This window comes from Paenisporosarcina sp. (assembly GCF_057785155.1).
In genome coordinates this window covers 1-57671 of sequence record NZ_JBYNRN010000044.1, presented here as the reverse complement: position 1 = coordinate 57671, position 57671 = coordinate 1, and the positions used below count along the sequence as shown (strand labels likewise).

At 35.0% G+C, this 57671-nt stretch carries 59 protein-coding genes and 1 pseudogene; 56 read left to right on the top strand and 4 right to left on the bottom strand.

Annotation, left to right across the window (positions count from 1 at the left end; translation table 11 throughout):
* Positions 1-325 precede the first annotated feature (325 nt).
* From AC3EA5_RS15830 to AC3EA5_RS15805, 6 genes are all read left to right on the top strand, one after another.
* The gene (locus AC3EA5_RS15830; protein ID WP_488609214.1) at positions 326-2056 is read left to right on the top strand and encodes a hypothetical protein; all 1731 of its coding nucleotides are present in this window, start codon (positions 326-328) and stop codon (positions 2054-2056) included.
* A 694-nt stretch (positions 2057-2750) separates the two neighbouring features.
* Positions 2751-3302: an RNA polymerase sigma factor gene (locus AC3EA5_RS15825; protein ID WP_488609213.1), complete on the top strand. Its 552-nt coding sequence runs from the start codon at positions 2751-2753 to the stop codon at positions 3300-3302.
* Complete coding sequence (locus AC3EA5_RS15820; RefSeq protein WP_488609212.1) at positions 3295-4098, top strand: hypothetical protein; 804 nt, start codon at positions 3295-3297, stop codon at positions 4096-4098. The genes AC3EA5_RS15825 and AC3EA5_RS15820 overlap by 8 nt, the downstream gene beginning before the upstream one ends.
* Complete coding sequence (locus AC3EA5_RS15815; RefSeq protein ID WP_488609211.1) at positions 4095-4841, top strand: ATP-binding cassette domain-containing protein; 747 nt, start codon at positions 4095-4097, stop codon at positions 4839-4841. Before AC3EA5_RS15820 ends, AC3EA5_RS15815 begins: the two co-directional genes overlap by 4 nt.
* 330 nt (positions 4842-5171) lie before the next feature.
* Entirely contained in the window at positions 5172-5867 is a 696-nt protein-coding gene (locus AC3EA5_RS15810) for a tyrosine-type recombinase/integrase (protein ID WP_488609210.1), read from the top strand.
* On the top strand, positions 5864-6067 hold the full coding sequence (locus tag AC3EA5_RS15805; RefSeq protein ID WP_488609209.1) for a hypothetical protein: 204 nt from the start codon (positions 5864-5866) through the stop codon (positions 6065-6067). Before AC3EA5_RS15810 ends, AC3EA5_RS15805 begins: the two co-directional genes overlap by 4 nt.
* A gap of 274 nt (positions 6068-6341) precedes the next feature.
* Here the strand turns inward: AC3EA5_RS15805 and AC3EA5_RS15800 are convergent, their stop codons facing one another.
* On the bottom strand, positions 6342-8033 hold the full coding sequence (locus AC3EA5_RS15800; RefSeq protein WP_488609208.1) for a M3 family oligoendopeptidase: 1692 nt from the start codon (positions 8031-8033) through the stop codon (positions 6342-6344).
* A gap of 332 nt (positions 8034-8365) precedes the next feature.
* Here AC3EA5_RS15800 and AC3EA5_RS15795 point away from each other — a divergent pair, with 332 nt between their 5' ends.
* From AC3EA5_RS15795 to AC3EA5_RS15770, 6 genes are all read left to right on the top strand, one after another.
* A complete protein-coding gene (locus AC3EA5_RS15795; RefSeq protein WP_488609207.1) occupies positions 8366-8488 on the top strand; it encodes an XtrA/YqaO family protein in 123 nt (40 codons plus the stop codon).
* Positions 8485-9168, top strand: coding sequence for a hypothetical protein (locus AC3EA5_RS15790; RefSeq protein WP_488609206.1), 684 nt, complete (start codon positions 8485-8487; stop codon positions 9166-9168). Before AC3EA5_RS15795 ends, AC3EA5_RS15790 begins: the two co-directional genes overlap by 4 nt.
* Positions 9165-9326, top strand: a complete 162-nt coding sequence (locus AC3EA5_RS15785; RefSeq protein WP_488609205.1) for a hypothetical protein — start codon at positions 9165-9167, stop codon at positions 9324-9326. Before AC3EA5_RS15790 ends, AC3EA5_RS15785 begins: the two co-directional genes overlap by 4 nt.
* A gap of 54 nt (positions 9327-9380) precedes the next feature.
* Positions 9381-11798 (top strand): AAA family ATPase, encoded by a 2418-nt coding sequence (locus AC3EA5_RS15780; RefSeq protein ID WP_488609204.1) that lies wholly within the window; start codon positions 9381-9383, stop codon positions 11796-11798.
* Positions 11799-12212: 414 nt separating this feature from the next.
* Positions 12213-13478: a hypothetical protein gene (locus tag AC3EA5_RS15775; protein WP_488609203.1), complete on the top strand. Its 1266-nt coding sequence runs from the start codon at positions 12213-12215 to the stop codon at positions 13476-13478.
* 133 nt (positions 13479-13611) lie between these two features.
* On the top strand, positions 13612-14046 hold the full coding sequence (locus AC3EA5_RS15770) for a hypothetical protein (RefSeq protein ID WP_488609202.1): 435 nt from the start codon (positions 13612-13614) through the stop codon (positions 14044-14046).
* Between the two features lie 132 nt (positions 14047-14178).
* Here AC3EA5_RS15770 and AC3EA5_RS15765 read toward each other — a convergent pair whose 3' ends face one another.
* Both AC3EA5_RS15765 and AC3EA5_RS15760 read right to left on the bottom strand, forming a co-directional pair.
* Entirely contained in the window at positions 14179-14733 is a 555-nt protein-coding gene (locus AC3EA5_RS15765; protein WP_488609201.1) for a recombinase family protein, read from the bottom strand.
* Positions 14734-15274: 541 nt separating this feature from the next.
* Positions 15275-15685: an Lrp/AsnC family transcriptional regulator gene (locus tag AC3EA5_RS15760; RefSeq protein WP_488609200.1), complete on the bottom strand. Its 411-nt coding sequence runs from the start codon at positions 15683-15685 to the stop codon at positions 15275-15277.
* 117 nt (positions 15686-15802) lie between these two features.
* Here AC3EA5_RS15760 and AC3EA5_RS15755 point away from each other — a divergent pair, with 117 nt between their 5' ends.
* The 31 genes and pseudogenes from AC3EA5_RS15755 (at position 15803) to AC3EA5_RS15605 (ending at position 48759) form a co-directional block, all read left to right on the top strand.
* The gene (locus tag AC3EA5_RS15755; RefSeq protein ID WP_488609199.1) at positions 15803-16561 is read left to right on the top strand and encodes an MBL fold metallo-hydrolase; all 759 of its coding nucleotides are present in this window, start codon (positions 15803-15805) and stop codon (positions 16559-16561) included.
* A 42-nt stretch (positions 16562-16603) separates the two neighbouring features.
* Complete coding sequence (locus tag AC3EA5_RS15750) at positions 16604-17809, top strand: MFS transporter (RefSeq protein WP_488609198.1); 1206 nt, start codon at positions 16604-16606, stop codon at positions 17807-17809.
* 320 nt (positions 17810-18129) lie between these two features.
* A complete protein-coding gene (locus AC3EA5_RS15745; protein ID WP_488609197.1) occupies positions 18130-18690 on the top strand; it encodes a GNAT family N-acetyltransferase in 561 nt (186 codons plus the stop codon).
* A 152-nt stretch (positions 18691-18842) separates the two neighbouring features.
* Positions 18843-19844 carry an LLM class flavin-dependent oxidoreductase gene (locus tag AC3EA5_RS15740; RefSeq protein WP_488609196.1) on the top strand — a complete coding sequence of 334 codons (1002 nt, stop codon included), beginning with the start codon at positions 18843-18845 and terminating at the stop codon, positions 19842-19844.
* A gap of 786 nt (positions 19845-20630) precedes the next feature.
* Positions 20631-21260 (top strand): peroxiredoxin, encoded by a 630-nt coding sequence (locus AC3EA5_RS15735; RefSeq protein ID WP_488609195.1) that lies wholly within the window; start codon positions 20631-20633, stop codon positions 21258-21260.
* Positions 21261-21596: 336 nt separating this feature from the next.
* On the top strand, positions 21597-22793 hold the full coding sequence (locus AC3EA5_RS15730; protein WP_488609194.1) for an NAD(P)/FAD-dependent oxidoreductase: 1197 nt from the start codon (positions 21597-21599) through the stop codon (positions 22791-22793).
* Positions 22794-22814: 21 nt separating this feature from the next.
* The gene (locus tag AC3EA5_RS15725; protein ID WP_488609193.1) at positions 22815-23363 is read left to right on the top strand and encodes a hypothetical protein; all 549 of its coding nucleotides are present in this window, start codon (positions 22815-22817) and stop codon (positions 23361-23363) included.
* 11 nt (positions 23364-23374) lie between these two features.
* Positions 23375-24762 (top strand): annotated as a pseudogene (locus tag AC3EA5_RS15720) (MBL fold metallo-hydrolase).
* A 70-nt stretch (positions 24763-24832) separates the two neighbouring features.
* Entirely contained in the window at positions 24833-25870 is a 1038-nt protein-coding gene (locus AC3EA5_RS15715; RefSeq protein WP_488609192.1) for an ATP-binding protein, read from the top strand.
* Entirely contained in the window at positions 25867-26502 is a 636-nt protein-coding gene (locus AC3EA5_RS15710) for a response regulator (RefSeq protein ID WP_488609191.1), read from the top strand. The genes AC3EA5_RS15715 and AC3EA5_RS15710 overlap by 4 nt, the downstream gene beginning before the upstream one ends.
* 777 nt (positions 26503-27279) lie before the next feature.
* Complete coding sequence (locus AC3EA5_RS15705) at positions 27280-27807, top strand: P-loop nucleotide/nucleoside kinase family protein (RefSeq protein ID WP_488609190.1); 528 nt, start codon at positions 27280-27282, stop codon at positions 27805-27807.
* A gap of 624 nt (positions 27808-28431) precedes the next feature.
* Complete coding sequence (locus tag AC3EA5_RS15700; protein WP_488609189.1) at positions 28432-29142, top strand: class I SAM-dependent methyltransferase; 711 nt, start codon at positions 28432-28434, stop codon at positions 29140-29142.
* Between the two features lie 27 nt (positions 29143-29169).
* On the top strand, positions 29170-29934 hold the full coding sequence (locus AC3EA5_RS15695) for a class I SAM-dependent methyltransferase (RefSeq protein ID WP_488609188.1): 765 nt from the start codon (positions 29170-29172) through the stop codon (positions 29932-29934).
* 171 nt (positions 29935-30105) lie between these two features.
* The gene (locus AC3EA5_RS15690) at positions 30106-31119 is read left to right on the top strand and encodes a serine hydrolase domain-containing protein (protein WP_488609187.1); all 1014 of its coding nucleotides are present in this window, start codon (positions 30106-30108) and stop codon (positions 31117-31119) included.
* A 396-nt stretch (positions 31120-31515) separates the two neighbouring features.
* Positions 31516-32022 (top strand): DUF3916 domain-containing protein, encoded by a 507-nt coding sequence (locus AC3EA5_RS15685; protein ID WP_488609186.1) that lies wholly within the window; start codon positions 31516-31518, stop codon positions 32020-32022.
* A 16-nt stretch (positions 32023-32038) separates the two neighbouring features.
* Positions 32039-32563: a hypothetical protein gene (locus AC3EA5_RS15680; protein ID WP_488609185.1), complete on the top strand. Its 525-nt coding sequence runs from the start codon at positions 32039-32041 to the stop codon at positions 32561-32563.
* A 354-nt stretch (positions 32564-32917) separates the two neighbouring features.
* A complete protein-coding gene (locus tag AC3EA5_RS15675; RefSeq protein ID WP_488609184.1) occupies positions 32918-33259 on the top strand; it encodes a P-loop nucleotide/nucleoside kinase family protein in 342 nt (113 codons plus the stop codon).
* A gap of 292 nt (positions 33260-33551) precedes the next feature.
* Positions 33552-34346, top strand: coding sequence for a phosphotransferase (locus AC3EA5_RS15670; protein WP_488609183.1), 795 nt, complete (start codon positions 33552-33554; stop codon positions 34344-34346).
* A gap of 517 nt (positions 34347-34863) precedes the next feature.
* The gene (locus tag AC3EA5_RS15665; protein WP_488609182.1) at positions 34864-35718 is read left to right on the top strand and encodes a manganese catalase family protein; all 855 of its coding nucleotides are present in this window, start codon (positions 34864-34866) and stop codon (positions 35716-35718) included.
* Between the two features lie 717 nt (positions 35719-36435).
* The gene (locus AC3EA5_RS15660; protein WP_488609219.1) at positions 36436-36912 is read left to right on the top strand and encodes a FapA family protein; all 477 of its coding nucleotides are present in this window, start codon (positions 36436-36438) and stop codon (positions 36910-36912) included.
* A gap of 59 nt (positions 36913-36971) precedes the next feature.
* On the top strand, positions 36972-37217 hold the full coding sequence (locus AC3EA5_RS15655) for a hypothetical protein (protein ID WP_488609181.1): 246 nt from the start codon (positions 36972-36974) through the stop codon (positions 37215-37217).
* Positions 37218-37688: 471 nt separating this feature from the next.
* Positions 37689-37895, top strand: a complete 207-nt coding sequence (locus tag AC3EA5_RS15650; protein WP_488609180.1) for a spore coat protein — start codon at positions 37689-37691, stop codon at positions 37893-37895.
* A gap of 123 nt (positions 37896-38018) precedes the next feature.
* Positions 38019-38525, top strand: a complete 507-nt coding sequence (locus AC3EA5_RS15645) for a spore coat protein (protein ID WP_488609179.1) — start codon at positions 38019-38021, stop codon at positions 38523-38525.
* A 39-nt stretch (positions 38526-38564) separates the two neighbouring features.
* Positions 38565-38984, top strand: a complete 420-nt coding sequence (locus tag AC3EA5_RS15640) for a spore coat protein (protein WP_488609178.1) — start codon at positions 38565-38567, stop codon at positions 38982-38984.
* A gap of 409 nt (positions 38985-39393) precedes the next feature.
* Positions 39394-39597: a hypothetical protein gene (locus AC3EA5_RS15635; protein WP_488609177.1), complete on the top strand. Its 204-nt coding sequence runs from the start codon at positions 39394-39396 to the stop codon at positions 39595-39597.
* Positions 39598-40143: 546 nt separating this feature from the next.
* Positions 40144-40641, top strand: a complete 498-nt coding sequence (locus AC3EA5_RS15630) for a DinB family protein (protein ID WP_488609176.1) — start codon at positions 40144-40146, stop codon at positions 40639-40641.
* Between the two features lie 264 nt (positions 40642-40905).
* The gene (locus AC3EA5_RS15625) at positions 40906-41691 is read left to right on the top strand and encodes a hypothetical protein (protein WP_488609175.1); all 786 of its coding nucleotides are present in this window, start codon (positions 40906-40908) and stop codon (positions 41689-41691) included.
* A gap of 118 nt (positions 41692-41809) precedes the next feature.
* Positions 41810-42604 carry a hypothetical protein gene (locus AC3EA5_RS15620; RefSeq protein ID WP_488609174.1) on the top strand — a complete coding sequence of 265 codons (795 nt, stop codon included), beginning with the start codon at positions 41810-41812 and terminating at the stop codon, positions 42602-42604.
* A 642-nt stretch (positions 42605-43246) separates the two neighbouring features.
* Positions 43247-43942, top strand: coding sequence for a GAF domain-containing protein (locus tag AC3EA5_RS15615; protein ID WP_488609173.1), 696 nt, complete (start codon positions 43247-43249; stop codon positions 43940-43942).
* Between the two features lie 20 nt (positions 43943-43962).
* Positions 43963-44322 carry a helix-turn-helix domain-containing protein gene (locus AC3EA5_RS15610; protein ID WP_488609172.1) on the top strand — a complete coding sequence of 120 codons (360 nt, stop codon included), beginning with the start codon at positions 43963-43965 and terminating at the stop codon, positions 44320-44322.
* A gap of 180 nt (positions 44323-44502) precedes the next feature.
* On the top strand, positions 44503-48759 hold the full coding sequence (locus AC3EA5_RS15605; RefSeq protein ID WP_488609171.1) for an EAL domain-containing protein: 4257 nt from the start codon (positions 44503-44505) through the stop codon (positions 48757-48759).
* Positions 48760-48850: 91 nt separating this feature from the next.
* Here AC3EA5_RS15605 and AC3EA5_RS15600 read toward each other — a convergent pair whose 3' ends face one another.
* Entirely contained in the window at positions 48851-49171 is a 321-nt protein-coding gene (locus AC3EA5_RS15600) for a hypothetical protein (RefSeq protein WP_488609170.1), read from the bottom strand.
* A gap of 142 nt (positions 49172-49313) precedes the next feature.
* Between AC3EA5_RS15600 and AC3EA5_RS15595 the strand changes: the two genes are divergently transcribed.
* From AC3EA5_RS15595 to AC3EA5_RS15535, 13 genes are all read left to right on the top strand, one after another.
* Positions 49314-49826, top strand: a complete 513-nt coding sequence (locus tag AC3EA5_RS15595) for a hypothetical protein (RefSeq protein ID WP_488609169.1) — start codon at positions 49314-49316, stop codon at positions 49824-49826.
* Between the two features lie 708 nt (positions 49827-50534).
* Positions 50535-51896, top strand: coding sequence for a sensor histidine kinase (locus AC3EA5_RS15590; protein ID WP_488609168.1), 1362 nt, complete (start codon positions 50535-50537; stop codon positions 51894-51896).
* A gap of 30 nt (positions 51897-51926) precedes the next feature.
* Positions 51927-52604, top strand: coding sequence for a response regulator transcription factor (locus AC3EA5_RS15585; RefSeq protein WP_488609167.1), 678 nt, complete (start codon positions 51927-51929; stop codon positions 52602-52604).
* Between the two features lie 9 nt (positions 52605-52613).
* Complete coding sequence (locus AC3EA5_RS15580) at positions 52614-52853, top strand: hypothetical protein (RefSeq protein WP_488609166.1); 240 nt, start codon at positions 52614-52616, stop codon at positions 52851-52853.
* 145 nt (positions 52854-52998) lie between these two features.
* Positions 52999-53244, top strand: a complete 246-nt coding sequence (locus AC3EA5_RS15575) for an SHOCT domain-containing protein (RefSeq protein WP_488609165.1) — start codon at positions 52999-53001, stop codon at positions 53242-53244.
* Between the two features lie 15 nt (positions 53245-53259).
* Positions 53260-53613 (top strand): hypothetical protein, encoded by a 354-nt coding sequence (locus AC3EA5_RS15570; protein WP_488609164.1) that lies wholly within the window; start codon positions 53260-53262, stop codon positions 53611-53613.
* A 180-nt stretch (positions 53614-53793) separates the two neighbouring features.
* Entirely contained in the window at positions 53794-54033 is a 240-nt protein-coding gene (locus AC3EA5_RS15565; RefSeq protein WP_488609163.1) for a hypothetical protein, read from the top strand.
* A 311-nt stretch (positions 54034-54344) separates the two neighbouring features.
* Positions 54345-54953 carry a hypothetical protein gene (locus AC3EA5_RS15560; RefSeq protein ID WP_488609162.1) on the top strand — a complete coding sequence of 203 codons (609 nt, stop codon included), beginning with the start codon at positions 54345-54347 and terminating at the stop codon, positions 54951-54953.
* A 60-nt stretch (positions 54954-55013) separates the two neighbouring features.
* Positions 55014-55364 (top strand): hypothetical protein, encoded by a 351-nt coding sequence (locus tag AC3EA5_RS15555; RefSeq protein ID WP_488609161.1) that lies wholly within the window; start codon positions 55014-55016, stop codon positions 55362-55364.
* Between the two features lie 251 nt (positions 55365-55615).
* Positions 55616-55840, top strand: a complete 225-nt coding sequence (locus AC3EA5_RS15550) for a hypothetical protein (RefSeq protein ID WP_488609160.1) — start codon at positions 55616-55618, stop codon at positions 55838-55840.
* A 57-nt stretch (positions 55841-55897) separates the two neighbouring features.
* On the top strand, positions 55898-56050 hold the full coding sequence (locus AC3EA5_RS15545; protein WP_488609159.1) for a hypothetical protein: 153 nt from the start codon (positions 55898-55900) through the stop codon (positions 56048-56050).
* A 325-nt stretch (positions 56051-56375) separates the two neighbouring features.
* A complete protein-coding gene (locus tag AC3EA5_RS15540; RefSeq protein ID WP_488609158.1) occupies positions 56376-56792 on the top strand; it encodes a VOC family protein in 417 nt (138 codons plus the stop codon).
* Positions 56793-56972: 180 nt separating this feature from the next.
* A complete protein-coding gene (locus AC3EA5_RS15535; RefSeq protein WP_488609157.1) occupies positions 56973-57512 on the top strand; it encodes a DJ-1/PfpI family protein in 540 nt (179 codons plus the stop codon).
* The last annotated feature ends 159 nt before the right edge of the window (positions 57513-57671 follow it).

The following is a 57671-nucleotide window of genomic DNA, read 5'->3' as shown; positions in this document are numbered from 1 at the left end:
AATTATTCCATTGGTGATTATTTTCATTAGTTTTTTTGCAATCATTATTAAATACGAAATGGAGATATTTAACTTTAACACGAGAGGTGAATCATTTTTTAATGCTTTCCAATGGATTTTGTTAGTAAATCTTCTCTTTCTAGGTTTGTTTGCCACCTATTTTGGGGGCAAGGATCGAGAAATGGGATTCGGAAATTTAATTGTAACTTACAAAATTAAAAACTCTCACTGGTTAGTAGGGAAGTGGTTAGTGGTCCAATTTTATGGGGCATGTTTCACGTTCATCACGTTAATAATCCAAATCATTTGGTTCGTAAGTGGTGGCATGAATTTTAATGAATTACCTAAAAACATTTTATATACATTATTTCAAATGGAAGGTTCTATCTTTTTAACAATCTCATTTGGTTTTCTAGCAGGAACATTAATACAAAATATAATTTCATACTTATTAATGCCTGTTATTTTAGGATGGATGGCATATATACAGCTTAGTGTCGATGAAGTGAATCCTCGATGGAGGCTTTTATTAAGTTATGATGCTTTGCATACTAACTCTGCATATAAAGGCATCTGGGGGATCCAACGTGTATTGGAAAGTGTTATCTTTCACCAAGTCGGGATTCTATTACTAGCCTTAATTATATTGCTTGCTACTATTCTTATATATCATCCTAAACGTAGCACGAAAAAAGAAAAAATCATTGTTGCTGCAATTTTGGTGGTCATTAGTATACCTGCTCTAATTATTAGTGAACAACAGTATAAGCAATATAACTCAGCATATAAAAGCTTTCTTGATACAGGAAAATACTATTTATTGCCGATAGATGAAGATGATACTACTTTTTATAAAAATGCACAAGATCAAATTAAAAGTAATTTTTCAATGGAATTCACTGACTTAGTTATTACTTTTATTCAAGAAGATTCACTATCTGTAATAAGTGATTTAACAGTACGTAATAATAGTGAGGAAGCTCAAAAAGAATTTTATGTCACTTTACATCATGGATTAAAAGTAACGGATTGTTATAGTGAGAAGGAGGTTACTTGCACAAGAGAGAATGATTATTTGAAAATAAATGTAAAGACTGAAATTCAACCGGAACAAGAATTAAAGTTAAAACTAAATTATAAAGGAAATATCAAGCAATTCCGTAATGACACTTTAGAAAAACAGTCTTTTATCAATGAAAATGGAATTTACTTACCTAAAGAAGCTGGCTGGTATCCCCTCATAGGAAAGAGGAAGTTAGCGATAAGTCAATCACATAATAATATATATTCAAACTTTGAAATTAGGAATGGGAAAATGGTTGAGGATAACCCAACTGAGTTTTCAATAGAAATAGTTGACACTTACGATATCCCAATTGCTATTACAATTCCTAAAGTAGAGAATGGAAAATATAAAGGACTATCACAATATGGTTTATCTGTCATGGGAGGGAATTTAAGTGAAAAGGAAGTTGGTTCAGTTCGGGTGATTAGTCATCCAGATGTTCTTAATAGTGCTTCACATACTGTTACCTTATTTCTTGATAAATGGAAAGCTACAGAGAAATGGCTGGGAGTACCTGTTGTTCCAAAGGTCATATATATCATTGATTCAGACCTAGCAAACCTTACTCAACAAAATACGGATTTTATAGTATGGGACAGTTATGTATTAGCAAATATTAATAGAGACAACTCATTGATGGCCTATTATACAGCTTCTACACTAGTAGAAGAATTCAATATGGGTTTTGATTACAATGATTTGAATTTATTGAGAGATGTTTTGGTGTGGGAATTGCAAAAACATTTCAATATTGAGTCGGAATTTAAAAGTTTTCAGGAGAAAATTAATGATACAAATCCATATATGTCTCCAAAAGATAAAAATACGATTAATTTAATCGATCAGTATGAACAAAAAGGAGAAGAAGATTTAAGTATTCTCGTTAAATATCTTTATTTACAATATAGTAAAACGGATGAAAAATTGAAATTCGATCTTAAAGAATCAATAAAAAAATATGAAAAAGAAGTGAGGGACCACAGTCAATGAGTGGACTACAAACTAGGCAGCGTATTTGGCTCAAGCTTTGGTTTACCTCAATCCATTCCATTTGCCTAATGTTAATGGTCCCTTTGGGGATTTATATTATTAATATGTTTCAGTTGGATAGTATTAGGTCTTATTCAAGTTTGTTTTATGAAAAGTTTGCTGTGATTTGGTACGTTTTTATTTTACACTGGTGTTTTTCTATTGATTTTGATACGAAATTCCACGTTCAATTAATAACATATCATTTAAAGAGATGGAAAATAATTTGTGAAAGAATACTTTTTGCATCACTAGTCTTTTATAGTTCATTAATTATTATCACGATAACACATAAGTTTTTTTTATTTGAACTTTCCTGGATAAGTTTAATTTTTTCAATTCCTGTATACGTTGGAATCACTGGTGTTATGGTCTTATCTACGGTTATAGGAAATCATTCACTAGGCGGTTTGTTTGTGGGACTTATATTATGGATTATCTCACTTAATGGTGGGGGGCTTTTAATCTACTTGAATCCCGTCCTACTTGAGTTTCCAAATGTTTATAATTTAGTAGTCTATAGTAATTTAACTGGCTCAAATAATAATTGGATACTTTACAATAGATTATTTTATTTTTCTCTTGGAATATTACTAACTGCATACTCTTTGATATATTTTCATCGAAAATCTTTTTAAGTTAGGAGGGTAACTGAATGGAAGATGAAGAATATATGAAGCAACTTTCATACGGTAATGACTCGGCATTTGACCCTCTTGTATTCCGTTATCATAAATCTCTATATGGTTATGTGTACCGTTTAACACTTGATGAAAAATTAGCTGAAGACATTGTACAAGAAACATTGATTAAAATATATAATGAAGGGAAAAAAGGGCATGTCCCTGATATGTTCAAACCTTGGATATATAAAATAGCTACAAACTTATGTAAAGACTACTGGAAAAAGGGTTCTACTCAAAAAGAGAAGTTAACTGACGTCATAATAGATGAAAATGTACCAATCCAAAATATTATTAATTTACAAATGGAACGTAAATGGATGCTAGAAGCATTAAGTAAATTAAAAATTGAGTATAGGACTGTTTTATACTTACGATTCTATCAAGATCTAAAGTATTCTGAAATCGCACTGGCATTAGACTTGTCAATTAATACGGTAAAGTCACGAATCACCCGTGGATTAAAGCATCTAGAAGTTATTTTGAAATTAGATGCTCGGAAAGGGGTCGAGGGTAATGAGTGAGGATGAAAAATTGGCTCAAATGGAAAAGAAGTGGGAAAATAATTTCGAACGCTTTACAACCCCGATACCTACCGTTGAGCAGACATTTGAATTAATTAACAAAATAAGAGAAAAAATTGAATTGCAGCCGATTGATATAAGAGAAGAGCTCGAAGTACAACAAGGAAAACAATCAATTCGAGAACGAATCACTAATTTGTTTTTATCACAATGGAATTTTTATGGTTCTCGCAGCTGGCTGTATACCGGGTTAGTAATGCTATTTCTCTGTTTAACAATCAATCAGAATGCCGAAAATGCTATAAGTGGATATATACATTGGATAAAATGGGGAACTTTATTCGTGATTTTGTTTATTGCCTATGCTTTTCGCACAAAAGATGAAGGCAATTATATTATTGAAAAGCTAAGTTATTATTCACTAATTCATCAAATGTTTGCACGGTTTACAATTGTAATGGGAGTTCAATTTTTAATTTCATTGCCACTAAGTTATTTTGTACTTGGAAATTCAAGTTCTATACTGTTAGTATTCACCTCATTTTCAACAATGTTCTTTTTCGGTGTCACTGGTTTTATAAGTATTTTCTGGTTTGGTCATAAAATTGGATCTTTAATTACTCTAATGGTTTGGATGATTCAATTAATATTTGAAAGTAAATTAAACATTGCTTACTTGTTTCAGGCACCAAGTAGTGACACATTCATTTACATGCACATCTTTACAATCATATTATCTTTTCTTCTGTTAAGTAGCACATTAACAAAAACTAGAATGGAGAGATATTTCTTATGAGCTTCAGAATTAGTGTGAATGAAGTAGAGTATTCCTTGGGAAAAGAAAAATTATCAGTAAACCTGGGTTCATGCTTTTTCACTTCAGGAATCACTTATGTAGTAGGACTTAATGGGTCGGGAAAGAGTACACTACTAAAACTAATTTCAACAGCAATAAAACCTAAAAAAGGTGTTATTGCTTACACTAGAATGATACATGATAATCATCAAGGTACTTTCAGAAAACAGCTTGAGGATGTGGAAGTTAGAAGAGTAATAGGTTATTTACCTCAGGACTTCAAAGGTCTTTCATCAATGACTATTCAAAGATATTTGAAATATATTGCCTACCATAAAGGAATTCCATATCTGCTTGTAAAGCCACGAGTAAATGATTGGTTGAAGAACACTAACTTATATAGTATACGTAATAAAAAGTTGGGTAGTTTAAGAGGAGGGCAGCTTCAAAAAGTGGGTCTAATCCAAGCAATAATAAATGATCCACGTATTTGTATTTTAGATGAACCTTTTGTTGGGTTAGATAACGAAGAAAAGTTATTTTTTTTACGGAAAATCGAGCGGTTATCATTTAATAGCATTGTATTAATAAGTACACATTTACTTGAGGAAATTGACCAATCTCAATCAGAAAACAGCCTTTTATATGTTGAAGAGGGTAAAATATCACTACATGCGGGTATGGATATCATTGACAAGATATTGGAACGGATGACAAAGAACTCTTTCAAACGGATGCTTTAGTTGAAGAACCGGCTGCCTTTACAAGGCGGCTTTTCTTACGATTAGTCAAGTATCTTAGAAACTTTTTTCATATATTATTTCAAGTGGATTGATACTTTCTTATGGCTTTTCTTTTTTTCACAAGGCTAGAAGAAGATAATCTTTTGTTAAGACTGTACTAGGGACCTATATTGGATCGAAGGTAATCACTTCCTCATCCGGATGTGAATTTCTCCAGTAAGATAGGTTAAGACAATAAAGATTTTTAAAAAAACGAGTGCTATTATGACCTGGTTAAAGACTATTTCTTCTTATTCTTGCTTATAACTGCAAAGAAAAGGAGTGGATTTATTGTCTAGTTATGATGACATCATTCGTTTAGAAATAGTAGATATTAGAGTACGGCATACGAAAAGGAAAGTACATGTGGAACAAAAGAACAACGAGATTCCCAAACAGTATGCAGGCGATATTCGTCGGTATCTTGACTTCTGCGTAAAGTCGGATCAACCCGATGGAACGGAAGCGATGCTCGATTATTTATATGACTCGCTTATGGAGCAAAAGGTGAAAAAAACGACGTGGGAGCGTCGTCTGGCAGCCATCAAAAAGCATTTAGCAGTCATACATAGAATTGATTTCAAAAAGGAAACAGAAGTGACAAGTGAGCTATCGGCGATGAGAAGAATTTACGGGGAGGAAGGCAATGCTCATTTAATTAGAGTACAAGGGAAATCCTCCGTCGACAAAGCTGAGTTACTAGAAATGATTCTCAAACTACCTACGAGGGAAAAAGCCATTTGTCTGGTGAATCTCATCACAGCCAATCGTCCGAATGAGATGGTCGGTATGAAAATAAAGGACTTTAATCTTGAGGGACGAACAGTAGATGTATATTTAATGAAGCAAAAACAGTGGCACACGAAACGATTAACACTAGAAACAGGGAAGGTGGTAAAGAAATATATCAAAGAATATCAACTAAACCTGAAGACTATTTTGTGGGAAGAGTATATAGAGGTGGACGATATGAGAGTGTCGAAATGACTGAGACGGGCTATTGGAAATCGTTGCAGCGATGGACAGGATTGACGGGTTACAATTTTCGTAAGAGCCAAGTTGTTGCCATGCATGAGGCTGGTGCAGATCTATCGACGATTGCTAAACAGACGGGGCATAAGTCGCTGGAAACGTTGGTTGAGCATTACCTAAGTGTTTCAGATTCTACTGTTGAAAAATATTTATGAGTAAGCAAAAAAGAGTTGCCCATAGTTCTTTTAACGCTAAAAGTTCCCTATGGAGTTGGTTTAAAGTGATTTTCTTGAAACAGAAAAGACTCTGAATCTTTTCAAATTATCGCCGGCATCTCTTCATTGAGTTGGAAAAAGTATCAATAGAAAAGATGCTGTCCAAGGACTTTTTAACGAGGGATGCTTGATTAGGAGAGTGAAAGAATCGACACCAGTTGCTACAAAAAGCAAGTAGCCGAAGATGCAATTTCGGCTACCCATAGACTTGCTATTAAAATGAACGATCATCTATCTGATATATCCATCTTTTAACCTTTTCAAGAAGCCTCTCCATGCTTCCTTCTTCAAAAGGAGACTCCAGATTTGCGCTCTTCAAAAGCTCAGGGTATGGGAGCCGTCCACCTTGTTTGTTCATTTCCAGAAAGCTGTCCCAAGTAGATTTCGGATCATCTTGCAATTTAATCCATAGCTGGACAGCCGCAAAATGGGCTAAATCATAATCCATGTAATAGAAAGGGGAAGTGAACAGATGCCCAATTTCATAAAACCCTGTACCTTCCTCTAAAAGTGCATTGCCATCATAGTCGCGATCCGGCAAGTACTCGTGCTCCAGCTCTCTCCACTTTTGCTTTCGAACTTGCATGGTGGCTGTAGGGAATTCATACAGGAAATGCTCGAATTCATCAACGACTGATACAAAGGGCATATAAATAAACGCTTCGGTCAGGTTGGAAAACTGGTACTTTTGCGTATCTTCTCCAAAAAATCGTTCCATCCAAGACCAGACAAACCGTTCCATCGTGAATGAAAATACTTCACAGGAATCATATGGAATAATGTACTCATGGATATTCGAGTGGCGACTCATATAAAACTGAAATGCATGGCCCGTCTCATGTGCAAAAACCCTGACATCATTGGATGTGCCGTTGAAATTCGCGAAAATAAATGAATCAATTTTTTTTCCACTATACGACGCGAAAGCCCCGCCCATTTTGTTTGTACGGGATTCCACGTCCACATTCCCTTTTTCCATCATTTCATCAAAAAATGCACTTGTTTCAGGGGACAGCTCACGGAAAATTTCCCGATAAACTTCTAAGATTTCCTCATGTGTTCCTTTAGGCGCCGGCGCACCGTTATTGAAGAAATAGCTCTCATCATAATACTTCAGTTTGGACACGCCAATACGGTTCATCTGCTTCTTTCTAAGTTCTGAAATGAATTGCACCCCGTGTTGTTTCACTTGTTTGCGGTATTTAACGAGATCGTTGGTCGTATGTCCGGTTCTATGCATTCGGTCATAGCCGAGCCCCACAAAAGATGAATAGCCCAACGTTTTCGCGATTCGGTTACGTGTCTTTACCAGATTATCAAGGATTCGTTCAAAATCGTTTGCATGCTGTTTAAAGTAGCCCGATTTTGCTTCAAAGGCAGCTTTTCGAACCTCGCGATCAGGTGAGCCCAGATATGGAGCCAAGGAACTTAATTTTAGCTCATTTCCATTGAAAGGAATGACCGCTTTTCCCAACAGCTGTTGATACTCGAATACAAGTCGATTTTCCTTTTGGATATCTTCTTTCACTTCATCAGAATAGGTTTTCTGCATAATATCTGCTATTTTAAATAGCTGTTTGCCCCACCGGTTCTCAAGCTGTTCCCTAAATTTCGCTTTCAAAAGCTCTTGGTAGTATGCCCCAGTCATCCATAGCTTGCACGGCTCGATTTCTTTAAAAAAGCCATGATGTTTATTGTATTCATCATTTGCTGTATCTCCAAAGTAAAGAATCCTCGCTTCATTTTCTGACGCTTGATAAGCAAGACGATGACGGTTCAGCTTTTGGAATTGGTTATTTTGCTCTTCAAAAGAAGCTGCATTTATAAAGTCCTTCAACATTTTTTCAAAGTCTTTTTCATATTGGTCAATATCCAAGATGGGTTCCTTTTGTTTGATAGTATTCATTTTTCTCCCCCTAATCATAAGTTACTTTAAAGAGTAATATTATTTACTTTTAAATGCAACATTAAATACTCTGAAAAGTAAATAATTACGCCGAAGCGCAAAAAAATCATAGAGGGTTTTGTTAATTAATTTACAAAATTGAATTTATTATCGTTGTTAACTTAGTAACAATCAAGCGATTTCAATCTTTTCTAACTAACGGGTTTAGTTGTAAATTGGAAGTAAGACGGAAAGGTCCGAGATGAGAAGGTAAGAAACTATGAGAAAGGGTAATTTAAATATATTTCCAAGTATTACTAAATATTGATATAATAGAACTACCTATTAGCAGTGTGGTTATTATCTCAGAAGTCAAGGCGAAGTTGTCGGAAATGTCGACTTCTGCAAAGACGAAGATAACTACGCACCAAGGAAAATTTTCTCGGATTAAGTGGGATGAGGGGGAAGCTATTTGATAAAAAAAAGGTACCAATATTTGGTGGCAAATATTCTTTTATTAATTTATACGGTATATAAAATGTTAGATTTATATTTGAAAAATGAAAATATAAAAGAATCGATTTTGTCATTTTTTGCAGTGATTTTACTATTTAATTTAATTTTACTCATTATAGATTTTTCATTTAATAAGTTCTTCAGTTGGTATGATAAACACTCGGCAGAAAAATATAACTTTTACCAATGGATGGGTGATCCTCACCCACCAATAAAGTTTTATGAAGAATTTTCAAGTATTAAAATATTTGAGCATGATAAGTTTGTACATAATTGTAATCGAATTAAAGAAAAAATACTGCGGGACTTGCCTGAGATAAGTGACTTGAAAGGTTTTAGAACTTTTCTTGAACTTAAGTCAGCTAGTCCTCGACTATCATCTCTCTTAAGTTCATTTCAAACAATTTTAATTGCTGTAATTACCTCATCACTTATTACTGCATTAAATTTTACCAAATGGAGTGAAGTGAAGATTTTTCTTAGTTATATTTTATTCCTGACTTTTTTTGTTGGATTAATGAAGACAATTGACTTTATTAGTAAAGCTATCGATAGAGATAAACTTTTATTGGTATTGGTTAATGAATGTATTCAGGAAAAAGAAAATCAAGTAGTTGTGGATGGGGAGAGAAATCTATGACTAAGAAGGATTGGATGGATGTAATAAGAACAATTCAAGATCAACCAGACGTTATGGATTACATTAGTTTTGGAATGGCAATTTTGTCTACAGTAGCAATAATAGCTACCGGATATTTTACATTATTGGCTACTAAAGTTTCTATAATAAAAAAATAACTGGATTTTCGATTTATTTATAAGTGGTAAAAACTTTAGAGGTGGGTGATTGACATGATTCGTAAAGTAAATATAGCAAATTTCGGAACATATAAAAATTTCATTTGGGACGAGCATTTGATAGATGATTATCCATACAAATCAAATAAAATAAAAGAAAGTTTAAAACATAACGGTTTAAGTGCTCGTAATGTTATTTTCGGTAGAAACTACTCTGGAAAGACGACACTTTCAAGAATTTTTCGTTCATTGCAATTAGGGAATATACATAATGATTATAATGAATCAGAGTATGAATTTGTATTAGATGGTGGTACAAAAATATTAAGTAACCAGTTACTCGAATCCCCACATATTAGTGTCTATAATAGCGATTTCAGAAAGGAACACCTTGCATTCTTTTATAACGAGGATGAAAATATCTCCCCTTTTGCTATTATCGGCACTCAAAATATCGAACTTACTACTGAAATTCGGACTATTGAAAGAGATATTGAACAACTAACTAAAATTATTGAAGGTGATAATCTCCATGTAGGACAACTTAAGGAATATGAATGTATTAAGAGTGAGTTATTAGGGAAAATTAAACTCCTTAATCTTCATTTAACTGAAACTGCAGGTAAAATTAAACTTGATTATAAAGCCTTTAAAGCAGATACAAATATGAGAATATATGATAAACGCCGATTAGAACAAGAAATACCTCAAGCAGAAGCATTAGATGATGTTCAAATTAATGAATTAAATGCTTTTTTACTTGAAGAAAGCAAAAAAGAATTACCGAAAATTAGTATTCCTAATGTAAATATTCATTATTTAGTGGATGCAGCAAACGAATTATTAAAACGTCAATTAACGCCAAGTAAAGCTTTAGAATCTCTAATAATTAAAGAACAAGATAAGTCTTGGATTCAACAGGGACATCATTTACATGAAAATGAATCAGAATGTAAATTTTGTGGAAATGAACTTAAAACTGAACGAATGCAACAGCTCAATCAAATATTTAATGATCAAACAAAAAAATATGAACAAGAACTTGCAAATAATTTATTGAGTTTAATGCAAGCACAAAGGCAATTAGATGAATATAAATTAGCTTTCGAATCCAATGCAATATATAATCAATTTCAATTACAATTTAATGAAGTTAACAAAAATTTTAATCAAACACTAAGAGATATTAAACTCCTTCTTTCACACATATCAATAAGTATTCAAGAAAAAAAGAATAATTTATATTCTTTAGAAACATTTTCATCTTTTGAGGATGTATATAGTCATTCATTATTAGAAATAGAGAAATCATTTAATGAAATTATTAAAGAAAACAATAAAGTAACAAGTGAATATGAGTTAAAACAGAGATATGCTCGTGAGTCCATTCGCTTTCACATAATCAATGAAGAATTAAATAGAATAAATTATTCTTCATTAAAATTAGATCTTCAAAGTCTACAGGAGAGATACGAATATGCAGAAGACATATTAGAAACTAATCAAGAGCAACTAAAAAAATTTAAAGAATGGAAGCAGAGAAAAGAAGACATGATGAGTAACGAGGAAAATGCAATCCAAGTAATTAATTATTATTTAAGTCGAATGAGGGATTCTAATGACTTAGAACTTCATTATGATCGAAGTGATACACACGGACATTTTCAAGTATATCGAAATAATCAATTAGCAAAAAATTTAAGCGAAGGTGAGCAAACGATTATTGCGTTTTGTTATTTTCTAGCTCAATTATCTAATCTTACTGCAGAGCAAAGAGAGCAACAAATTGTTTTTATCGACGATCCAATGTCCAGCTTGGATTCCAATCATACATTTTATATTTTTAGTTTAATCGATGTTGAAATTTCTCAAAAAGAGTATTTGCAACTAATTATCTCTACACATAGTTTAGATTTCTTAAAATATATGCATAGATTAAAAGGACCGACAACAAACGAAAAATATATTTTAAGACAATTTATCTTGGATAGACAATCAATTAGTTCAAGTGAAACCACTTCTATTATTAAAGTTATGCCTGCATATTTAAGGGAATATACTTCAGAGTTTATATATCTATTCCATCAAATTTATCGAGTAGCTAAAGAAGAACAAAACGACAGTAACTATCATGTATTTTATAACTTCCCTAATAGTTGCAGAAAATTCTTGGAATCCTATTTATTTTTCCAATGGCCAGATTGCAGTTTAAATAATGACCAACGGACTAGTAAGTTTTTCTCTGAATCTGGTGTAACAATTTCGTTTATTGGGAGAATTAATAATGAGTTTTCGCATTTAGAAAACAACCCGGACAGAGCATTTAATCCTATTGATATTCCTGAATTTAAAAATAATGCTCTTACTGTCCTTTCAACAATAAAACTGCGTAATGAAGAGCAGTATGAATCCTTTCTAAGTAGCTTAGATTTAGAAGATATAATATTAGGGGAAGAAGCTGTGGGAGTATGAATCATATTTTTCAAATAAGACAGTAGACCCCAAACGATAGAGGAAGCAATTTAATTTAAGTATACTAAGTTTTTTTGAGGAGGTTATAATGCATACACAAATTAAACAAGGTAGTAATGGGGTTTATATTGATACTCGAGCATTTAAACTTAAATTAATTGAATAGTATTTTCGGAAGAAGTTGATAAAATTCTCGACCTGTTATTCAAAATGGAAAAACGAGTTTAGACTTATGGTAATAGCAAGCAAATTGACCAAGAGTATTTACAACATATATATTATTTAGATGGAGTACCAGGAGTACCAGAATACGAATGGGAACAGAGAATTGAGGAATTTGAAGAAAAATCATTAAATTTTAGCATTATCGAAGGAATTTTTGTCTCCACAGTGGGAATTATCGGAGGATTAAATTTGAATATAAACAGTTATTTAGAATGCGAAGTATGTACTAATAAAATTCACTTAAAGATTTATGCTGGATATGTAACATTTAATCCTTTCAGTTATTACTGTCCTGAATGCGGCATCACTATAGAAGGCCATATTGTGTTAAATCCATCTAATGGAAGGATTGAGGAAAAGCGTCTAAGTAACGCTAAAGAGATTCCTAACGGGAGCAAAATGAGCCACCTTCTACAAGTATCAAGCGATTTTTTTACCGACAAGATTACATATTATAACCCAAAAGATCCGAGATTGTACTTTTCGCCTTTTATGATCAACATGATGAAACATGGTGGAGAAATTGCAGAAGCAAAACGCCACTTTGCTAGTGCATTTACCCAGAATGTTCAAGATTTCCAAATCAGTCTTAGAATTTGGCAATTGTATAAAAACCAGAAAACACAGTATCTAAACGCTCAATTAATAAAATATAAATATGTGCCACCAGTTGTACTAGGTCAGGTACTTAAAGTTGATCATAATGATATAATCTTAAAAGTTTTATATGAACCATTTAAGTTACTATTGAGGAAAAACGGATTCGATAAAGAGATTCTTGATTTACAGAAAGAATTAAAGAGAATAAAAAACAAGCACCCTGAAGAAGTAGTACAATTGCGACTTGAGTTCTTAGGTTTGATTAGTGACTTGGAGAATAGTCTGGTACATCTACTTGGTAACTTTATCGAGTACTATAAATTCATCTTTCCTATTGTCTTATCTTCATCATTCAAAACTGATGATATAAATGAAATTAAATATAAACAGGGAATATTAACAACAGATTTTGAACGTCTGAAAAACTATTATGTTGATGCCTATGAAATATTATGTGCAGGGTTAGCTGGCTTCGTTGGATTGCAAAATATCAAATTACGGGGAGACAGAAATGCTTTCCATGAAGAATATCGGAAATCTGCGAACAAAATTCACACTTTTGTAGATTTTATACATAAAGCAAATAATAAAGGAAATAGAGTAAAATATTTCGCAGAAGAGAACATATTCGAAAAGTACTTTGATATTGTTGGTGTTTTAAACAATGGAATTAGAAACAGTATTGGCCATTACTCATATAGCTATGACACAGATCAGCAATTAATTACTTTTAAAGATAAGAGTGTAGACTTAACTCTATATCTAATAGAATTTAGTGAAATACTTTATAAAACATTCTATGGAACACTAGTTTCTTTAGAGATTTTCAATTTTATAAAGACCTGCAATAAATAAAAAGTCAGTTTCACCTGTCCTCAAAGAGCAAATAAGAGTTTAAGTTAATAAGGGGGATATTATTCTGGATTTTACTAAAGCAATTATTACAAATGCTGCTTTCCTTGCTGTTTTCAGTTTGATAGTAGGCTATATGTTTAACCGTGGCTTACAAAAACAAAAAGGAAGAATAGATAAAGAGTTAGAACAGTTAAAAATTGAAATTCAATTAGAAATTTCAAAAGAACAAGAGAGATTAAACCAAAAAAGAAATGTTTATATTAATTTAATCAATTCCATGGCTGTATTTATTGGTAATAGAGTAGCTGAGAATGAACGTGGAGAAATGCAAGCAAATTTCCTAAAAGCTTATGATGCTTCTTGGTTATGGGCTAGTGATGATGTGTTACTCGCATTATCGAAGTATATGGAGTTTAAATCTACTCAACTGGTTGGTCAATTAGAAGTATCAAGTTTACAAGCAATGGAAAAAAGTCACTTTTCAGCATGCGTCTTAGCCATGAGGAAAGATATTGGATTTCATGACTCTAATCTTACTCAAGAGCATTATCAATTTATTAATTTTTAATTTTACGGTAAATATCGATTTTAAGACGTGGTTAATAGATTTTATACAAAGAGAAAAACCCAACAATTTTTATGGTTGGGTTTTTAGTTTTTACGGAGTTTCTTCTATTATATAGTTACAACAACATTCAGATCACTTGCGTTCCAAATAGCGATAAATGGTTGTTCGAGAAACACCCCATTTTTCCGCCACATCTTTAATTGGTGTGCCTCCATCAATAAGAGCCATCATCATTTCAATATCTTTCAATCCATATTTCTCTGGTCGTCCACCAAGACGCCCCCGTGCCTTTGCCGCCACTCTTCCTGCAGCAGAACGTTCTTGAATAAGATTTCGCTCAAACTCGGCAAATGCCGCAAAGAGATGAAACATCAGCTGGCCGGTAGCATTGCTGCGATCCATAGTTATATTCTCTTGAAGACTGTGAAACCCAATGCCTTGTTCATTTAAGTTATTGACTAGGTCAATCAAGTCTTGCATGTTTCTGCCTAGTCGATCTAACCGCCATACAACAATGGTATCCCCTTGACGTGCATATTGGAGGGCTTCATCTAATCCAGGACGTTGCTTTTTTGATCCACTCATCTTATCGTGAAAAATTTTCGTACATCCATATTGAGTAAGTGCATCTGTTTGCAAGTCCAAGTTTTGTAAACCGGTTGACACTCGAGCATATCCAATTAACACACACATCCCTCATTTCCATTTTAATCCTGCATTAATTGTAACATAAGAACAGCGATTCATGGTTATTGAACATAGAATAATGGTCAGGGTTTTGTTACGCGTTATTGAATCAAATTGATATCTATGAGATTCAATAGTGTCGTGTTCAGAAAAGGACGAGTTTTGGAACATAGATGGCAGATGTGCAATCTGAAAAAGAATCGGTAAAAGTGTAAAGTATACTTCAACTGATCCTTATAGAATAATTAAAAAAGAGCACGCAATTAAGTGATAATTTCAGAATATTAATTGATCGTAATAATATTCTTAGGGTTGTTCTAATTCGCCTTACAAAAAAGCCTTGGATTCTTGGTATCAGAAAACCAAAGAGACAACTTAAAAAGGGGAAATGAGTCTTTGAAGTTAGTCAGTTTACATATCTTCAGTTATGGAAAGTTGCAGTATGTAAACAGCAGTACAGTTTTTATCAGTGAATTAAAAGAGCCAAGTATAATGACACTTTCTAAAAGTGCTCAATATGCTTGGCTCTTTGCAAGAAGCTCTATTTATTAATAACTATTGATAGTTTGTAGTTCACATGCTCATTTAACTTAACTAGAAATTCATCCAGTTTTTCGTTGGATGGAAATTTACATTCAAGAAGATAGCAGCTATCCCCGCTGATCTTATAGTTGTTAATGACATATTGCTCCTGTGTTTTCAGGAAAGCCAGATAAGGCTGGTGATGGGTGCTTTTGGTAAAGATGCTGATCATGGCGTGAACAAAATACCCCATCTTTACTTGGTTGATATTGATGGTATAGCCCTCAATAATTCCGCTGTTTTCTAATTTTTCCACCCGAGCCGAAGTGGCGGGGCCGCTTAAATGAATTTTCCCCCCCAATTCTTTCATTGTGATGCGGCTGTTCTTGGAGAGTTCATCTAAAATCTGAAGATCCGTGTTGTCCAACATTTTTTCAAATCCTTTCATTAATAAAGTAAAACGGCAAAAAGACTTTATCTAAGCTCTGTATTCGCGGCATATTCAGGATGTATACTGGGTTCACATCAAACAAAAGGAGCTGTATACATGAATATCCATCATATCCGAAATGCTACGCTGGTTGTAGAATATGCCGGCAAAAAGTTTTTAATTGACCCGTTTTTAGCAGAGAAGGGGACGTATCCCCCTTTCCCGAATTCAGCCAGACAAGACCAGAAAAATCCGTTGGTTAATTTGCCAGTATCTATTGAAGATATTATCGATGTAGATGCAGTCATTGTCACTCATTTACACTTGGATCACTGGGATGATGCTGCAAAAGAGGCTTTGCCAAAAGACATCAAACTGTTCACTCAAAACGGAGAAGATGCGAAAGAAATTCAAAGCGCCGGTTTCCGAAATGTGGAGGTCCTGCAGGAAGATACCGTCTTTGAAGGCATTCAACTGTTCCAAACAAAAGGAGAACACGGTAGAGGCGGAATTCTGAAACTTACAGGTCTCGTATGCGGTGTGGTCTTCAAGCACGAAGACGAAAAAACCCTATATGTAGCTGGAGATACGGTGTGGTATGAAGTTGTTCAGGAAGTGATCGAGACACATAAACCGGAAGTCATTGTTGTAAACGCGGGAGACAATCAATTCCAGGAAGGCGGCTCTCTTGTCATGGGGAGAGAAGATGTTTATGCAGTGCACGAGGCTGCCCCGAATGCGAAAATCATAGCTGTTCATATGGAAGCGGTCAATCACTGGGGATTATCTAGAGAAGAATTGAAAAGCTTCGCGGATGAAAAGGGCTTCTCTTCCCAAGTTTTCGTGCCAGCAGACGGTGAGTCCTACAGGTTTTAAGGTGAAAGGTGAACCATGGCATTAGGGAGAGGAGGTTAAATAGTGAAGCAAATAAAACCGGAATTGTGGACAAAAGATTTTATCATTCTTTCCTTAGTCAATTTTTTCTTGATCCTAATATACCTTTTATTAAATGCAACAATCGCTCTTTATGCTCTAAGAGAATTTAATGCATCTACCGGGCAGGCAAGTCTAGTAGTTGGTGTTTTCATCATCGGTGCATTGACTGGTCGGTTGCTTACCGGGGGAATCGTTAATAGAATCGAATACAAACGAATATTAGTTATCGGACTTGTCTTCTTTACGGTAACTATGCTCTTGTACTTTGTAGATTATGGGCTTACCTTTTTAATTATTAGCCGATTTTTGAACGGCATTGCCATGGGTATAGCAACTACCGTAATTGGTACGATTGTTGTTCTCACGATACCGGAATCACAAAGAGGGGAAGGAATTGGCTACTTTGCTGTCAGTACAGCATTGGCTACCGGACTTGGTCCGTTCATTGGCCTTTATATGACTCAGCAGTCCGGATTTGAGATGATTTTTATCTTCTGCCTTCTGTTAGGGATTGTCAGTATGGTAACCGGTTTCTTCGTTAATGTGCCCATAGTGAAAACAGCAGAAATGAAACATGAAAACAAGGGGTTTAAGCTTTCCAACTTCATCGAGCCAAAAGCACTTCCCATCAGTTTTATTGTCCTCACGATGACCTTCTGCTTCTCAAGTGTTCTTTCATATATAAATCTATATGCTATAGAGCTGGATTTGGTGGATGCAGCCAGCTTTTTCTTTATTGTCTATACAATTAGCGTCTTGGTATCGCGACCGTTCACCGGCCGATTGATGGACAGTATAGGGGCAAATTATGTTATGTATCCGGCTTTTTTTGTTTTCGGTGCTGGAATGCTTCTCCTCAGTACAGCAAATAGCGCTGTACCTTTCTTAATGGCAGGTGCTTTGATTGGACTTGGTTTCGGGAATATTTCTTCCATCAGCCAGACAATAGCAGTGACAGTAGTTGCACCTCATCGTATGGGGCTCGCTACTGCCACTTTCTTCATCTTTTTTGATATCGGAAATGGATTTGGCCCTTCTCTTCTGGGGCTTGTGATACCAGTAACCGGCTATCCTACTATGTATGCGATTTTGGGAATCGCAGTTATTTCGATGTCTTTCCTCTATTACTTGCTGTATGGCAAAAAAGAAAGAGTAGACCGTATGCGCTTGATGGATAAAATAACATGAACCTGAACCTGGCAAATAGAGCAGTTGTAAATATGGAAGAATGGATTTGCAGTAACTAATTTCTTCATCACAATTACTGATAAGGTGAATTTTTTAAAAATTTTAAATTTTATTTTAAGAATACGACAAAGAATTTTTCACTTGTTAAAGAAGACGCTTAAAGAAGCTTTCCGATTGTAGACAAAAGAGGTTTGGAATGAACTTATTCCGTAACCTCTTTGTGTTTTTCTTGAACGATTAGTTTTCCAGTATTGAAATTTTTATTGAGATTAGTCGTTCTTAACTATAACGAAAAAGAAAAACTATAAGGATTTGATGGTATGAATTTAAGAGTAGAATCAATAATTAAAAATCCCAGGGAAATCGACAATGTAAAAGAGTTATATTATGGATCATTTCCTAAAAATGAACGAATGCCTATGAATCTTTTGATGTGGAAAGCAAAGCGAAGTTTTGTTGATTTTCTCGTTATATACGACGAGGGTAGATATGTTGGCTTTACTTACTTAATAACCCATAAATATTTAACATACGTTCTGTATATAGCAATAGATAGTAGTGCCAGGTCAAAAGGTTATGGAGGCCATGCACTAGCTAAAATTAAAGAGAAGTATCCAAATAATCGAATCATACTCAATATAGAAGTTATTGATGAAACTGCAAGCAACTATGAGCAACGGGTAACGAGAAGAAAGTTCTATACCCGGAATGGTTATGAAAGCTCAACATTTTTATATAGAGACCGCTGGGGTTTATACGAGGTTATGATTCATGGAGGCAAAGTTAATAAAGAAGAATTTTATGCTTTATTAAAAAATTTTGCAGGAATTTTACTGTTTTCAGTTTTCAAGCCACAAATAACAATATCCACGGAATTGTAAAACAATCTCTTAAACGAACGAGCTATTAGTAGAGCTTAAAATGTTAAAGGGAAAGTGCATGAGCTTTGACAAAACGGCCTCCGCTGCCGTGGCAAAGGCATGCCAACCGGAACAGGTAACGAAGTAAACAATACGTTTTTAGAGGTGAAATGATGAAAAAATTTGAGCTATCTGTTTTATCTGTTGCTCCATTAAGACAAGGTGAAACAATGAAACAAGGGATTGATTCTGCGGTATCGCTAGCGAAAGCTGTCGATAAATTGGGCTATAAACGGATTTGGTTTGCAGAACATCATAACCACGATGCTTATGCAAGTGCAGCTACGGTATCAATTGTTCAACATATATTAGCAAGTACCGAAAACATCCGTGTGGGTTCAGGGGGAATTATGCTGCCGAACCATTCTCCGGTAGTCGTAGCGGAGCAATTTGGGACCCTTGAAACCTTGTATCCAAACCGTGTAGATTTAGCGTTAGGGCGTGCCCCGGGAACAGATCAAAAAACAGCTGATGTAATTCGCCGTTCAAATCATAACGGCGTGTTTTTCTTTGAACGGGAAGTCCAGGACATTTTGCGTTATTTAGGTAATGAGGTAGTACAAGAAGAGGTTCGTGCCTATCCAGGTTTAGGGACAAATGTTCCGGTCCTGATTTTAGGTTCGTCAACCGGTTCAGCTAAAATCGCTGCGAATCTAGGACTGCCATATGCTTTTGGAGCTCAATTTTCACCAGAGGTGATGGAAGAAGCACTCGCGATTTATCGAGAATACTTCCAGCCGTCTGCTTATTTACAAGAGCCCTATGTGATCGCTGCCATTAATGTGATTGCAGCAGATTCAATGGAAGAGGCAGCTTTGATTTCAGCCAGCCATTTGCAGGTGTACATCGATATTTATACAAATAATTTAAGCCAGCTTATCCCACCGACCAAGGACTTTCTTGAATCGTTGTCACAAGTTGAATTAGAAATTCTTCATCATCGACTGGGGTACACAATCATGGGGGATGCAGAAACAATACGTAGGGAAGTAATTGAATTCCAACAGACGTACGAAGTAGATGAAGTCATTGCAATTTCCAATATCTACGAACCAAAAAAGGAAATTCATTCATATGAGATTTTCAAGCAAGTCATTGATGCCTTATTTGAATAAGGGGGGATATTCTATTGATAGCTAATTAGAAGTAGAATCCATTACAACTACAAAGTAAGAGAGGGGAAGAGCGATGCTGAATTAGCACTGCTCTTCCTCTTTTGTCTGTATAAGTGTACTTATCCGAATGGTTTTATTTCTAAAATTAAATGTTTTTCTTGTTTGTCAGTGAGAGCGTAAAATATCTTGTGTAAATGAATAAAAAGAGAATTTTCATTCAATGCTCAGTTTACATATGACCGATTATCGGTAGCTCCCATAAGCCAAGTATATAAATCAAGAAACCTAGTAACTTATTACGTCAAGGTTATTGGGTTTCTTAATCTATGTGCAAAATAACGCTTAAAAATTAATACAAATTATTTCTTAAAGTTACAGATAACTTTCGTAACTAATAGTGTCGTGTTCAGAAAAGGACGAGTTTTGTTACATCGGCTTTAATAATTGACAGATTCTTTTACTTTCTTTAAAAGGCAATGTTAAATGAATTGGTTGTTATATCATAAACAACTCCATATTTGGGGTTATAAATTGTAATAAATTCAAATTTATATTCATCTGGAAGGTTAATTCTTTAATAATTCCCCCACGATTTCATGAGTATCGACTTCTGTATCAACTTGACTCTTCTCCCGATTCTTTTTAAGAATTACTGTATCTATTTTTCTACCCATGAGACATTATTTTTAGTGATATTTTCTGTATTTTCAATGTGCAAATCCTAAACATATTAAGAATAAAAGAAGCAACAACTTCAACTAGTAAGAATATCACGAGCGAACAGAAGTGGGCTTGCCACGTATTGGTGCTCAAGCACCTGCATTTAAAATAATGACTACACAAGGTGAAATTAGCAATGAGGATTATATTGGTAAATGGTGGGTTTTATTTTCTCATCCATCTGACTTTACACCAGTTTGCACGTCAGAATTTATTGGGTTCCAAGAAATTCATGGTGATTTACAAAAAATGAATACAGAATTGATTGGTTTAAGTATCGATAGTGTTCACTCACATATTGCCTGGGCGTTAAATGTTAAAGAGAAATTTGGAGTTCATTTAGAGTTCCCAATTATTGCAGACTCCAATAAAGATGTTGCCACGAGCTATGGAATGTTAATGCCTGAAGGTGGGAGCACCGAAACATCACGCGCTGTATTTGTGGTGGATGATAAACAAAAAGTGCGTGCTATGATTTACTATCCTTTAAGCACGGGACGTAATATGCAGGAAATTTTACGTCTTGTCAAAGCACTTCAGACAACAGATGAATATGGTGTTGCGACACCAGCAAACTGGATTCCTGGAGAAAAAGTTATTGTAAAAGCGCCTCGAACACAGAAGGAAGCCGAAGAAAGAATGAACAACCCAGAATATGAATGTGTTGATTGGTACTTCTGTAAAAAACATATATAAAAAGAGGAAACCCCCAGCCATGGCTGGGGGTTTCTATGAAAAAGGGTCAATCGCACGTTCCTCATGTAGATATACAAAACAGATTGTCAAATATTGGAAATAGTACAGTTTTAGAACGCGATACCATAATTCCAGATGTACTATTTTTCTAAATGGGACATCCCCCTACCTAATTGGGAATATAAACAGTCCAATATTTATTTGAGTTATTTTCACTTAGACGCAATGGTCCTATGAAATTTAGGGGCTTTTCCCTATATTAAAGAACTTGTATACAGAAGTATCCTATATAAGTATATAAGATATGTAAGATTATTGAGAAAAGGAGTTTTTTGAATGAGTACACAAAAGGCAAGAATAGTAATAGTAGGGGCTGGGTCAGGTGGCATTTCGGTTGCATCAAGATTGTTGCGAGAAAACAAACAGTTGGAACGTCAAATATTGATTATTGATCCTCAGAAAAAACATTATTATCAGCCTCTTTGGACACTAGTTGGAGGTGGAGCAGCACAAAAGGAACAGACCGAACGTGATCAGTCTAGCGTGATTCCAGAAGGTGCAAATTGGCTTGCAGAAAGGGTATCATCATTTTCTCCGGACAAGAATGAGTTAATAACAGAGGAAGGTACAAAAGTTACTTATGAATATCTCGTTGTTGCAGCTGGGATTCAGCTGAATTGGAGTAAGGTGCCTGGTTTGAAAGAGTCTATTGGAACAGATGGCGTCTGTAGTAATTATGAGTACCAATATGTAGATTCTACATGGGAAAATATCAAAAATTTCAAAGGTGGAAACGCAATCTTTACCATGCCAAATACACCTGTAAAATGTGGAGGTGCACCTCAAAAGATTATGTATTTAGCCGAGCAATATTTTCGGAAATCGGGTGTACGTGATCAAACAAATGTTATTTTCGCCACAGCATCGCCTTCTATTTTTGCAGTTGAAAAATATCGCAAGACTCTCGAGGGAATTATACAAGAACGTGAAATTGACACGAAATTTCAGCGTAACTTGACGTCCATTGATTCAAAAAATAAAAACGCGGTATTTACAAATCTTGAAACAGGTAAAGAAGAGGTATTGTCTTACGATATGATCCATGTTACACCACCAATGGGACCGCCAGAATTTTTGGAGAAAAGTCCACTAGCAGCTGAAAATGGATGGATTGCAGCAGATCAATATACGTTACAACATCCGGTTTATGGAAATGTATTCAGCCTTGGTGACTGTGCAAATCTACCAACGTCAAAAACGGGTGCTGCAATTCGTAAACAAGCTCCTGTCGTTGCGGAAAATATTCTTTATGCAATGAATAACGAACCCTTAATGGCTAAATACGATGGCTATTCTTCCTGTCCAATTGTTACTGGATACGGTTCACTTATTTTAGCTGAATTTGATTATGATAATAATCCAGTTGAAACATTCCCATTTGATCAATCTAAAGAACGCTTAAGCATGTATTTAATGAAAAAGCATATGTTACCTGCTCTTTATTGGAATGGCATGTTGAAAGGACTTATGTAAAAAAAAAAGAGGTGAAATGTCTTGGAAAAAATAGATACATCAAAGTTGAATATACTGCTTTCTGATCAACAAACTGTTGAATCGCTGACCTATCTAGTATCAAAGCTACCAGAATATACAGCGCGTATGAAACAGATGGAAGAACCCCTTCTATTTATAGAAGAGGTGTTAAAAGATCAGGAATGGCTTGAACAAATAACAGGTGAAGCAGAGCAAGCGATACAGTCGTTGAAACTGACCAAAGAATCTGTCAGTTCCTTAGTTCGCATCATAGAGATTTTACCTATTATTACACCTTATTTGGATAAAGGAATCGAACTTGCTGAATTTGGACGCAATACATTAAAGGATCCAACTTCTTTCCAATCTATAACATCAGATCTCCATCCATATATAGAAACTGTCCAAAAGTGCGGAGGTATTTTACAGGAGACTAACCGCAGAGTACAAATGCAAGAAACGGAGAAGCTATCGCTATTTAAGGTGTTGGCATTATTAAAAATACCAGCCGTAAAACGAGGGTTTCAATACATGAAAACATTTCTACTAGTACTTAGTGAAAAAAAATAGGAGGCTAAGATATTTTTTTTACATCATTTTTGGATGAGAAGTTAGCACATTATTCGTATTTAGTTGGATGCCAAAAGACAGGAGAAGCGATTGTTATTGATCCTTCTCGTTATGTGAATCAATATTTAAAGGTAGCAGAAAAAGAAGGGTTCTCCATTTCTGCAATTGCGGAAACCCATATTCACGCGGACTTTTTATCAGGTTCCATTGAACTTTCAGAGCAGTCAGGAGCTAAAATGTATTTATCTGATGAGGGCGATGAAAACTGGAAATATCAATTTAACCCACGATATAACACTGAATTCGTAAAAGAAGGATCGGTTATTCAAGTTGGCAATGTGAAAATTGATGTGTGGCATACACCAGGACATACACCGGAAAGCATTTCATTTGTTTTGACAGATTAAGGTGGAGGGTCATCAGTGCCAATGGGAATCTTTACAGGGGATTTTGTTTTTGTTGGTGACATTGGACGTCCCGATTTGCTAGAAAAAGTAGCCGCAATGGAAGGTACTGCACAAGCAGGAGCTAAAACAATGTTTCAGTCAGTTCGGAAATTTAAAGAACTTTCGAATCATGTTCTAGTCTGGCCAGCTCATGGGGCTGGGAGTGCATGCGGGAAATCCCTTGGTTCCGTACCACTTTCAACTGTTGGATATGAAAAAGCAAATAATTGGGCACTACAAATCGATCATGAAGATGAATTTGTAAAAGAATTGATGACTGATCAACCGGAAGCACCAAAATACTTTGCGATGATGAAAAAATTGAATAAAGAGGGGGCTTCTCTTCTATCTAAAAGCCTCATCTCATCCATTCAATTAACGAAGTGGAAAGCGAAATGAAAGAGGAGAAGATGGTCATAGTTGATACACGTCCTTCTGAGCAATTCTTCAAAAATCATATTGAAGGATCCTTAACTATTCCACTTAATAAATCATTTACAAACTGGGCTGGTTGGCTTTTATCTTATAAAAAACCCATATTAGTAATTGTGAAAGAAGAAGAAGAACAAGAAATGGTTAAAGCACTCCAATCTATTGGGCTAGATCAAATTAAAGCAGTTATTCGCCCAGAAATTGTTGAACAGGGAAATGGAACAATAAAGCAATTGACAGTTGATGAATTTCAAAATCTTACTGAATACCAGATAATTGATGTACGAAACGATTCGGAATGGAAAGAAGGGCATCTTCCCGAAGCAGAACATATTATGCTCGGTACTCTAACGGATCGGTTGGCTACTATAAGCAAAGATAAACAACTAGTTGTTCAATGCCAAGCTGGCGGCCGTTCAGCCATTGCTTGCAGTATTCTACAGGCAAACGGCTTTGAAGATATATACGATTTACAGGGTGGATATGAAGAGTTAGTAAAAAGAGGAATTTCGGTTTCGTGACACGTATAATGGAGAAAAAACAGAGCAAATCTCATTATGGGGTTTGCTCTTTCCGTAAAGGAGAGAGCAAATGAGTTCTTCGAGTATGAAACAGGAATATTTTGAAAATATTTTAACACATATACAGGATGGCATTATTGTCATGAATAACGAACGAACAATCCTCTCACTGAATCCAGCTGCAAATAATTTAACTGGATGGAAAATAAATGAGAATGTTCCATATTGCACATATTGTCAAAGTAGGGTTCTTTCTGAAGGAGAAGATCGCTGTTTATTGATTTCCAAAAATGAAGTTCCATACTTCCTTTCAGAAATGCCCACCTATCAAGGACAACATATTAATGTTGAGATGAGCACAGCACAATTAATGGTAAATGATGAAACTGGGGAATCACAATATTTACTCGTCTTGAAGGATCAAACATTAAAAAGAAGAGAAGAAGAAGCAAAATTCTCTAAATTAATGATTAAAAGGCTGACAGAGGCACAGGAGAGTGAACATAAGCGTCTCGCACAGGAACTTCATGATGGTGTCAGTCAATCCCTCTATAGCATTTCACTTGCAATGGATAATATTCAAGTTTATACACAACAGCCTAAACTACAGGAATACCTAGATGAAGTACGCATTGAACTAGATAAAGTTATTTCAGATATTAAAAGTTACTCCTATCAACTTCGCCCAAAAAGTCTTGATCAGCTTGGTTTGTCTGCAACAATTGACGCATTAGCAAAATCATTGGTGACAAAAAAGGCTGGTCTCGTCATTGAGTTGGACTCGAATTTACTGAACAGGCTTCCAGTGGCAATTGAAATTAACTTGTATCGGGTTATACAGGAAGCGCTACATAATATGATGAAATACGCCGAAGCGACTTTTGTAACCATTCATATTTTCTATGATGAGAAAAAAGACCAGATTCTTATCGAATACAAGGATAACGGAATAGGCTTTGACACTGAAAAAGAAAAAAACGGACTAGGTCTTCAGCATATGAAAGAGCGAGTGGATCAATTAGGGGGGAATTTTCTACTTTCATCCTCTATCGGACAAGGAACTTCAATCACGATTGAATGTACGTTTAATGAGGAGGTAGAGTATTGATTAAAGTATTGATTGTTGATGACCATAAATTGATTCGAAAAGGGATCATCATGATGTTAGATACGTTTGAAGAAATAAAAGTTGTGGGGGAAGCCTCTGAAGGATCTGAAGCTATCAGGCTTTCTTTTCAATTAAATCCTGACGTCATTTTTATGGATATTTCAATGCCAAATGGAATGGATGGCTTTCAGACAGCGAAAGAAATACGCCAACAACTGACACATGTTCGTATTATATTTTTAACTATGCATGAAGAAGAAGCCTATATTAAAAAAGCACTCCATCTAGGAGTTAGTGGATATTTGCCTAAGAAAAGCCAAAAAAACAACTTGTATGAGGCCATTCAACAAGTAATGAAAGGACATCTTTATTATAAAACCGAATTTCCAGATCATTTAATCGAGCTATGGAAAGATAGTCAGAAAAAGAAAGGCGCACTAACGGAACGAGAACTTGAAGTTTTACGGTTTCTCGTCTTAGGATTTACCTATATTGAAATTGGAGAAAAAATGTCTATATCGCCAAAAACGATAGAAAACCATAAAGCAAACATGATGTCAAAATTAAAAATAACGCATCGATATGAATTAATACAATATGGTCTTCGAAATCAGTTTGAAATACAATTTTGATGTCAAGAGATGTTCCGCAAATGGCGGAACCCCCTATGTCATTAACTATATAGACGATTTTAATAAATAATTCTCCCCTCAGATGGAGGGACATATTACATTAGATGAGTTAGAAAACTGGCTGAAGTGGCGTACATTGCCCTCGACACATGTGAACGCGAAGGAGTTGCTTGAAGCAATAGGCATGCAAGCGTATAACCGTTGGGGCATTTGTTCAATATTATCTGTATAACTGACGGACGAATGAAAAGAAGAGGAAGTGAGGGCACCCGAATTTCCTAGCGAGGATAGAAGTGTTGAATTACAAGTAGGAAAAGAAATTTATGATGAAAGCGGTGCAACTTGTAATAGTTTTATAATGAAAGATGAGTATGAAACTTGTTACGAAAGAGATGAGAATGCTTTCATTTTGAACTAAAGATTCAATGAGGATAGTAAAATATTTCGCTAAAAAACGCTCAGATTTCTGAGCGTTTTTACTTGTCATTTATATTGCTAAAACTTAAAACAAGTGCAAAATACCGACCAAAGCGACAGATATCTTTGGTACCTAGTATCGTCGTGTTCAGAAGAGGACGAGTTTTGTTACATAAGCGTTTATATTCAAATCCAATATCTAATTTATTCCATAGGTTAATTGGATATTTATGTTAAAATAAATTAGAGGATTTGAAGACTTTTACTTTAACAACCGGGGGTAGTTTAGTAAAAAGTCGAATGAGAATTAGCTTAAGGTAATGTAGGAATTCACATCATAAAATGTGGGGGAATCTGCAGATGTTTGAAAAATTTAATTTTGACTTAATTCATCGTGAACGGAATGATGTAACTCCTTTAGTGGTGATGATGTGCGGTGTGGCTGGGTCTGGGAAAACTACTTTTTCACAACTATTAGAAAAGGAAGGTTTTATACGTCTTTCTATTGATGAAGAAATATGGGCTACTAAGGGTCGATGGGGGATTGATTTCCCAATGGATAAATTTGAGGAATACAGAAAAGATGCAGAAAGAAAATTACTCAACCGTTTAATAAAGCTAATTCACGATAAACAACAGGTAGTAATTGACTTCAGTTTTTGGGATCGTGTAAGAAGGAACCAATATAAAAAACTTATTGAGGATTCTGATGGTAAATGGAAACTTATCTATTTAAAAGTTCATCCAAATGATTTACGTGAACGACTTAAGTTACGTAACAAAAGTTTTGATGCAAATTCGTTCCCTATTTCAGAAGAACTTTTAAGTTCTTACCTTAATGGTTTCGAAGTTCCAAAAGGTGAAGGAGAAATTGTAATTGAAAATTAGACCTATCAAATAAAAACCACTAAGACTTACTTCAAGTAGGTAAATACTTTATTCTACTTCAACAAATGGAGTGGTTTAGTTAAAGTAGGCTCAAGAAAAACAAGTTTTTTAGTTGAAGAAAAGCTATCCTATGTGGATAGTTTTTTCTTATTACCCGCAAGAGTTCGGCAAAGTGTGGTTTACAAAGATAACGTACACAAAAGGTTATTATAGTTTTGCGAACTATATAAATGACCAAATATGAGCACTTCAAAGCAGTACGTAAAAGTGTACTTTTACGAACGGTTATAAAACCTGGAAATTCGCCCTTTTTTGTTTCCTAAAAAGAACAGAAATCTTCTGTAATAATTGTAACGAAAGCTATTGAAAAAATATTATGAATCTTTATTATATAGCTGTTAAATTGCTTTTAAGCAATGAAAAAAAGTTAGTCAGTATTATAAGGCTGTATAAGGTCAAAAGAACAGGTATACCTGCTATAAAAGACCTTAACACCATAAAACAGGTAATAAGAACTCTTAAAAGAAAAGCGAATTAATGCAAATGTAACCTACCAGACAATATACAATCTGGAAGTTTTAGTATAATTGTATAGTACGAAAACAATTGAAAGAAGGGGTATAGTTGAGAGAGACGATTCGCAGCAATGAAGATTTACTGGATATGTTAGATTCATTATTACGAGAGCCTACCGATTTTTGGAACGAATTTTATTCCAATCGGGAAAAAGGAATTCCATTTTTTGTGAACAAACCAGACGAAAATTTAGTGGGCTATTTTAATAAAGGTCTTATTAAGCCCGGAAATGTCTTGGAATTAGGAAGTGGGCCGGGCAGGAATGCCATCTATTTTGCTGATAAGGGCTGCAATGTTGATGCGGTCGATCTTTCAGAAGAATCTATCGACTGGGCAAAAGAGAGGGCAAACCAACGAGGGGTAAAAGTGAATTTCATTCACAACAATATCTTCGATGTTCAGATAAATGAAGGTACATACGACATTGTCTATGATTCCGGCTGCTTTCACCATATTGCTCCTCATCGGAGAAGCAACTACATTGAACTGGTACTGAAAGCCTTAAGACCAGGAGGGCACTTTGCCATCACTTGTTTTGTAGAAGGCGGAGAGTTAGGCGGTTCGGATATTACGGATTGGGAAGTATACAGACAGCGGAGCTTAAATGGCGGACTAGGATTCACAGTAGAGAAACTAAGAACCATATTTGCGGATTTTAAGGAAATCGAAATACGCCGAATGAAAGCGGTGAGTAAAGATGAGAGAATGTTTGGTGTAGCATCTCTCTGGACTGCTTTATTTAGAAAAAGTGATATTTGAAATTGTATATACTGAAAGTGGGATTCAATGGAAAATCTATTCGGAAATGTTGCACAAGACTTTGTAAAGTACCGCAAAGGTTATCCCAGCAAGTTCTATGAGAAATTACAGCAAGACCATGGGGTGGTTTTCCGACAACAACAGGTGTTGGATATCGCCACATCAAATGGCTTAGCTGCCCGTGATTTAGCAGATTTGGGCTGTTTGGTGACGGGGATTGATAATTCCCCTGAACTCATAGCAGCGGCTATCCAAACAAACATGGTTGAAAAGCTGAACATCGACTACCTGTTGGGAGACGTAACAAATTTACCTTTTGAAGAAAGTTCCTTTGATCTTATTACGGCTGTTCATTGTTGGAATGTACTTCCTGCGAGCTCGACGAGCAATGAAGCATACCGGGTGTTAAAAACTGGTGGGAAATTCATCCTCGCTCAATTCGAACCGATTCCTATTAAGAATGATGTGGTAATCAAAACACGTGAAATTGTTTCAAAATTTAATACTGATTGGAATGTTCTAAGCAGTCTTGGTATGTACCCACAATGGATAAATGACCTCTACCTTGCTGGCTTTACAAACGTGGAAACCTTCACATTTGATGTGGTAATCCCTTTTACACATGATGAATGGAAAGGGAAGATGAGAACAGATGAAAGCATAGGAGGAAGTCTTCAGCACGAAGAGGTAAAAGCATTTGACGATGCCTTATCAATTCTTCTGGAAGAACAGTATACGGGGAATGCTTTGGAAGTTCCGCATCGAATATTTTCCATCATTTGCGAAAAATAATATCTAGAATCTGCTGTAATTAGTTCATCACTTATCGGAAGAGAAGGAACTTAAAAACAGTATTTGTAGTAAGTGTTAAAGTAGCAAAGTTGATGAAAGAGAGTACAGGAAAGTTTTTCTATCCATAGAAACTATTTTAGCTCTTTAAATTATGATGGAATTAGGTGAAATATGGTTATCAATAAAAAAAGCGATTCATTATTTACACCAGTTATCGAACATGTTAGAAACACTGCTAACGTAGTGGACTGCACAGGCTCTGCACTTTTAATCATGCAAAATGATGAAGTTGTAATAGAAGAATATTGGGGTACGCATTCTAAGGAAGAAAATGCGAAAGAAATTCAGGAAACTACTCAATTTCATATTGCTTCAATCAGAAAGAACTACATTGGTTTTGCCGCGGCATACGCTGTTTATGAAGGATTTATAAAGTCGATAGATGATTTAGTCACGAAATACTATCCGGCTAATGAGCCTGAACTTTTCGAAGGGGTTACCATTAGGCATCTCTTAACTCATACGCATGGATTAAAAAAGAATGGAGAGGAAACTCAAAGAGAATTCTTGCCCGGAGAAAGTTGGGCATATCGGGGTATCGGTATTGATACGTTAACCAAGGTCATTGAAAATGCCACTGGAAAGAGCATTGCAGAAATTTTAGCTGAACAGGCGTTTAACAAATTGCACTTTACAGAAACTGGCTGGTATGCAGAGGTGAACGAAAATCTAGTTGAAGTTATAAGAGATCCAGATGATTCGAGCTGGTACAACGGAAAAAGCATTTCTGGAAATGAAAGAAATATGTATGCCTCTGTTAGAGAGTTATCTAAATGGGGAGAACTTCATCTTAATAAGGGGCTAGTAGGCGGCGAACAAATTGTTCCGAGTGAAATTATTGCGTTAGCTACTTCTATTCATAGTCCGGAAACGATTGATTCTGATTTCCCTCAGAACGGGTATTTATGGTTTGTTAAAGACTTGCCCGCTAAAAAGTCCGAAATAGGGGAGTTAGTACCGAAGGGATCGTTTCAAATACTAGGTTATACAGGTGTCACACTCCTTGTAATTCCTCAATTTAATCTGGTAGCCGTGAGGGCTTTTAACAGCTTTGGATCTCCTGCAGGATATGATTATTTAGAGGATGTAAGGACATTCGGAGACACAATAATCCGTTGCTTATAAAGCCTCTATATTCTAGAAATTAAACTAAATTAATGTAGTATACCAGTTTACATATGACCGGTTATCGGTAGCTACCATAAGCCAAGTATATAAAACAAGAAACCCAGTAACTTATTACGTCAAGGTTACTGGGTTTCTTAATCTATGTGCAAAATAACGCTTAATTTAATACAAATTATCTCTTAAAGTTACAGATAACTTTCGTAAATAATAGTGTCATGTTCAGAAAAGGACGAGTTTGTTACTTTGCCGTTTATCTTTAAGTAATACTTAATATTCAAAATTTTATTTGGGTATTTATGTTAAAGTATAAATAAAATATTAAGGGTTTCTACTGAAAAAACGAAGCTTAGTTTAAGTAGAATATAACAAATCGATGTTAGATTGGAGACATATATGCGTAATAAGAAGGTAAGAGGACTACGACGAAAAGCAAAGAACATGATAAAGCGAATTGAGGAAGAGACAAATGAGTTTCCTTCCGACTTTTATAACGGCTACTGGCATCTTCATTTACCAGTAGCTCAAAGTTTTATTGATTCTGAGAAGACTCCTTTTGGAATTAAACGATTATGTGTTCAAACTCTTTTAAAGGCAGCAAAACATTTGATTGGAATTAAACCACATACTGATGAAAAGTACCGAGTGGTTGTTTCAATTAATCCTTCCAAACTGTTTAATGCTCAAATCATTATATTTCATGGAGCTACTCACTTTGAAGGCTTCTTTGATAGAAATAATGAATTTCAAAAGTGGAATCCATTAACTGAAGAAAGAGACTTTGAAAGAGAATGGAAGTTGATCATTCCCCCAAATATAAGCGTAAAAGGGATTAGAGAAGAGATTGCTGATGAGGATGGAGAATATAATAGAGACATTTGGTTTGTTGGAGAATTGGACTAGGTGAAAGGAGTAGCGTATGAATAAAACAGTGATTGGTTGGGGCTTAACTGTGATAATGGGTATTTCATTAATTGTTTTATCAATATATACAAATAATTTGAAAGTAGAATTAATTGAGTATGAAGATACGACGAGTTATGCCTCCTTTTATTTTGATATGATTAGCGAAATCACAACTATGGAAAATATTTTAGTTTTTGAGAAGGGATTTATAGAAGGAAATGGAGATTTAAAATCATTTAAACAATTAATCGATTTAACTAGTTACAGTGTGTTACAACACCCTTCTTTCCCTTTAAGAATGAGTGAAACGGAAGTAATTGATTTTAATAAAAAGCGACAGATGGTTATGACAACTATTTTAAATTTCCAAAATGCGAAGTCATTAGATGATAGAAAAAATGCAAAGTCATTAGATGATAGAAAAAATGCAATTATTTTTGAGAAAGGCTTAAAAAACTATAAGAAAGCCTTTGATGCTTGGCTTGAACTGGAAAACAAATGTTCAGATATTGGTGGTTTTTATACAAGGAGGAGTTGAAAAAGTAGGATAATCGCTCATGAGTGCTACCCATAAATGGCGCGATATTCTGTGATACACCGTGGATGTTGGAGTCAGACTAACGGATGGACTGCATAGCACCATAGTTCATCGATCTTCATCTCCTAACCTTAGTAAATCTATACCCATTCTCAAAATTCCCTTTCTCGGTGGTGCAGTGCAAGTATTGATATATATGGGTGGCAAATGGGGTAGAAAAGTCTATTCAAATTAACTTAAGGTATTGTAGGAATTCACATCAAAAAATGTGGGGGAATATGCAGATGTTTGAAAAATTTGATTTTGACTTAATACATCGTGAACGAAATGATGTAACTCCTTTGTGGTAATGATGTGTGGTGTAGCTGGTTCTGGAAAACTACTTTTTCACAACTATTAGAAAAGGAAGGTTTTGTACGTCTTTCTATAGATGAAGAAATATGGGCTACTAATGGTCGATGGGGGATTGATTTCCCAATGGATAAATTTGAGGAATACAGAAAAGATGCAGAAAGAAAATTACTCAACCGCTTAATACAGTTAATTCACGATAAACAACAGGTGGTAATTGACTTCAGTTTTTGGGATCGTGTAAGAAGGAACCAATATAAAAAACTTATTGAGGAGTCTGGCTGTAAATGGAAACTGATCTATTTAAAAGTTTATCCAAATGATTTACGTGAACGACATAAGTGACGAAACAAACTTTTTGATGCAAATTCGTTTCCTATTTCAGAAGAACTTTTGAGTTCTTACCTGAATGGTTTCGAAGTTCCAAAATGTGAAGGAGAAATTGTAATTGAAAATTAGGCTGGGCGGGAATTGCACTAATATCCATAATGTTACCAACTTTATTCTTGATTGGTCTAGTAATTCTTCTCGTAGGGGTTTTTAGAAAAAAAGATACTGAAACCATCGATTTATTCAAGTAACAATGGACTATTCCTTTTCTTCTTCAACTAACAAATCATATTAGGGAGGAATATAGATGTCAAACCATGAGAACGAAGAGATTTTAACAGGAGGGAATGTCTCTACTGTTTATCGTTCGGGAGAAACTGTGAGACGAGAATTAAAGCCAGATAGCCCCAAAATTCATAAGCTATTAAAGCATTTGGAGAACAACAGTTTCAGTTATGCACCAAAGTTTTTAGGTATTGATGAAAAAGGAAGAGAGATATTATCATTTATTGAAGGAGAAGCTGGTAATTATCCTTTAAAAGAATACATGTGGTCTGATGATGTTTTAAAAGAAATAGCGAAGATGCTCCGTCTTTATCACGATTCTGTGAGTGATTTTTCATTTGATGATAGCTGGAAATCGATAGATAATACTCCCCAACCATTTGAAGTACTATGTCATAATGACTTTGCAATATACAACATTATTTTTAATCATCAAAGACCAGTAGGTATTATTGATTTTGATGTTGCTGGACCTGGTCCAAGACTTTGGGACATAGCATATACTCTTTACACTTGTGTTCCCTTAAGTAGAGTTTATCATTCTGAAACAGGTGAGGCAGTTTATTATGATCGATTAAAGGATGCCGACCGTATAAAACAAAGGGTTAAATTGTTTTTTGAATCCTATGGTATTGAGGGAATGGAAACAGGTTTTTTAGAGATGGTATTGCTACGAGTAGAAGGATTATGTAAATACATGATAAAAAAAGCCAGTGAAGGTGATGTTGCTTTTCAAAAAATGATAGATGAAGGGCATCTTGACCATTATCAAAGTGATATTAAATTTATTCGTGAACATGGTAATGAATGGATTTAAGATGAGGTTTCTATTGACCTCTCATGTATACAGAAAGAAGACTTTTACCAGAACCATGCAAGATTGACTTCACTACCACCATACTTATTTTTCTCCACATAGAGGTAGTCTTTCACAAGAGAAAGGTTTTAAACCTTGGAGATATATCAAGAAAAACGCATATTTAAAATGTGATAACGCTCTTCTGAAACTGATTTATATCGCCACGCGATTCCACCTTTGATAAAAACGAAAAGTGGAGGTCTTAACAACAAAACGCGGAAAAAATTGTGCAGAGCTAAAGCTGTTTAAATTACCAAAGTTGCCTGAAAGGTTAAATATTGCCGTCAATTGATCAACTATAATCATCCCAAATAATCGTTAGCATGGCTGTTCTTCTTGTCCCATATCATTCATTAAAAAAATATCTAATAATGTGTGATCACTCTGCCAAAACTCGTTCGGGTACTCTTTTAAGCATAAATATATCCTTATTGGTAATAATATATTTGAAAAAATATTTCAATGGAGGTTTTTTATGTATTTCTATAGAGAAGATTTAATTAATATGATTGTTCCTGATAAACCTGATCCAGCAGCGGCGAGAGTACTACAGGAAGTATTGGGAGGACAATTTGGAGAAATGAGAACCATGATGCAGTATTCATTTCAAAGTGCCAACTTTCGTGGAAGTGCTAAACAGTATCGTGATTTGATTCGTGCTATTTTTCTCGAAGAGTTGAGCCATGTAGAGCTTGTGCAATCAACAATTAATCAACTGCTAAACGGTGCAGGTGAAAGTCAACCAGGAAATGCAGGAATCGATAATGCTCCTTTGGATGAAGCAGTAAAGCATGCTAATCCGCATCATTTTATTATGGGTGCAAAAAGCTCTTTGCCAGTGGACGCTGCTGGAAATCCATGGTTGGGGAGTTATGTTTATAGTCACGGGAATTTAGTTGCCGATCTTTTAAACAATGTTGTGTTGGAGTCAACAGGTGTACTTCAAAAGACTAGAATTTATGAAATGAGTACAAATAAAGCATTCAGAGAAACTCTTGCTTTCCTGATTGTTCGTGATAATGCTCACCAGAATGCCTTCGCAAAAGCCCTCGAAACATTGGGAGTAGATTGGGGAAAAGTATTCCCTGTACCTAATTATGATATTAATAAATATCCCGAGTGTAAAAAATACATTGATATGGGATTCCATAATGCACAGTTCAACTTTAGGTTAGATCAGACACTTATGGGGTCAATTTTCCAAGGAGAATCACCAAGTAGAAATAGTGGTCAATTACAAATGACAGATCCTCCAAAAGGCCATCCTGTACCGGTATTACCTGATATGCCAAATGAACACAGCCCTGGATTGTCTGATTTAAATTCATAATAATAGTCGGTATAAATTTATTTTGTATAACATTTTCACTCAAAAAAACAACATACAGATTTTAGTGTAACCTGTTCTAAATTAAACATACAAAAGAGCCCAAATTCGCATATGAATTGGGCTCTATTAAAATGCCTTTTAATAGAACTACTATATTACTGTTAAATAGTACCTAATTCAAAGCACAGCATGTTTTAATAAAAGATTCCCTTTGCAAGGTTTCTATTTATTTAAATCTGTTGTGATACTGAACAAATATGGAGGAATTTGTGTGATTGTCTATATTGGAGATATCGCTAAAGAGAAGCCAATTTTACCTTTTGAAACACCGTGTAATCAAATTGATCAAGTATTTCAAGAAAACCCAAGGCATCGTTTTAATAGATAAGAAATTTGGGGCAGGCTTAATCACACGCACCCGTTTCTACCAAAAAATTGTAAATAAGGTACCTGTGTAAAAAACTATTCTAATTATTCAATACAAGTGCGTGAGTGAAATCCAAAAAGCTTTAAGTCAATGGTTTTCAAAGAGGAATTTTTGCATAAAATATCAAACTTGTTAATTTTCGTAATTTAAGTGGTCCCACCCATAAAATTCAAGTCGATGATTTTTAATAAATAATTTTGAAGTGCATCAGTTTTTTGATCAATTTCTATAAAATTAACTAGAAATTGCAATCGTATTTAGCATGGGTGGCACCTATAGCGGAATAGTTAATTCATTGCGTTGATGTAGATATTTCTTTAGGGAATCTCCAGTATGTCGGAGATATTGAAATTCAAGGTAATGTTAGTAATGGAATGAAAGTGGTAACTATGATGGATGTTTATATTCATGGTTCAATTAATCAGTCCAATATAACAGCTGGAAATAACATGGTTGTTTATCAAGATGTAATTAACAGCCACCTAATTTCAGGGGAAATTAACCAATTAAATGTAAGCATCGGATTATTACTGGGAAATTTATCTGTGGACTTAAAGCGTTTTGTATCGGCAATTGAACAAGTTTATCAGTCCCCTGTTTTTAAGACATCTGACATTGCAAAAATGGGCTTAAGTTCCTTGATAAAAATTTTATTAGAACAAAAATTCAAGGACTTACCACCTTTAATTAACGAATTAAGCTTATTAATTTTGAAGGCTGACAAACAGCAAATATTAGATCCGGAAGAGAAATTCGTTCCGATTTAATTAATGGATTCTTGAAGGCGATTCCAACACAATTTAAGCAGCCCGAGAACATTGTTACATTGATAGAACAAATAGATGAACTTTATGAATTAATGAGAATTTCTCGAGAATCTGCTTCTCATATGGTAATTCCTTTTGCGTCGAATAGTGAAGTATTTTGCAGTGGTGATATCTCAATCGTAGGAAAGGGGTGTATTAGTTCAAATATTTATTCCGGTGGCAAAGTACAAGTTCTAGGAGTACTACTTGGTGGAGAGGTTTTTGCATCAATGGGAATAGAAGTAGAAAAAACCGGATCTCCATAGGGAAAAATTACACGTATTATTGTTCCTGAAGGACAAACCATTAAGATAAAACATGCCATGAAAAAAACACTTATTCAAATCGGTAGTCATACACACAATTTTGTACAATCAGAACATAATGTGTTTGCTAGAGTTAACCCTGAGGGTAAATTATTATTGTTTTAAATTGTTAGTAGCATTCTTCATTCCATGAAATGTTTCAACTAATCCTAGAACTAATTACTAGTCTTTAAGGTTACCTATCTCAATTATATATGAACTACATGAGCGGCCGAATGTATCTTCGGCCGCCTTTTTTCTTTTCTAGAAGATTTCTATTCTTTCATTATCAATAATAAAAGATATAAGTGCATGAATAAAGATTCTATACGACATGATTCTAAGGCAATTGTGTGGTAGATGCAGTTTCGTCTTTGCTAGTCTCTGCATATGATGTAAAGAGAATAGAATTTAAGGAAAGGGGGGTTAGTTGTGACTAATTTGCCTGAAAAACCAGAAGTCATTTCGAGTAAGGCCGTTGATTTGCTCGTAAGTAATGCGTTCCGAAAAAACGGTGTCGATTTAGAGAGCGTAAGAGGAAAGCTATCAGAAGATCAAAAATCGGCTATTAAAGAGATGATAGAAGAGTTAACCCAGCAAGTAGATGCATTTGTTAAACCAAAGTCTTCTGAGCAATAGATTTAATTGTATACTCTATCACAAGAAAACGCCTATTTACAGGCGTTTTTTCTTTTTTTGCCGTTCCTATTTGATAGAGCATTGAGTATATTACAACATAACGTAAAAAAGGAGGTGTAGATTATGTCAAATAGACGTAGAAGAAAGTGTCGACATGCTGCTGGGGCTAGAAGATATTACAATTTTTCAGAGACTATGCAAGAAGATCAATCAGTAAGTATGCAACAAGATGATTTTGTAGTAGAGAACCAAAGTGATGCAGTTGTTGCTCAAGACGCCGATCAAGTCTCACTGTTAGACCAAGAATCTGACGAATTAATTTGGATTGTAGACTCATGCAATGTCGTTGTAGAAACGACAGATACTCAAGCTGCGGTTTCTCTTCAAGTCGGGTTGCAGTTGGCTATTGCTTTAGTTATCAGTATCACAATTGGTGATAGTGATAGAGGGCAAACACTAGCACAAGAAATATTCCAGGAATTCGATTCCGAGCAAACGAACAGACAACAAATCCTTATAGAAAATTCAAAAGATGTCAATATCACAACTACTGATACAGATTTGACGGTCAATATTCAAGCAATGCTACAAGTGCTGCTTGCATTAGTCGTCAGTTTAGATGTGCTTTAATTTACGTACAGCATTCTAAAAAGAATAGAGGTGAAAAATATGAGCAATAGAGAGTGGAGAGCATTGGATCAATGTGATCCAGAAAGTAGCAGTGCAACACAAGATGGTGAACAGGTTTCGGTTAGTAATCAGCAATCCTTTGAAATCATTATTGTTAGGAATTCTGAAGGTGTAGATGTTATCACGACGGATACGCAAGCAGCTGTCTCTTTGCAACTCGGCATTCAGGCAGCTATCGCGGCTGTCATCATCGCAACTGTCGGTGATACTGATCAAGGTAGAGCGGTGGTTCAAGATATTAGGCAATTTACGAGAAGTAGACAAAGAAATGTTCAAAGAACGGTAATCGAGGGATCTAGAAATGTGAGTGTTACGACAACTGATACTGATTTGGCAGTAAACATACAAGCATTACTTCAAATTCTGGTAGCAATTATAGTCAAACTGGATATTTTGTAAAAGTTGAATTGAGCTAGATAGAAAGAGAGGGGAACATATGGAGAATACGAGCCAAGATATGGTTGAGCAACTACGCAAGCATAACGAACGAATCATGCAAGATTTGATAAAGGATTTCCGACTAAGACGTGCTATCGCCAAACTGGAAAAATCAATAAAAAAACCCAAGAATAATTGATAGAATGAAAGATTTAAATATCACCAGGAAAAAGAATATGCGAAACTGATACTCCTAAAGAAAAAATCATTTGAATCAAGGAGAATCAGTCGTACAAGAGGATGTAAAACCAACAAGCTAATCAGTAAATGTTATAAATGATTTACCTTGGACTAACATCGTCATTGTAATAAGTACTGTTCTCCTCATATTCTATATATGGAGATTTTCTAAGAATAAGGGCTCAGTTCAGTGATAGTTGAAGGCGTTTCTTTTAATCGAGAACCTATTCAACATACACAAGGTATTTGTGTAAGTGAGATGGAATGGGCATATTCCATGGAAACAAACGGTGTGCGAGATGCCTATCGAGAATTCGAGAAAAAAACTAGTGGAATGGGTTATACACGTCAAAAAGAAGAAACAATCCGAGAATGGTTTAAAAGACAATACTAGGAAGTTTCAGACAGTCTTTACACGATCTATGATTTCGTTCGTTATAGTCAAAGTTCAATGAACTCTCTTGATGGAGAGTGGTTCAACATCTGAATTCACTTTCTATGAATTATTTCAAAAATGATGTTTAAAGCCTTTAAAAATAGGAACACAGCAACATTCTCATTTCCCCCTTTTTTATAGGCAGATTTCCAATGGAAAGCTGCCTATTTTTTTTGTGTATATTTATCCGCCGCGTTTATTTAATAATCTAAGTGCAAAACGTCACTCATAACAGTGCAAAATCCCGCCTAAAGTGACATCTTTTAAGACTAGTAGGATCGTGTTTAGAAAAGGACGAGTTTTGATACATATCCTTTTATATTAAACATCTAATAATTAAATTATTCCATAGATTAATTGGATATTAATCGTAAAACGAATTGGGAAATGTGAAGAGGGCAGATTTATGGTAAAAGGTATTATTCAACATTAATGGTATAATTATTTATAAAACAAAAAACGAAAATTTTAGATTCCATTTAACTATTACAAAGGAGTATTTAAATGAGTAACAATAAACTGCTTATTACTTTCAAAAGTGATCTTAACAATTATTCATTGGAACAGCTAAGATATAACTCGGAAGAAGGGGTTTGGTCTATTGGACAGATGTATGACCATTTAATTCTTGTTGCCCATGAGTATCTTAATAATATGGAAACATGTGCAACATTAAATGAGGAACAATCTCTTGAGAAAACTCAGTTTGGTGAGCAATTATTTAGGAACGGTGGTTTTCCACCTATTAAAATAAGATTACCAGATGAACTAAATTCTCCACCAAATAATTCAGACAGCAAGGAAGACCTAATTAGCAGGATGGATCAGGTAATTCAAAGATTTAGTCAATGGGAATCGAAAGTGGATTATATTAACCCAAATAATAAAGTTGAGCATGGAGGGTTCGGCTGGCTGAATGCAAGGGAATGGTATGATTTGGTTGGTATGCATTTTCGTCATCACTTGCGTCAAAAAGATGAGTTGGAAAGTTACATATTATAGATGAAAATCACATCATAAATGGGGATCCCTCCTTCAACTAACATGGAAGAACGTAATATTTTTTCATTATCTGTGGTGTAGCTACTATTTTTGAACTACCTGGATGGCTAACGGGTGTAGATGTTGATATTAAAAGCTTTTTCGACAAAGTAGACCATGCAAAACTACTGAAACAAATGTGGGAATTCGTGATAAATCACTACTTTGGGCTCAGTTAAAGGCATTTTCGGATACAAGTAGTAACTATGATATGAGGAATATGAAGTGGATGAAAAAATAACGCAGCTGATGCTTAAAAAAGGGAAGAAGTATAAAAAGTGGACTGAAGGCATGTTCGTCAATCCATTTTACTGGGTTGAAAACGGAACGCCTTATTATATTGTTGTCTATACGAAAAATACTGGTTCGGTAGCTTCCGCATTTTTTGCGGAAGGGCAAGAAAATAAGGAAGATGCGCTTAAAGCCCATCCCCCCCTCGCTATTTTCTCGGATTTGAGCACGAACATTTTCAAATACGGCTCAAAACGCGCGGAAGTAAGTCTTTCTTATTACACAAAGCCTTTATCGATTCCGGTTAACAGCATGGATTCCCAAGTCAATCAAGGAAGGGAAGCTTTTGCGGAGCTGTCGAAACTGCAACAGGAATACAATGAAAAGATGAAGGATTTTACCCACTATTATGATAATGACGTTTTAATACGGGGACAGTTGACCGAAAATGATATCAACAAAGTCAAGGAAACAGTCATTGAAATGGATATGCTGCAATACAAGGTTGGGTTGATTTTGCAGGAGCGCTACAAAGATATTGAAGCGTTTGCCGGTTTTTTAGAAAATCAGAGTGTGTGGCAGAAAATGGATAAAGACACTCATGACTTTATAAAAGAAATTACAAAGAATATGGACAGAGCTGAAAAAGAATTGCGTGACATGAATATACTTACGGATGAAGATCCGGAAAAAATGTTCCGCTTAAATTACGATAGGATGTTGGAGAAAAGTAAAAGTGCAATTGAGAAACAGAAAGCGAATATCCGCTACCCAAAATGACAGAGCAAGAAAGCATCTTAGCTGAATTACCTGCTAAGGTGCTTATACTGCAATAAAAGGTATATTCAGTGTAAATGAAAAAGGTTTTTAAGGTTAAAGAAGGAGACGGAGACTTATCATGCATGATCAAACAGTAAAGCTGCTTATGAAAAAAGTGAAAAAACATAAAAAGTGGACAGAAGGCGTATTCGTCAATCCGGTTTATTGGGAAGTGGATGGCACACCATATTACATGGCGGGCTTTACAAAAAACAATGAATCGGTGGCGACTGCTTATCTGACGCTCGGCGAGGAAAAGCTCGAAGAAGTGTTAGAAGCACAGCCCAATTTATCTCTGTTTGCGGACCTCAACAGCAATATTTTCAATATCGGCATGGATTGGCTGAAAATACCGGTTTCTTATTATACAAAACCATTAAGCATTCCAGTCAAAGGCACTGATCCAAAGGTACAACGAGGGAGCGAAGCTTTTGCCCAATTATGGGACACCCAGCAAAAATTCAATGAATTGGTGAAAGGTTATAAGACTTATTATGAAAACGATGTATTGATCCGGAAAAAAATGTTAGAATCTGACATCATCAAAACGCAGGAGACAGCCAATATGGTCAATATGTATCAATACCGGGCGCTAAGGATTTTATTGGACCATAACGATGACATTAAATCTTTCGCGGAGTATCTAGAAAATTCGGATCATTGGCCCACATTGAATAATGAAGATCAGAAATTCATAAAAGGAATTACGGATAACGCCGCAAAAATGCGCGCCAATTTAGCGGGGCTCGAACTAATCGAAAACGAGGATTTCGCACGCATGACCCAATTGAATTACGATCATATGATGGAAAAGAATAAAAAAATAATTGAAGGTCAGCGGCAGTATATCCGCTATCCTAAATTGTCCACCTAAAAAGCATCCCGGCGATCGATCGCCGGGATGCTTTAATTCATACTGTCAATCTTCATCTTTAATGTCCACATCCTTCGGAATCGGTGTCATCTGCCATTCTTCCATGGCTTGTTTTCCGAGTTCCAGCTGTTGGAAACCAATTATTTAAAAAAATTCTACCTATAGTTATAATAGTCATAGTACATTCCTTAAATTTTCTAATATATATTCCAGGTCTTCAAACAATATAAATATTTTCATCCCACATAATTGATTGTATTTCCAATTTGCAGGTTTGTTAACTAACAAGGAGAAAGAAATAGAAGAATTAAGTTGAAGGGTGGAACGCCATAAAAAACGAGAGGATGATTTATCATAGTACTGTTACTTTGTTTCTAATCAGAGCAAATAACATTGAAACTCAATGTTAACTTCTGTTCCATCGTTTGTAACACTAGGGTTTTAATTTAAATGTAGTTCAAAAAAACTAGTAAATAATAATTTTGTGGTATAAAATCATTACTTACTAGAAATTTTTAGGTAATAATCCCGTATTTAAATTTTTCTCTATACGATACATTAGTCTTAATAGATATGAAACGAGAGATAGAAGTTATTAAAATAATAGATTAAAAAAATTTTGTTGAATAGGATGGGTTTTGTATGATATTAAAAAATAACTCAAATTATCAAAATATTGTTGAAAATCTACGTGAATTTAACTTAAAGAAAAGTATAAAAGCTCAATTAAAAATAATTAACCCTCTTTTGTGCAATAAAGCAATAGATTTAAGGGCCCACTTAAATAATGCTTTAGCTAATGGATTAATCTCTAAAAGTGAATCCGAGTTCTTAGATATTAAAATGAAACTTGGACGTATGAGTTTGGAATTGGAACAAGTATTAGATGGTATTTATGTTTCTATCTTGTTCTATGATAGTGAACGAAATTCTATTTATCATGGAGCTTGTCCAAGTGTCCCAGCCGACTTTTTTGACTTCTTTAAAATGATTAATGAACAGGGTCTTTTCGATGAAAATTGTGGCCCATGTGGAAAGGCTGTTTTTGAACAAGAAGTCGTCCAAACGGATATTGAAACGAGCCCTTTATGGTCAAACTTTAAGGATTATGCCCTTAAAGTTGGCTTCAAGTCTTGTACATCGATTCCATTCTATACAAGTGCTGGACGACTGGCTGGAACGTTCGCCAACTACTCTAATAAACCTAACCACATATTCACACACGATGAAGTGGCTATGATTCAAGAAAAAATATATATGTACCGTGATGAAATTCAAAGCATTTCTGATCGTCTTCATGTGCACACCCAAATTGGTCATACTGGTCTGACGATCTAAGGAGAAAGAGGGAATTGAGAATGACTTTTGGAGGACGCCTTAAAAACCTTCGCTTAGAACGAAGGCTCACTATGCAAGAAGTTGCCATCAAAATCGGACTTGCCAAATCGTCTTATGCAGGTTACGAAGGAGGGCATAGAAATCCTCCCGTCAATAAATTGATAGCTTTAGCTCAGCTTTTTCAAGTTTCAACGGATTTCATTCTTGGACTAACGGATATTCCAGACCCTGTTAACTCACTTCATAAGAAACACCTTTATTGGGATGGAATTCTCTTAAATGAAAAGGAATTAGTAATTGTTCAACAGGTTGTTGAATTAGTGGTTAATAAGACTCAAGAAAGCAGCAAAACAAAAAGTGTACAGATGAATATAGGATAATCATTTGTCCTTTTTTTTCTCTTTTAGTTCACTTAAAGTGAACTAAGTTTGGTATGAGGGATTAAAATCAAACAGGAAATGCATAAGGGTCATTAGAGTAATGACAAGAGCAATTGATTTATTCGTATAATTTAATAAACTAAGTAGCAAAAGATTGATTAAATAAAAGTAGGTGACATTATGGAACATACATTCGTTGGGAATTATAATATTTTACTTGTTTTGTTATCATTTATCGTTATCTTGCTTACGTCAATTGCCGTATTTGATGTTAGTGCACGAATGTTTCTTGCAAGTAAGTTTAAAAGAATATTGTGGTCTATTATTGGGGCATTAATTATGGGTGGAGGAATTTGGGCTCTACATTTTATTGGAATTCTTGCTTATATGATTCCCAATTCGTTAAATTATAGCCTATTGATTTTGGGTGTATCTCTTGTCATTATTATTGTTTCTTCATTCATTTCCCTATATATCACTTCGGAGACAAGGATTAATACAAATCATTTTATTTTTGGAAGTGTTGTAATGAGTATCAGTATTTTAGGTATGCATTATTTGGGGATGAACGCGCTAAACATGACTGCTTCCATTTCCGATAATCCTATGATTTTATTGCTATCTGTTGTGTTGGCATTTATTCCTTCTCTCATTTTTTATAGAGTTATCTATTATCACAGAAAAAAAGAAACTACTATTCTCATACAGACAAAGTTAATAAGTGGTATTCTCATGGGTCTATTCATTTCAGCTATGCATTATACTTCGATGTTTGGTACCAAATTGACATATAATCCTCAAATGGCAAACATGAATTTCCAAACGGTAGACTCCAACCAACTAGCAACTCTCCTTGGTATCGTTACAATTTTCATATTAGGAATTGTGCTAATTAGTTCTTTTTTGGATCGAAAATTTACGCTTCAATCTTCTCAGCTAAAGATTAATGAACAGTATTATAAATCTCTTTTCGAAGATAATTCTGAAGCTATATTACTATTTGACTTAGAAGGACGCTTTGTCCAATTTAATCAATCAGTTAATGAACTTTATGGATATCCCTTTGAAGAGTTACTACATCAATCTTTTACATCGTTAATTATTCCGGAGTATTTAGAAATGACGATTAATCAATTTAGCATTGCAGCACAAGGAGAGGCTACGACTTATGAAACATCTGTACTCAATAAAGCTGGGTATCAGTTGGATTTACATGTAAAGAATTTCCCCATCATTGTAGATCAAAAAATTGTAGGTGTCTTTGGCATCATTAAAGACATTACAGATATCAAACGCGCAGAAGAGGCATTAATTGAAGCAGAGTCAAAATACCGTAGTTTAGTCGAACAATCCTTGGTGGGGGTGTATATTTACCAAGATAATAAGATTGTTTATGTGAATCCACGCCTTGTCGAAATAATGGGTTATAGTCATGAGGAATTTAGTAAACTGAAACTTGCAGATTATGTTTATGAAGAAGACATTCCACTAGTGACAGAAAATATTACAAAGAGACTAGATAAGGGAATTCCTTCTATTAGATATGAATATCGGGCTATAAAAAAAGATCGGACCATGATTTATTTAGAAATTCATGGATCAGTTTCCAGGTATCGTGGGAAGGATGCTGTGATTGGGAGCATTATCGATATTACAGACCGTAAAAAGTCAGAAGAAACCATTAAACATATGGCTTATAACGACTACTTAACTGGATTACCTAATAGCAACTTTTTAAGTAAACGATTAAAAGAATTAGTACATGACAAAAATGAAACAGCTGTTTTATTACTAGAACTGGAACGAATGAACAATATTAGAGACACAGTGGGACAAGAATCGAGTAACTCAATTATTCTACTAGCTAGTGAACGAATAAAGCTGTCTTTAGGAACCGATAGTATTTTGATTCGATGCCAAGAAGATAAATTCGTTATTCTGTTAACAAATACAAATCTTGAGCGAACGACACAAACCGCAAAAACAATTTTAGATGTCATAGCTCAACCCTTGAAAAACATTCATCATGACGTTTATGTCAATCCTAGTATAGGAATAAGCATGTATCCTAATGACAGTAATACTACTGAAACATTATTAGACATGGCCAATTCTGCACTACATTATGCAAAAAAGCACGGCAATAATAGTTATCACTTTTACACTCCGGATCTGGATGGGAAAACACGAGAAAGTTTAGAGCTTGAAATGGAACTGTTCAGGGCAATTGAACTGGACCAACTCACCCTTCATTACCAACCACAATTTCATTTAAGTACGGGAGAGTATATTGGAAATGAAGCGCTAATTCGATGGAATCACCCGAAAAGAGGCATGGTTTCTCCTTTACAATTTATTCCGATTGCTGAAGAAACAGGGCTCATTATTCCGATTGGGGAATGGGTATTGAAAACGGCTTGCGCTCAAAACAAAGAATGGCAGTTGGCTGGATTCCCTCCAATGGTTATCTCAGTCAACCTTTCCTCCCGACAATTTTCACAAACAAATATAGTGGAAGTTGTGGAGAGAATATTGTCTGAAACAAACTTAGATGCGAAATATCTTGATCTTGAAATTACAGAGAGTATGACAATGGATGTCGAACGTACAATAAAAACATTACATTCATTAAAAGAAATAGGCATAAAAATAAGTATCGATGATTTTGGTACCGGTTATAGTTCCTTGTACTACTTGAAAGAATTTCCAATAGACCGCCTGAAGATAGACCAGTCCTTTATTCGTGATTGCCACCTTGACCCAAGTAATGCAACCATTGTAAAAACCATTATTTCCATGGCTCATCACTTAAATATACAAGTAATTGCAGAAGGCGTTGAGACGAAAGAACATCTAGATTTCCTTCAACAGAACTTATGTGATGAAGTTCAAGGTTATTTGTTAAGTAAACCATTGCCTGCTGAAATCCTTGAGAAAAAGTTTTCCGACTTGCAAAAAATCATTAGAAGATATGGACTTACCAGTGAAATTAGTCATCGTCTATGGTTGGAAAGAGAATTAGAAATGACGAAACAAGAGCTGCAGGAGACGATTCGTCAACAGGACGGTATGACGCTTAAATACAAATTAAAAGATGGGAAGTTAATTCATACAATGTGTGATGGGGAATTGGTCTATCGAATTGGATTATCTCCTGAGAAAGTCGTTGGAAAAGAACTTGCAGAGATATTGCCTTTGGAAAAAGCTATAAAAAAAGAAGCATTTTATCGAAGAGCATGGAAAGGCGAGGAGAACGTTTCCTACGAAGGACATGAAAACGGCATTGTTTACCTGGCCAATTTACGCCCGGTGTTCAGAATGGGGAAAGTGGTGGAAGTTATTGCTTCCTGCGTTGACATTACGGAACGGAAACGTGTAGAAGAAGCCCTACGTCATAGTGAAATTAACTACCGGTTAATCGCTGAAAATACGAGCGATATAATCACTGTTGTGGATAAAAATGGTATAGTTCTTTACACTTCCCCTTCTTGTGAAGTTGTAAGTGGATATCCAATAGATCAATTGAATGGTTTGTCAGGGTTTTTATACGTCTATCCAGATGATTTGCCGTTGATTGAGAACATCTTCAGTGAAATCAAGTTAACGAAAACTTCAAATCTTGTTCAATATCGTATAATTCACAAAGATAAGTCATTAATTAACTTAGAAGCAAAAATCACGCCTGTCATGGGGCATAACGATGGAATTGAACATTTCATTGTTGTTATTCGAGATATAACAGAACAAAAGAAAGCCGAAGACCACTTGAGAAAATGGGAAAGATTATCCGTAGCTGGAGAATTAGCCGCAGGGGTAGCCCATGAAATTCGCAACCCTTTGACATCGATTAAAGGATTTATCCAACTCCTTGATAAAGGAGGAACTGCTGCAGAATATTACGATATTATGCTAAAAGATTTAAGTCAAGTTGAATCCATTATTAATGAATTTCTAGACTTAGCCAAACCTAAGGCAACTCTCTATAAACCTATAGATTTAAAGACGATATTATATAAAGCGGTAACTTTGCTTGAATCCGAAGCGCATCTAAAAAACATTATTATTGAATGCAAAATAGCAATAGATCCCCTTTTCATGCATTGTGATGAAAACCAAATGAAACAAGTGTTTCTAAATATAATAATTAATGCGATTGAATCTATGACTAATGGTGGAGAACTTAAAGTTTCAATAGAGAAAAAAGATGAAGAAACGATAATTGTTCTTATTATTGACCAAGGAAGCGGGATGACTGAAGATCGTGTGAAAAAACTAGGAGAGCCTTTCTATAGCAACAAAGAAAAGGGAACTGGCCTTGGATTAATGAGTAGTTATAAAATTATTCATGAACATAAAGGTGAAATTTTCATTGAGAGTAAAATTAATTCAGGAACCATTGTTGAAATTAAACTTCCATTAATTCCTAAATCTGAATAAATTAAAAATAATCCCCCTCGCAATAAGAACTCTGTTCTAATTGCGAGGGGGATTTGATTATTTGTCTAGTTAGTAACTCTTTTTTTATCGGTCAATCATAGTTATAGGTTTCAATTTCTTGTTTAAGCCAGTAATATTTCCCTCCAATTAACACCGTTTCAGTTGGCATTATCCTTCTTTTACGTGACATGTGAATTTTCTTGGAATGCATATTACCGCCATGTTCATTCATCAAATCCTCAAAGTCCTTTTGACTGAAGAAATCATTTGGATTCTTAATAATTAATGGTTTGTGTGATTTCGTCAGGTAGCTATCGGAGTAAAAATAGGTGAGTAATCGATCCACTGAAAATTCAATCCAGTCGGAATTCATTTCTTTAAATAACTGATTTAAATCAAGGATTCTGCGCATTAAAAGAATCGAGCAAGTCCTGGAAAATATTACATTAACATTTCTTTAATATTAAGCTCAATCAAATTATGATTAACTATGAGCTTAAGAGGTAAACAGATTGGGTAAGACATTCTAGTAATTAAAAAGAGGAGGGAATTTTATGAAAACTTCACTTTTAAAAATCACAGTACCGGTCTTAGCCATTGGCCTTGCTTTTTCTGCTCAAGGCGGTGTATCTGCAAATAGTCCAGACGCAGGGACGCCAGCTAAGGTGAATGTCGAAGTTCATGCAGGAAAAGAAATCTCTCTAGCTCAGGGGGAAAATTTTACACATCGTCTAACTCCAATTGACGAACGGATTTTTTCAGTGAATTCGGAAATCGAGGAGATTATCGTTGTACTGGAAGATGCAGAATCTATTACTTTTGAAGAATACTTTTTTTATCAAGAAAAATTGAATTCACTCGATAACCGATTGAATGCTTCAACCAATCAATTAAATGCGGTTACCAAAAAGTTTGACGAAGATTCTGTAGAAGTGAAAGAATTGGAAGTAGCGATTGAAGCATCATTTGTAGCAACTCTAGAAGCGCAAAACTTTTTAGATTCCATTGATGTTGTACCTGAACTGCCTGAAATAGAAGAACCGACAAAAGAACATATAACTCCATAAATCGGTACCCGGTTTATTGTTTTTAAAAGATGTGAAGATAAATATTATAGACCCTTTTCCTATTACTAAGGAAAAGGGTCTTTTGGCGCTGAAAACTATTTCATAAATTTTCCAAGAGCCTAGGCTTCTTTTATAGAGTTTCTAGTATTGAATAGGTAAAACTATCTTGTAGTATTTCAAACACGCAATGGTTCAATTAGGTGATGTTTTAATAGATATTTTTAATCAAATTTTGCCTCGCTAATCAGGACAAAATCAACCTTATTGGTGGAGAAGGGATTAATAAATGAAAAGAGTATGCGGAAAACCGTTAAATACGACTTCTTTATATACTGTATATAAGCAGCCGTTAGATTAATAGAGTGTTCTTTTTAAGGGGTATGGATTGCCATTGCTTTGGATATTCGTATTCGAACCATCTATTTAATCTAGATATATCATATTTTTTTCAACGTTTATTCCAGGAGGATGCATTTAGCATAACTGAAGCACAAAAATACTAGGAAATTAAAGTCCCGTAAAAGAGTATATAGCTGAAAGAATGTTCTTGAAATGTAATTACATTTTAAGAACATATTAATTTTATCTATTTCTTCATACTTTCTCAACTTGTTTAGATTATGATAAAAGTAGAGCGTTTACTTTAGGGAATTCTTCTCGATTTATATAATGAAGGGAATATCTAGTACACTTTTAAGGAGCATATGAATGAAATTTAAAGTATCGAGCATATCTTTAAAGCTTGGCTTGTTGTTTAGCTCCATCTTTTTCACTTTGTTTTTAATTTTGGGATCCATATTGTATGGTGTATTCACCAATTTATTTGTTGATTATATTAAACAGGATTTGCTAATTCGAGGAGATAATCATGCTAGAATCATCAATGAAAGCTCCACCGGTCAAACCATTGAACATGTAGTCGAGATGGAAAAAGGAGCTACGACGAGTGTGCTGATTACTGATATGAATCAGCAAGTACTAGCCTCATCGACCCCCCTTAAGCGAGATATGAACAATCATTTTGTTGCCAAGGGTAGCAAACAGACTAGCCATGTTTTAGAAAGCAATTGGAGGCAGCACGAATATATTATTACTGTTTCACCAATTAAAACTGGCTTTGTGTATATGTACTATCCTTCTAAAATTTTAAGGGAAATCATCTTTGTCATGGATGTTTTGTTTATTGTCGCGGGTGTAGGTATCGTGCTGCTAACTTTTGGTCTTATTGGCCTTCTTTCACAGCGACTGGCGAAACCCCTAGTTATCATGAAAGAGGCAACAAATAAAATGGCATTAGGAAAATACAGTGAAAATATTCCAATCAAAGGCAATGATGAAATTGCTCAACTTGGAAATTCGATACAGTTGCTTGGGGAACAATTGCAGTATTTTGAGAAAAGTAGAAATGAATTCCTAGCGGCTGTATCGCATGAGCTCCGTACGCCATTAACGTATATTAAGGGATATAGCGATATTCTTTTGAAGGGGAATATCTACAGTGTTACTGATCAAGAAAATTACTTAAAGATAATTAATAAAGAAGCTAGCCGGATTTCTTTTCTTGTCAATGATCTGTTTGAAATGAGCAAGCTACAGATTGGGGAATTTGAGCTAAACAAAGAGATAGCCATGATTAATATGCTTATTGAAAAAGTAGTTTCAAGTCTTGAGCCCGCTGCAAGAAAAAAAGGGATAGAAATTAAAAGTGAGTATCAGCCCGATTTACCGGCGATTCCCATTGACGTGCATAGAATGGAACAAGTTTTTTATAATCTTATTGAGAATGCGATTAAATACAGCATTCAAGGAGAGATTACGATCCGTTCTTATTTGAAAAATGAATTTGTTATCATTGAAATAAAGGATTCCGGCATCGGGATTCCATCGGATGAGCTACCGAAAATTTGGGAGCGTTTCTATCGTGTTGACCAGTCTAGAACAAGGAAAACAGGTGGAACCGGACTCGGTTTATATGTGGTCAAGCAGATTATCGAGTCACATAACGGCAATATAGTTGTCAGTAGCATGGAGAACGAGGGATCTACGTTCATAATTTTTCTTAAATTATAAAATGTAATCTAATGAAGTGGGTGAAGAACTTTGAAGAAAATATTAATCGTTGACGATGAATTTGAGATGAGACAGCTCCTGCGGCTTTATCTACAACAAGAGAACTATCTTCTTGAGGAAGCAAAGGATGGCAGAGAAGCATATGACAAAATTTTGAAAAACGATTATGATTTAATAATTCTTGACGTTATGATGCCGTTGATGGATGGATGGCAGACATTGGAACAAGTAAGGAGAATATCTGATGTATCAATCATGATGCTAACGGCAAAAGGGTCAACTCAAGATAAAGTCACGGGCTTGTCTAAGGGTGCCGATGATTATCTGGTTAAACCCTTTGAGGAAGCAGAGTTGATGGCAAGGATACAAGCATTATTGCGTAGAACGCAACATCACTTCACGGAAGAAAATGAAGTGCTGAAATACGAGGGGATTATCTTGAACCTAACCTCACGTAATGCCAAGTATCAGGGAGAAGTATTTACCTTAACCCAAACTGAGTTTGATCTTCTTCAAGCTTTCATAGAGAACCGAGGAAAGGCTCTCTCAAGGGAACAGCTTGTGGAGCTAATTTGGGGAATAGAATTTGCGGGTGAAGATCGGACGGTTGACTCTCATATTAAAAATCTGCGAGGGAAATTAAAAGAAGCTGGAATTGAAAAGTCACTCGTTAAGACAGTCTGGGGCACCGGATATAAAGTGGAATAAGGTGATTATATGAAACGAATAGTATCTATGACGTTATTAGTACTCTTAGTTGTACTCGGAATTTCATTTCTGACGTTTGCGATAAAAATGATCTGGTTTCCTCCAGGTAGGAGAGGAATGATGATGGATCAAAACATGATTGGCCATCATATGTTTTCCTGGTTTGGCCATATGTTTTGGGTGTTAATGATTTTTGTTGGAATCATAATATTGATCTGGACAATCTCTATGAAAAAAAGTGACAAGTAAAATAAAAACCGTATGGAGCCCTTTTGTGTGAAGGTCCTATACGGTTTTTTATAAATGTAAATGGCTCCATACTTTCTTCATGTCTACCATGTATATTTAGAGTATAGAAACATACAACGGTTCAAAAGAAAGGAGGTAGAAAGAAATGATGGGACCAGGATATGGAATGGGATACGGAATGGGAGGTGGAGTCTGGATGATGTTGGGATTATTATTGATCATCGGCTTTGCATCCTACTACTTTATGAAGAACAAAAATAACAGTAACAACGGTTTCAATACTTCTCAGAAAGTTCCCGGGGCAGATGCCATGGAAATAGCCAAGAACAGGCTTGCCAAAGGTGAAATAACGACTGAAGAATTTGAAGTAATTAAAAAAACGCTTATATAAAAGGAGAGAAAACTAATGAAAAAGACTATAGTTAGTGGAGTATTAGCGGCAGTCCTTATCATAGGAGGCGGAACTGGTCTGTATATGACATCAGTATCTGCAAAAGGAAATGTTGAAAATCCAGAAACCTTTATGCAACATAATGGGATGAGTATGGAAAATATGAATGAAATGATGAAATCGGAAAATTTCGAGGATATGCAAAAATTCATGGAAAGTGGAAATGTGAATTTTGGCCAGATGAAACCATTCATGAAGAAAATGCATTCTGATTTAAACAATCAGCAATTGGAGGAACTCTATAAAGAAATGCATGGCACTGGGGGGTCAGCTATTAGCAACAATTTTAAAGGAATGATGGGAAACTAATTATTAAATAGTATTTAGGAGGTCGGCATTCCGGCCTTCTATTTTTTTTGCGAAAACAAAATAGTGTCCTTAGTGAAAAGACGATAGTTTTAATTCGTCTTTTTTTCGTGGAGCTTCACATCTCTTTTTTTTCCTTGTCGATCTGTATGGTGAAGCATTCCTTCGCAGCTCAAGAATAAAATGGTTTCAAATGGTTCCATGCACGTTTCTGTAACAATTAATGAATTATTAGATGAAAACGTACTACTTGATATTTCTTTGAAAGATCAGGATGGAGTAATTCATACTTCTTATGATGCAAATGTTTCACGAGAATCAAATCAAACGACAGTTAATCTTGTTTTCCCTTATAGCATTTGTAATGAACAACAGCAGCTTACTTTATCTGTAAAAGGATACGATGAAATGTTGTTCAAATAAATAACAGATATAAAAGATCGACTCATCTCATTTTGGGATAAGTCGATTTTATTTGGTCGTTGTTAATAATGGATTATGAGTTGAATACTTTCCCAACCGACGGAAATGCCAACCCAGGGTGTATGGGTTATGCGAGTTGCGTAATTGATCGAGGTTTTACGAACGAATCATTTAGTTTCTTGTCAACGATACATTATATAAGTGCATTTTAGTTGAATTGGCTATAAATAATTATGTAATAATATGGTAATATGAATACAGGGAATTTCATCTTAATAAAATCAAAAATTAAAATAAGGGGGAATGGTGTTTTGTTGAAAGAGAATAAAGAATATAAAGGGAATTGGAGAAGTTTTATTATTTTTACACTTGTTGTTGGTTTAATTGTCGGTATTTTCTCAGTTATTTCCGATAATTTACCAATTATAGCTGATGGTGTTACAGTACTTGAATTCGTCGTTTCCTACTTAGCAGTAATGATTAATTCCTTACCAATGTGGTTCATACTTGCCATGCTTGTTGGCTATGTATTTGCAAGGAATATTAAGGAAGCTATTTTGCTTGGTGTCATTTATACAGTCACAGCAATTACATTTTATTTCGTGATTGGTTATTTTTATACGGATATACCAGCGCCAATATCAATTAAAGAATGGGCATTCGACTATATGAATTGGGTCGGAGGGTCTGTTGTCGGTGGTTTTGTTGGTGGGGGGGTAGGATTTTTAGTTAAGAAAACACCGTATGCATTACTTATTCTATTTGTAGGGATAATCTTTCAGATGTTTTTATACGGTAAAAGTAGCTGGGGAGATATTGTTGGTATTTCGCAAAGTGTTACCTTTTGTCTAATGATAGTAAGCATTGTTTTTTATTTAGTGATTGTGAAGAGAAAAAAAGAACCGAATTGGGGTACGTAAAGCTTTCTATAATTCTTTATAAGCAATAATACAAAAACATTTACTGGAAGGAAATAAATCATGAGAAAAATAACTGCTATATTTCTTCTTTTACTTATATTATTCGGTTGTGCTGAGAAAGGATTTGAATCCTCAGAAGTTATTAAGGACTTTCCAATACCCATCGGGGCAACTCCTGTAGACAGTGAGGCTACTAATCCAAACGTAATAACATTTCAAAAATACCGGTATTCTAATAAAAATGAACCACAAGGGATTAGTAAGGAATATTTAACAGCTATAGAAGAGGAGGGTTGGTCTGAATTGAAAGATGAGCAATTGGGAGCAACACGTTTTTTTACAAATGGCGAGCGAAAAGTAGCAATTGAAGCTCGTCCCGATTCAATTTCACTGTATGAATATAAGGAGTAATTTTTTCTTATATTGTTAAAATATAGGTAAATAATGACTGCTTCTTCTGCTCTCGTTACATGGCTGCGTGGATACGTGCAGTCTGTAATTCCGGCTTTTAATGCTTCCTTAAATTCGGGTGCCAATTATTTCGACGGCTGCGCATCTTTCTTGTACGAGGCGGTTAAAATCATAGGACAACTGTTAAAAGAAAAGGTGATATTGTCTCTAAATATGGAGGAGAGGAATTCATTGTTTGATATGATATTTGAATGCTTATCACCCAGCGGAAGTTTGCTACTATTGCTGAACGATTCCGAAAGAAAGTTGAAGATTACATAGTTGAAGGTGAAGAAACCCAACCAGGAGGAAAACTCACGGTTTCAATGGGGATTAGCCTGTTGTATCGAGATAAAACATTAGACGATCTTATTAGAGAAGCTAATAAAGGATTATACGAATCTAAACCGTGTGCTTTACTTAAATACGAAGTGTAAGGCATCCAAAAGTACGTTATATCGTTTTTTACAATAATCATTAAAGAGGTGGATTGAGTGAGTGAGTATATTTATATTAATAGTATAGATTCCACTCCTGAATGGGAGCAGATTTTAAAAACAGTTATCGAATATAGTAATGAATTTGATATAGTGTTTGTGATAATTTTGATTCACTTTGGAATTTTAGTTTATACAAAGGAGATTTAAACATTTTAAACGTTGCGGATTTCAGTGAATGCTTCCTATATTCCAATCCTGAACTGATAACGTTACTAATCCAAAAAGACATAGATCTGAGCCAGTTTGACAAGTGGTAACCTGGGAATCGAGGAGGATGATTGCAATCTTTTCTTTATCACCTAACGGGTGCTTGAGTTGAAGATCCTTGGGTTGCGTATGTAACTCTTTTCCTAATTTAACTAACGCGGCAGGTTAGTTTAATAAAAAAAGCAAGAAAAGTAATGAGTTAGGAAGGATAAAGATACATAAAAGAGAAAGTATATACCATAAAATATTGGAAGGGGTCCATAGAATGAGCGAAAAATTATTAAGGGTAGGAACTACTTATATACCAGCGACTAATGTAGAACTATCTTCTAAATGGTATGTCAACAAATTGGGGGCAGAGTTAAGCTACAAAGACGAAGATAAAGCAATTCTTAATTTTGCAAACCAAAGCATTTTTCTTGTTAAATCTAATGAAAATCAAAGCTCCAATTTCTATGATATTAACGGGGTCGAGCGTTTTTCTTTAACATTTGAAGTTAATGGATTAAGTGCCTTAAAAGCTATACATAAAGATTTTACAGAAAAAGAGATAAGAGTTAGAGAAATTGAAAACAGGGGACACTCTGGAAGGAATTTTGTTTTCTATGATTTAGATGGAAATAAATTTGATGTGTGGAGTGAATTAAGTCCAACTTTCAAAGAAAAATATCTTATATCGTAATAGTATAAACTATTTTTGTTGAACTAACGGGTGCGTTGATCCAAGAAGGATTAACGCATTTTTTGTTGAACTTATTGTACTAACGCAGCAGGTTAGTTGAACAAGATACTGTTATTTTATGTATAATTAAAAATACATTTAATGGTTAACCAGAAATATAAAGGTAGGGAGAATATCTTAGTGAAAAAAACAGCAGTTTTATTATATCCTCAATTCAGCGAATATGAATTAAGTGTAGCGTTATCCGTTTTAATGCAAGGAAATAAACCAATTGTTACTGTTGGATTAACCAAACAATTGATTAAAGGTGAGTCGGGTTTATCTTGTGTAGCTGATTCATGCATTGACGAAATTAACCTTGAAGAGGTAGATAGCCTTTTATTACCGGGCTGTATGGACATTATGTCTCTAGTGGACGAAGTAAGACTTTTTGATTTCATTAAAAAAGTGACGACAAAAGAAAAAGTGATTGCAAGTATATCTAGTTCTCCATTTCTTTTAGCAAAAGCAGGTGTTTTAAAAGGAAAAAAATATACTGTTGGAATGACTGAGGAAAATATGGAGAAGGTGGGTGTATTTGAGAAAGAGAACTATTCAGATGAATTGGTAGTGCAAGATGGAAACATAATTACAGCAAGAGGTAGAGGGTTTATTAGATTTGGTGTTTATTTTGGCAAAGCGTTAAACCTTGAATTTAATGAAAGATGGTATCAAGAATAATTTAAGATTCTTATTCAACTAACGGGTGCTTGTGCGGCCGAGCCTAGGTCGTATCATATAGCGGGTGGGATTCCCGTCGAGAAAGAACTAGCCATTCACTCGTAGCGAGTCTTGGAGGGCTAATGGTAACAGTAGCCTTTAAGCGTAGACAGTTAGGTG

Excerpts from the sequence above, each read along its gene's own strand:
- AC3EA5_RS15570 (WP_488609164.1), top strand. The coding sequence starts at position 53,260 with ATGAAAAAGACTATAGTTAGTGGAGTATTAGCGGCAGTCCTTATCATA.
- AC3EA5_RS15760 (WP_488609200.1), bottom strand. The coding sequence starts at position 15,685 with ATGTTGGACAACACGGATCTTCAGATTTTAGATGAACTCTCCAAGAAC.
- AC3EA5_RS15600 (WP_488609170.1), bottom strand. The coding sequence starts at position 49,171 with ATGCGCAGAATCCTTGATTTAAATCAGTTATTTAAAGAAATGAATTCC.
- AC3EA5_RS15630 (WP_488609176.1), top strand. The coding sequence starts at position 40,144 with ATGAGTAACAATAAACTGCTTATTACTTTCAAAAGTGATCTTAACAAT.
- AC3EA5_RS15565 (WP_488609163.1), top strand. The coding sequence starts at position 53,794 with ATGGTTTCAAATGGTTCCATGCACGTTTCTGTAACAATTAATGAATTA.
- AC3EA5_RS15785 (WP_488609205.1), top strand. The coding sequence starts at position 9,165 with ATGACTAAGAAGGATTGGATGGATGTAATAAGAACAATTCAAGATCAA.
- AC3EA5_RS15770 (WP_488609202.1), top strand. The coding sequence starts at position 13,612 with ATGTTTAACCGTGGCTTACAAAAACAAAAAGGAAGAATAGATAAAGAG.
- AC3EA5_RS15680 (WP_488609185.1), top strand. The coding sequence starts at position 32,039 with ATGAATAAAACAGTGATTGGTTGGGGCTTAACTGTGATAATGGGTATT.
- AC3EA5_RS15555 (WP_488609161.1), top strand. The coding sequence starts at position 55,014 with ATGAGAAAAATAACTGCTATATTTCTTCTTTTACTTATATTATTCGGT.
- AC3EA5_RS15800 (WP_488609208.1), bottom strand. The coding sequence starts at position 8,033 with ATGAATACTATCAAACAAAAGGAACCCATCTTGGATATTGACCAATAT.
- AC3EA5_RS15540 (WP_488609158.1), top strand. The coding sequence starts at position 56,376 with ATGAGCGAAAAATTATTAAGGGTAGGAACTACTTATATACCAGCGACT.
- AC3EA5_RS15755 (WP_488609199.1), top strand. The coding sequence starts at position 15,803 with ATGAATATCCATCATATCCGAAATGCTACGCTGGTTGTAGAATATGCC.
- AC3EA5_RS15730 (WP_488609194.1), top strand. The coding sequence starts at position 21,597 with ATGAGTACACAAAAGGCAAGAATAGTAATAGTAGGGGCTGGGTCAGGT.
- AC3EA5_RS15590 (WP_488609168.1), top strand. The coding sequence starts at position 50,535 with ATGAAATTTAAAGTATCGAGCATATCTTTAAAGCTTGGCTTGTTGTTT.
- AC3EA5_RS15580 (WP_488609166.1), top strand. The coding sequence starts at position 52,614 with ATGAAACGAATAGTATCTATGACGTTATTAGTACTCTTAGTTGTACTC.
- AC3EA5_RS15645 (WP_488609179.1), top strand. The coding sequence starts at position 38,019 with ATGTCAAATAGACGTAGAAGAAAGTGTCGACATGCTGCTGGGGCTAGA.
- AC3EA5_RS15685 (WP_488609186.1), top strand. The coding sequence starts at position 31,516 with ATGCGTAATAAGAAGGTAAGAGGACTACGACGAAAAGCAAAGAACATG.
- AC3EA5_RS15615 (WP_488609173.1), top strand. The coding sequence starts at position 43,247 with ATGATATTAAAAAATAACTCAAATTATCAAAATATTGTTGAAAATCTA.
- AC3EA5_RS15815 (WP_488609211.1), top strand. The coding sequence starts at position 4,095 with ATGAGCTTCAGAATTAGTGTGAATGAAGTAGAGTATTCCTTGGGAAAA.
- AC3EA5_RS15825 (WP_488609213.1), top strand. The coding sequence starts at position 2,751 with ATGGAAGATGAAGAATATATGAAGCAACTTTCATACGGTAATGACTCG.
- AC3EA5_RS15715 (WP_488609192.1), top strand. The coding sequence starts at position 24,833 with ATGAGTTCTTCGAGTATGAAACAGGAATATTTTGAAAATATTTTAACA.
- AC3EA5_RS15820 (WP_488609212.1), top strand. The coding sequence starts at position 3,295 with ATGAGTGAGGATGAAAAATTGGCTCAAATGGAAAAGAAGTGGGAAAAT.
- AC3EA5_RS15780 (WP_488609204.1), top strand. The coding sequence starts at position 9,381 with ATGATTCGTAAAGTAAATATAGCAAATTTCGGAACATATAAAAATTTC.
- AC3EA5_RS15705 (WP_488609190.1), top strand. The coding sequence starts at position 27,280 with ATGTTTGAAAAATTTAATTTTGACTTAATTCATCGTGAACGGAATGAT.
- AC3EA5_RS15550 (WP_488609160.1), top strand. The coding sequence starts at position 55,616 with ATGCTTATCACCCAGCGGAAGTTTGCTACTATTGCTGAACGATTCCGA.
- AC3EA5_RS15690 (WP_488609187.1), top strand. The coding sequence starts at position 30,106 with ATGGTTATCAATAAAAAAAGCGATTCATTATTTACACCAGTTATCGAA.
- AC3EA5_RS15640 (WP_488609178.1), top strand. The coding sequence starts at position 38,565 with ATGAGCAATAGAGAGTGGAGAGCATTGGATCAATGTGATCCAGAAAGT.
- AC3EA5_RS15620 (WP_488609174.1), top strand. The coding sequence starts at position 41,810 with ATGCATGATCAAACAGTAAAGCTGCTTATGAAAAAAGTGAAAAAACAT.
- AC3EA5_RS15575 (WP_488609165.1), top strand. The coding sequence starts at position 52,999 with ATGATGGGACCAGGATATGGAATGGGATACGGAATGGGAGGTGGAGTC.
- AC3EA5_RS15745 (WP_488609197.1), top strand. The coding sequence starts at position 18,130 with ATGAATTTAAGAGTAGAATCAATAATTAAAAATCCCAGGGAAATCGAC.
- AC3EA5_RS15670 (WP_488609183.1), top strand. The coding sequence starts at position 33,552 with ATGTCAAACCATGAGAACGAAGAGATTTTAACAGGAGGGAATGTCTCT.
- AC3EA5_RS15605 (WP_488609171.1), top strand. The coding sequence starts at position 44,503 with ATGGAACATACATTCGTTGGGAATTATAATATTTTACTTGTTTTGTTA.
- AC3EA5_RS15665 (WP_488609182.1), top strand. The coding sequence starts at position 34,864 with ATGTATTTCTATAGAGAAGATTTAATTAATATGATTGTTCCTGATAAA.
- AC3EA5_RS15595 (WP_488609169.1), top strand. The coding sequence starts at position 49,314 with ATGAAAACTTCACTTTTAAAAATCACAGTACCGGTCTTAGCCATTGGC.
- AC3EA5_RS15695 (WP_488609188.1), top strand. The coding sequence starts at position 29,170 with ATGGAAAATCTATTCGGAAATGTTGCACAAGACTTTGTAAAGTACCGC.
- AC3EA5_RS15740 (WP_488609196.1), top strand. The coding sequence starts at position 18,843 with ATGAAAAAATTTGAGCTATCTGTTTTATCTGTTGCTCCATTAAGACAA.
- AC3EA5_RS15610 (WP_488609172.1), top strand. The coding sequence starts at position 43,963 with ATGACTTTTGGAGGACGCCTTAAAAACCTTCGCTTAGAACGAAGGCTC.
- AC3EA5_RS15830 (WP_488609214.1), top strand. The coding sequence starts at position 326 with ATGAATTTTAATGAATTACCTAAAAACATTTTATATACATTATTTCAA.
- AC3EA5_RS15805 (WP_488609209.1), top strand. The coding sequence starts at position 5,864 with ATGACTGAGACGGGCTATTGGAAATCGTTGCAGCGATGGACAGGATTG.